Source organism: Mesorhizobium sp. WSM4840 (assembly GCF_055811755.1).
Genome location: NZ_JBVVQD010000024.1, coordinates 57,672 through 106,935, shown reverse-complemented (window position 1 = coordinate 106,935; position 49,264 = coordinate 57,672). Strand labels below are relative to the sequence as shown.

Here is a 49,264-nt window from a genome sequence, read left to right as displayed (position 1 = left end):
AACCGTCGAACAAAGGGATGGCCGCCTTGAAAAGGCCCCTTGACAGCGAAAGCCCCATACAAGGTGGCTCGGCGAAGTCGAGACGGAGAGGGGACTGCGCCTTACGAAAGCCCCCTCTCCGGCCGCTTCGCGGCCACCTCTCCCCCGCTTCGCGGTGGGCGAGGAACCCAGGTCGTGCCTCAGCCCCACTTCATCTCGCCGGTGGCGACCTTGGAGCCGATGTCGAGCGCCACGCCCATGCCGAGGCCGGGGAAGCGGGCCTCCATGGCGCCCTTGAGCGCGGCGGCGTCCTTGGCCTTGGCCAGTTCTTCCTCGAAGGCAATGAGATAGGTTTTGGTGTGCTCGACGCCCGAAAGATCGGTGGCGGCCTGCGGCATCATGTGGCCGGGCACGACGATTTCAGGCTTGGCGGCCGCGATCTTTTCGAGATTGGCGAGCCAGGCGGCGCGCTGCTCCCTGGTCGGCGTGTCGGCGGTCCAGACATGCACGCCGGAAAAAATCATCACCCCGCCGAACACCGCATTCAGCGACGGCACCGAGAGATAGCGCCGGTTGGCGAGGCCTTCCGCGTCGACGATCTCGATGGTCTCGCCATCGACCTTGAGCGTCTTGCCGTCGAACATCTCGGGGATGACGACATCGGCGAGCGCCTGCGGGCCGTTCTCCTTGAGCTGCGGCCCCCAAACGGCGATTTTCTTGTCGACTTTGCCGTTGATGGCGGCCACTGTCTCGGCTGCGGCGATCACCCGTGCCTGCGGGAACGCTTCCTTGATCGGTTTGAGGCCAAAATAATAATCCGGGTCGGACTGGCTGACATAGATGGTGGTGAGCATCTTGCCCGTCGCCTTGATCGCCTCGGCCACGGCTCGGCCGTCGGGGAAGGTGAAACCGCCATCGATCAGCAGCGCCTCGGAGGCGCCGGTGATCAGCACGGGGGCGCGAAAGAAGCCGTTTTCGCCGGCAGGAAAATGTTTCCAGGAAAGCCCGCCGGCCGCATGGCCAAGCCCGGCGGGAGCGAAGACGGCAGCGGCGCCGGCGGCGAGGGTGGTTTTCATGATGGCTCTCCGTGTGAACATGGATGTCTCCTGGGCTTGAGAATGCGGAATTCCGGCGAGCGCATCTCCCGCGCAGCCTCGATTTCAGGAAGATGGCAGAGGCGGAATGCGTATTGAAGGCCAACAAAATAGACGTAATGTATGCAATTGCCTGACAATGAGGCCGCGCCTGCCATGAGCCACGCATGAACCTGAACCGGCTGGCCTATTTCGCGGCGGTGGTCGATGCCGGCTCCTTCACGCGGGCTGCCGAGCGGCTGGGCATCACCAAGGCGGTCGTCAGCCAGCAGGTGGCGCGGCTGGAGCGCGATGTCGGAACGACGCTGCTGATCCGCACGACGCGGCGGGTCCATCCGACCGAGGCCGGCCGGACATTCCATGCCCGCTGCCTGCAAGTCCTGCAGCAGGCCGAGGACGCCTTCGACGAGCTCGCGCAGGCCGCCGCCGAGCCGACCGGCACGCTGCGCATCGCGGCGCCCAACGACTACGGCACGTCGGCGGTGGTGCCGGTGGTCACCGCCTTCAGCGCGCGCTATCCCGCCTGCCGGGTGGAGCTGACGCTGGGCGATGAGACCATCGACCTGGCTTCTGGTGGAATGGACGTGGCGATCCGTGTCGGCTGGCTGGCCGATTCCAGCCTCCAGGCGCGGCGGATCGGCACTTTCCGGCAATTCATGATGTGCGGCGCCGAGTTTGCCGGACGGTTCACGGCTGGCGAACCGCAAGACCTTGCCGGGCTGCCCTTCATCGCCAACATGGCGCTGCGCGAACCGCTGCTATGGCAATTCTCGCGCGGCGACGACGAGCATGAGGCTGTGCGCATGCAGGCAACGATCGCCATCGACGCGACGCCGGCAGTGCTGGCCGCCGTCCGCGCCGGCGCCGGCCTGTCGGTGCTGCCGGACTTTTTGGTGCGGGACGAGCTGGCCGCTGGGCGGCTCGTCCACATCCTGCCCGAGTGGCAGCTGCCCTCCGGAGGCATCTACACGGTCTACCCCGCCGCGCGCTTCCGCCCGCCCAAGGTGACGAGGTTTGTCGAGATGCTGGTCGCGGCTGAGCGGGAGATGGAATCAAGCGGGGAGGGGCGGCGACCGGCGGAGACGACTCGATAGGTTTGCGAACGTCCGCGCCCTGCGACTCAACCGTTGAAAAAAAATTGGGGGACGATGTCGATTTCCGAAAACCTCGTTCGTCGTTTCGATGCCACGCCGATGAGGCCGACTCAAACAAGGAGACAGACGATGCGTGTGATGGTGTTCGTGAAGGCTGCCGAAGACAGTGAAAGGGCTTTGTTTCCCCGCCGGAGGCGATGGAGGCGATGGGCAGATTTAATGACGAGCTTCGCAATGCCGGCATCCTGCTCGCCGCCGACGGCCTCAAGCCTTCCTCGCAGGGCAAGCGTGTTGCGTTCGATGGTCCAGGCCGTACGGTCATCGACGGGCCTTTCGCCGAGACCCGCGAGTTGGTCGCCGGCTTCTGGCTCCGGGAATTTAGGGACATGGACGAGGCGGTCGCCTGGGTGAAGCGCTGCCCCAATCCCATGCCGGGACCGAGCAAGATCGAAATCCGGCCGCTGTACGAGATGGCTGATTTGCAATGACACTCTGACGCCGGAGGTCACGGAAATCCATGACCGGACGCGCGAAAAGCTCAGCGGCATTGGAAAGGGAGGACCGAACATGGCTTCTGTCGCGCGGGTCGCCACATGGACGACCAGCACGAAGTGCTGTGGTGCGATGCAAGTATGGATTTTTAGAGAGCTGCAGCGAGCGTTTCCAGTAGATTTGTGTGGTGTGCGGACATATCCTGCAACTTTAGGAACGAATGCGGGAGGACCATCATGCCAAAGAAGGACGTAAGCTTTTCTCGACGCACATTTCTCGGCGGCAGCGCCCTGGCGCTTGCCAGCGGCACGATTTCGATGCCGTTCGTGCGGACCGCGCGCGCCCAGGCGGCGACTTTCAAGGCCGGCGTCATCACGTCTCTGTCGGGCGAGAATATTTCGGGCGGCAATTTGACCAAGAACGGTTACGATCTCTGGGCCGAAGCGGCCAACGAGAAGGGCGGCGTCGAGGTCGGCGGCGAGCGTTTCATGGTCGAGATGTTCTATGGCGACGACCAGAGCAATCCGGCCACCGGCGCCGACGCCGCCGAACGGCTGATCGTGCAGAACGAGGTCGATTTCCTGCTCGGCCCCTACACCAGTGGCTCGACAATCGCCGTTCAGCCGATCTGCCAGAAATACCAGGTGCCGATGATTTCGGGCTCGGCCGAGTCGCCCAATGTCTGGTTGGCCAAGCCCGAATTCAATTTCGGCATCATCCCTTCCGTCGACACGACATCCGGCCAGTCGCTGGGCGTGCTGGCGGCGCTGTCAAACCCGAAGGCGAAGACGATCGCGGTGATCGGGGTCAACGAACCCTTTTCGAAGGAGACCGGCGAAGGCTTCCAGCGCGGCGCCAAGGAAGCTGGGCTCGAAGTCGTCGCCTACGAGCTCGTTCCGGCTTCCGGCGATCTCACCCCGGTAATGTCTAAGATCGCCGCCCTCAACCCTGACATCGTCGCGGTGGGCGGGCATGAAGAGCCGCTGATAAATGTGATCAAGACGTCGAAATCGCTGAATTATCGGCCGAAGGCCTTGATCATGCATTACGGCGTGACCAATCCGGCCTTCGCCGAAGCGCTCGGCGCCGATGCGAACGGCACCTCCGGTGTCGCCGTATGGCTGCCTACGGTGCCCTACAAGGACGACCTGTTCGGCACCGCACAGGACTATGTCGCGCGGGCCCAGGCTAAGTTCGGCCATGAGCCCGACTACACGGAAGCCGCCTGCTCGGCCAGCGGCCTCGTCTTCGCCGACGCCGCCAAGCGACTGGGCAAAAAGCCTTCGCTCACCCCCGAGGACCGCGTCGCCCTCAAGGATGCCATCGCCGACACCGACATCACGACTTTCTACGGACCGATCAAGTTCGAGAAGGAAGGCGACCACTATCACGACAACATCCAGCCGGTGCCAGTCGTGATCCAGATCCAGGATGGAAAGACCGTCGCTGTCGGCCCGAAGGAAGCGGCCGCGGCCGAGTTCATCTACCCGTTGCCGTCCTGGAAATAATCGCGACTTGAGGCGGGCGGAGGCGCTATTCGCCGTCGCCTGCTACGGCAGCGGGCAGCATGATGACGGCCGGCTCTTCCAAAGGCCGGCTGTAGGTTGGGCTTTATACTGCGGGCGTCAATTCACACTCGCGCCAAAAGCATGTTGCGGACTTCTTGGATTGACGGACAGGTTTGCCATTGGATCTTTTTCTTCAAACCCTGCTCAACGGCCTGCTGATAGGCGGCGTCATCGCCACGTTTTCGATCGCCTTCCAACTGACCTTCGGCGTGCTCCATGTCATCGACTTTGCGGTCGGCGCGTGGGTCGTGCTCGGCGGCTACCTCGCCTACTACATGGCGGCCTTTCTCGGCATAGACGGGTTCCTCGTCATGCCGATGGCCTTCGTCCTGTTCGGCGCGATCGGCTATCTCATGGGGCCGATGATCTACAATGTTCGAAACAGCCGCACGGCGCGACCCGAACTGATGGCGCTCGCGCTGACCTTCGGCATCTTCACCTTGCTGCGCGGTGGAATGCTGACCGTCTGGGGTTTCAATACGCATAGCGTGCCGACGGCGCTCAGCGGTCACAGCATCATGATCGGCCCAGTCACGGTGCCCCTGATCCGGGTGGCGGCGGCGGCGTTCGCGGTGCTCATCGCCGGGGGGCTGTTTTTCTTTCTCTTTCGCACGCGCTACGGGCTGGCGATCCGGGCGACGGCCGAAAACCGCCAGAACGCCGCCTTGATGGGGGTCAACATCCGGCGTCTCAGCGCCAATGTTTACGGGCTCTACGCGGGGATCACGGCGATGTCGGGCGTTCTGATGGGAGGCATCTATTCGGTCAATCCGGAGATCGGCCTGCGCTATACGCTGTTCGCCTTCTTCGTCGCCGTGCTGGCAGGGCTGGGCTCGCTGGGCGGCGCGCTTGTGGCGGCCCTGCTTCTGGGCGTCATCGAAGCTTTTGTCGCGACTTATGGCGGAGCCAGCTACTCGCATCTCGCGATCTTCGCAACGCTCTTCCTTGTCCTGTTGGTTTCCCCGCGCGGCATCCTGCGGCGCGGACTGTAAGATGGCCCAGACCATGAAAAATCGTTGGGCCGGCCTGCTTCTCCTCGTCGTCATCCTCGTCGTGCTGGCGTTGCTGCCGGTGCTGGTCAACAATTACTGGCTGCGCATCGCCACCGGCGCGCTGATGTGGGCGGGGCTCGCCTGTTCCTGGAACATGCTAGGCGGCTATGCCGGCTACATCAATTTCGGCCATTCGGCCTTCTTCGGCATCGGCGCCTACGCCACCGCCATCCTGATGGGCGCGGATTTCGCAGTGCCGTTCCTCGCCACCGTTCCCATCGGCATGATCGTCACAGCCCTGTTTGCGGTCGTCATCGGCGCGCCGACATTGCGGCTGCGCGGCGCTTATTTCGCTATCGCCACCTGGGCCTTCGCCGAAGTGCTCATGCAGTTCGCCACCGTCGTCGATTTCACCGGCGGAACCGGCGGTATCGGCCTGCCTCCCTTCCTCAACGAGCGCTTCTTCTATTTCGCCATGTTCGCGGCCGCCGTCCTGACCTATTTCCTCACCTGGTTGCTGTTCGAGCGCTCCCGCTTCGGCTTGAAGGTCAAGGCCTTACGGGATCACGAACCGGCGGCCGAAGCCATGGGCATCAACACCTCGCTGGTCAAGTTGCAGACCTTCGTGCTCAGCGCCGTCGTCGCCTCCGTGTTCGGCAGTATTTTCGCCTACTGGGTGACCTTCATCAATCCAAAGAGCGTGTTCGGCGGCGACATCACCGACCAGATGGTCGTCATGGTCCTGCTCGGCGGGCTCGGCAGCCTGTGGGGGCCGGCCATCGGCGGCGTCGCGCTGTTCTTCGTCAACCGGCTTATCTGGATGTACTATGGCGATACCGCCTTCTATATCGCCATTCTCGGCGCCGCCATCATCCTGGTGGTGCTGTTCCTGCCCAACGGCATCGCCGGCCTGTTTGCGCGGCGAAGCGGGAAATCAGGCAGCGTGCTCGACACGGTGCTCGGACGCCTGCTCGGCTCCCGCCAGGGAGGACGCTCGTGAGCATGACGGCGCAAGCGCCCGCGCCAGGCGACCAGCCCATCCTCTTCGTTCGCGACGTGCACAAGCATTTCGGCGGCATCCAGGCAGCCGCCGGCGTCGACCTGGAGGTCGGACGCGGCGAGATCGCCGGCCTCATCGGCCCCAACGGCTCGGGCAAATCGACCCTGTTCAACCTCGTGGCCGGCATGGAGACGCCCGATCGCGGGCAGATCCTGTTCGACGGCCATGAGATCGGCGGCAAAAAGGCCTATACGATAGCCCGCCTCGGCCTCGCGCGCACCTTTCAGATCCCGGCGTTGTTCGAGAACATGACAGTCAGCGGGAACCTTCTGGCCGCGGCCGCCGAGGGTCATTGGCATGGCGCGCAACAGCGGGCGGACGAGACGCTGGCGCTGCTGCATCTCGAACCGGTCGCCAACAACCGTGCGTCCGACTTGTCCGGCGGCCAGCAGAAACTGCTCGAATTCGGCCGCGTGATCATGCGCCAGGCGTCCCTCATCCTGCTTGACGAGGTGACGGCCGGCGTCCACCCCAACATCCGCAAGATCATCTTGGAAGCGATCGCCAGGCTGCGCGAGCAGGGAACCAGCTTCTTCGTCATCGAGCATGACATGGAAATGGTGCGCAATGTCTGCGACCGCATCATCGTCATGGATTCGGGGCGGGTGGTGACCAGCGGCGCGTTCGAGGACATCGTGCAAAATTCCGAAGTCATGCAGACCTATCTAGGGCGTCCGCAATGAGCACGTTGGTCGCAGACAGCGTCGTTGCGGGCTACGGCAAGCAGGAGATCGTCCATGGCGTCTCCCTTGTGGCGGAAGCCGGCAAGATCACCTGCATCTTCGGCCCCAATGGCTGCGGCAAGTCGACCTTGCTGAAAGCGATCGCAGGCGCGCTGCCGGTATGGAGCGGCACAATCGGGCTCGGCGGCGAAACGATCAGCAATTTGCCGGTCCATGAAGTCGTGCGCCAGGGCCTGGTGCTGATGCCGCAGGGCGGCGGCGTGTTTCCACGGCTGACGGTGATGGAAAATCTGCGCATGGGCGGCTACGCCATTGCCGACCGGAAGCTGGTGGACAGGCGCATCGAGGCTCTGGTCGACCAATATCCATCGCTGGCGCGGCGGCGCAAGACCACGGCCGGAGCCCTTTCGGGCGGCGAACAGGCGATGCTGGCGCTGGCGCGCGCGCTGGTGTCGGAACCGCGTTTGATCCTGCTCGACGAACCGTCCGCCGGCCTTTCGCCGGCCATGGTGAGCGAGACGCTGGAGCGCATCAAGGTGCTGACCGCGCGCGGCATCGGCATTCTCATGGTCGAGCAGAACATTCGCGAGGCCATGCCGATCGCCGACCGGCTCTATATCCTGGCCGCCGGAGAAAAGCGCTTCGAAGGCACGCCCGGAGATGTCCGCAACGACCGACAGATCATGGACATCTATATGGGCGGCGCCTGATGCCGCTTGGCGAACTCGTGCGCCCCAGAAGCATGGCGCCGCTGTCGGCAAGCTCGTCCTCCTTGAACCTTTGCATTTCTTCGTTCCAGGTCACGCTGGGCAGCTTCTCGACCTCGGCGATGCCATCGACGCTGATGAATTCGGTGACGATGAGTTTTCGCATGGCGCTCTCCTTTTGATGGAGGACGGATGGCGCGGGACTTCTGCGACACGCTCCGTGAAAAATAGCGCGGCGCTTTGTTAGCCTTTTGGTCGATGTCAGACACAAGCGTCGATCTCAGTCGACCTGGTGCCCGGCGCCAATTCCAACCGGCAGGAGAAGCGCGAAGCGGTGGTGGGCGGTCGGTGCTTGTTTGTCTGCGATGGCCGCTTTTGACCCTTTCGAGACCTTCCGGAGTCGAATTCTCTTCTTGAAAGCCGACATTGGCCGGAACCAGCACTCGCGACCCGAAGCAGTCATTGACTGTTGAAGGCTCAATGTCACGAAAGGGGTAGGAGACCATCATTCCACCCAGGTAGCCGTTCTCGTTGCTGGCCACGATGGACTCCTCCGTGCGGCGCAAATACAATCGATCCAACCAGTGAGGCGATCACTTAATGGCTGATGAACGCGTCAAGCGCCGTCTTGCCGCCATCGCTGTGGCCGACGTGGTCGGCTACAGCCGAATGATGGAGGCGGATGAGGCGGGTACGCTGGCGGCACTGAAGGAGCGGCGCAAGGCGATCCTGGAGCCGATCGTTCGCGATCGCGGCGGGCGGATCGTCAAGCTTATGGGCGACGGCGTGCTGATGGAGTTCACCAGCGCGGTGAACGCGGTCGAGGCTGCAGTCGAACTACAGGCCAAAATGGCGGAGGCCAACCAATCCGTCACCGAGCACCGCCGCATATTGCTGCGTATCGGCATCAACCTGGGCGACGTGATCGGTGAGGGCTCGGACATCTATGGCGACGGTGTGAACGTTGCGGCTCGCCTCGAAGCCTTGGCAGAGCCAGGCGGGGTCTGCGTCTCGGCCAAGGTTCATGAGGAATTGCGAGGCAAAGGCAACGCTGCCTTCGAGGACATGGGCGAGGTGGCGCTCAAGAATATCGTCAGACCGGTGCGGGTTTACCGTGTGGAAACGAGTACTGGTCAAGTGGGCGGGCGGGCCGCAACGACGTCTGCTGCCAGGCCCTCCATTGCCGTTTTGCCATTCGACAATCTGAGCGGCGATCCCAGTCAACAATACCTTTCGGACGGCATCACGGAGGACATCACCACCGAGTTGTCGCGGTTCAGAAATCTTACCGTCGCGGCGCGTCACGCTTCGTTCCATCTTGCCAGGATGGGCATCAACCCAATGCAGGCCGCCCGCGATCTGGGCGCGAACTACGTCATCGAAGGTAGTGTGCGGAAGGCGGGCGAGCGGATTCGCATTACTGCACAGTTGATCGACGCAAGGACAGGCAACCACGTCTGGGCGGAGCGGTATGATCGCGAATGCGACGACATTTTTGCTGTGCAGGACGAAGTCGTGGCAGCAATCGTGACGACGCTCGAGGGGCGAATGGTGGCCGCTGCTGCTCTTCAGGTGCGCAAGCGGCCAACGTCGAGCTGGACGGCCTATGACTTTTTCCTGCAGGGCCGGGAGCTGGCCGACGCCAACATGGAGAAGGAGGCCGTTCCGCTTTTTTCCCGCGCGACGGCGATCGATCCCGATTTTGCGCACGCTCACGCCTGGCTGGCGATCGCTCTCCTCGGCCGCTACTGGTTCGACACCGATCCACGAACGCTGCACGAAGCGTCACTTGCCGCACAAAGAGCCATGGAGTTGGACAGCAACGATCCGACGGTCCACCACGCCAACGGCATGGTCATGGTGTGGCTCCGCGAATACGAACGGGCCGGCGTCCATTTCGACCGCGCCGTCGCTCTCAATCCGGCCGATGCGCAAATTCGCGCGGACCGAGCGAATTGGTTGCGATACGCCGGCCGGCCGGAGGAAGCTCTGGCTTCAATCGACGACGCGCTGAAGAGAACCCCGTTTCCACCACACTGGTTCTGGGTAATTCGCGCCAAAATTTTGTTGGAACTGAGGAGATATGGCGAAGTCGTGGCGGCCTTGGACAACATGCCAAAAAAGGATCACCCCGCTTGGCTCACACTGGCGGCCGCCCATGACCATCTCGGCCATGCCGCTCTCGCTGCGCATGCGCTGGCGAAGGCTCGCGAACTTAGACCCAGCATCTCATCGCGGGAACTGATCGCTGTGAATCCTTATGCTCACCGAGATGCGCTCAAACCTCTGCTCGATGGCCTGCGCAACGCCGGATTGCCGGAGTAAGTAGGCCGCCAATGGGACATTGAAAATTTACACCACGCGGCGAGTTCACCGGAACGCATGCGGATGGCTTCGCGGTCGCAAACGATAGTTCGTCCCTTGAGGTTGCGAAACACCGCGCCTCTTGCCCCGGCCGTAGGCTACGCGCGGAGTGGGTGACGAATGCGGCGTTTCGCGTTCGTATCGTGAATGCACCCAAAGATGGCGCGACCGAGCCGGCGGTAGGATTCGGCTCTGCCGTACAGCCGCGGAGCGTTCTACGTCGCCGTTGGGTGGAGGACCGCCCTTCAAGTGTGGCTCTCGGAATGACGTGGTTGCCGGACATTCCGGTCTTTCAGCTTCAGTCGACGGCCAAAGGAGGCTTTTCCCGACGGCGGAATGACAATGCGCGCGGCTATACGGCCGCGCGCTTCAGTTGTCGGGGGTCCGACTGATCAGATCGCCTGACCACCCGAAACCTCGATCCGCTGTGCCGTAACCCAACGGTTATCCTCGCCCAGAAGGCTTGCCACCATCGGCCCGATGTCGTCGGGCAGCCCCACGCGGCCAAGCGCGGTCATCCCTGCGAACTGCGCGTTGACTTCGGCATTGTCGCGCACCAGCCCGCCACCGAAATCGGTCTCGATCGCTCCGGGCGCGACCGTGTTCACTGTGATCCCGCGCGCACCCAGCTCTTTCGCCATATAGACGGTCAAGATTTCGACCGCCCCCTTGGCGGCCGCATAGGCCGAGAAGCCCGGATAGGACACGCGGGTCAGGCCCGAAGAAAAGTTCACGATCCGCCCGCCATCTGCGATGAGCGGCAGAAGCGCCTGCACGAGGAAGAAAACGCCCTTCACATGGACGTCGAACAGACCGTCGAACTGCGCCTCGGTGGTATCGCCGATCATGGTGAATTCGCCGTGGCCGGCATTGTTGATCAGGTAATCGAAGCTGTCGCGGCCCCAGGTCTCTTTCAGCGCCGCGCGCAGGGTCTCGGCAAAGGCCGCGAAGCTGGCGACCTCGCCGAGATCGAGCTGCAGGGCAACCGCCTTACGGCCCAGGGCTTCGATCTCGGCCACAACCTCGCGAGCCTGAGATGCGTTGCCGCGATAGGTGACGATCACGTCGCGGCCATGCTGCGCGATGCTGACAGCGGTGTTGCGGCCGAGGCCGCGGTTGGCGCCGGTGACAAGTGCGATCTTGGTCATGCGGGAAGTCCTTTCATCCGAAGCGATGGGGACAACATGCGGCAAGAGCGTCTCCAGTTGTTGCCGATTCCTCGCGTAGTCTTGCCTGTTCCTGCAAATCTGGATCGGCCTTGCCGCACAGGATTTGCCAGAATGTCCGGATTTCTTGCCTGATCCTTCTTTAGTTCTTGCCTGAAACGCCACCACCCTTCAACTTGCCCCCATGAGCCGAACGCTTCTCGACCTTGTGCGCAGCTTTGCCGACACTCATGCCGACCGTTTCGGGGCGGCGTCGACGCCTATTCCCGGCCTGACCGCGATCCGCGCCACGCAGCCCGGCGAATTGCAGGTGGCTGTCAATCGGCCGCTGGTGGCCATGCTGTTACAAGGTGTCAAGCGGGTCACGATAGGGGCCGAGACATTGGAATTCGGTCCGGGCGAGTCGCTGCTGATCTCGGCCGATGTGCCCACGGTCAGCCAGATCACGCAGGCAAGCCTCGGCGCGCCCTACTATTCGCTGGTGCTGGAACTCGACCCCGTCCTTATGCGGGAACTCGCGGTCGAGATGGCGGCGGTCCCGGGCGATCCGTGCAAGCCTGTCCGAGTGGAGCCGACCGACGCAGATGTCGCCGATGTGGCCCTGCGCCTGATGCGGCTTCTGGACCGTCCCTCTGCCCTCCCGGTCCTGCAAGGGCCGTTGCTGCGCGAGATTCATTTCTGGCTTCTGGCGGGACGGCACGGATCGGCCCTCCGCAGCCTCGGCGGGGCCGATGGCCATGCACAACGCATCGCCCGTGCGGTCGCTATGATCCGCGAAAGCTATGCACGGCCGATCCGCATCGAGGAACTGGCCGAGGCCGCGGGGATGAGCACCTCGTCCTTCCACCAGCATTTCCGCCAGACCACCACGCTGTCTCCCTTGCAATTCCAGAAGCAGTTGCGCCTGATCGAGGCTCGGCGCCAGATGCTGGCCGATGGCATGAGCGTGAGTTCGGTGGCTTATGCGGTGGGCTATGAGAGCGTGCCTCAGTTCACCCGCGAATATGGCCGTCTGTTCGGCAAACCACCGGCCCGCGACATACGACAGGCACAGATGGATGCGTAGTCTGACTCTGCTTCAGAAGAAAGCGAGCGTCCGCTGTGGGCTCAATTGAGCCGTTCGTCGCGTCCGCCGCCGAGGACTGGAAAGGGTCGACACCTGCCGGAGCGTGAACGTCCCGTTCGGAGAACCGTCGGGAACGGCGGCTTATGGCGCAAAGCGGTCGTAGATCACGGCACCCAGCAAGAAATCTCAGACACGCCCAAACCAAATCTATCCCTCTTGCCATCCCCGCATCCTTCCCCTAATCTCTTCTGAGAAAACCTTTTCCCAACTCGCCCCGCATCCGCTGACCTCACCAATCAGCACATCGCAGGGTAACAAGAGAAAACCTTTTTCCAACTAAGGAATTCAGTGCGCACCATGGTTTCCGACGCCTCGCCAGCGCCCGCCAAGACCCCCGTTACCCTCCGCGAGGTGGCCTCCCTTGCCGGCGTCAGCGTTGCCACGGCCTCGAAGGCGCTGAACGGGCAGGGGCGGATGACGGCCGAGACGCGCGAGCGCATTCGCGAGACGGCGCAGCGTCTTGGCTTTCGCCCGAACAGCCTGGCGCAGAGCCTGTTACGCCGGCGCTCCTTCACCGTCGGGCTGCTCACCAACGATACCTATGGCCGCTTCTCGCTGCCGGTCATGTCGGGCATTTCGGATGCGCTGGTCGACAAGGGCGTCTCTGTGTTTCTCTGCCATGTCGAGGACGACCAGCGCCTTGGCCAGCTCCATGTCGATGCCATGCTCGACAAGCGCGTCGACGGCATCATCGCCACCGGCAAGCGGATCGATCGCCATCTGCCGGTCGATCTGTCCAATCTCGGCGTTCCCACGATTTACGCCTTTACCCAGCCCGATCCCGGCGCCATCGCCTTCGTCTCGGACGACGCCGGCGGCGCGCGCCTGGCGGTCGAGCACTTTTGCCGGCTTGGTCGCCGCCGCATCGCCCATGTCACGGGACCAGCGAGTTTTGCCGTGGTGCACGCGCGGGCCCAGGCCTATCGTGACGTGCTGACCGAGAAAGACTTGCCGGTCATGGAACCATTGCTCGGATCGTGGTCGGAAGCGTGGGGTCACGCGGCGGTGAAGAAGCTCTTCGACCGTAAGGGCGAAAAACCCGATGCCGTCTTTTGCGGCAACGACCAGATCGCGCGCGGCGTCATCGACGCGCTGCGCGAACGCGGGCTTGATGTGCCGGACGATGTCGGCGTCATCGGCTTCGACAACTGGCAGATCGTGGCCGAGGCGACGCGCCCGCCGCTGACCTCCGTCGACATGAACCTGGCGGCACTCGGGCGCGAGGCCGGCCTCACCTTGCTTTCGCTCGTCGGCGGTAAACCCGCCGAGCCGGGCATCCGAAAACTGCCGTGCCGGCTGGTGGTGCGTCAGTCATGCGGCCGTCCGCTTGGCGGCTGAGACCATGCATGTCGCCCAAAAGTGCGTAGCGGTTTTGGGATCACGACATGCATGCATGTCGCCCAAAAGTGCGCAGCGGTTTTGGGGTCACGACATGCATCAAAGCAAAAGGTCGCGCGCGCCTGCAAAGGCAGCGCGGCCGAATGAGGAGAAAAACATGAGGAGGAGAACCATGAGAACTATGATTGCCGGGCTCGCCTTTGCCGCGAGCATTTTTTCCACTCTGGCAGCAGTTCTGCCGGCCGCAGCCGCCGAGACCGCCAACATCTGGGTCCGCGCCGACGGCTCGAACTTCATGCCGCGCATCGTTGATGCCTTCAACAAGGGGCATGAGAACCAGATCAAGCTGGACATCATCCCCAATGCCGAGATCATCCCGAAATACGGTGCCGCCGCCGCCGGCGGCACAGCACCCGACGCGCTCTCGCTCGACCTGATCTACACGCCGTCCTTCGCTGCCGCCGGCCAGCTCGAAGACATCACCGACTGGGCGAAATCGCTGCCTTATTTCAACAGCCTGTCGCCGGCGCACGTCAAAACCGGCACCTACAAGGGCCGCATCTACGGGCTGCCGTTCTCCGCCGATAGTTCGGTGCTGATCTGGAACAAAAAACTGTTCAAGCAGGCTGGTCTTGACCCTGAAAAGGGCCCGACCAACTGGGCGGAAATCGAAGCCTCTGCCGAGAAGGTCAACGCGCTCGGCGGCGACATCAAAGGCTTCTATTTCTCCGGCAATTGCGGCGGCTGCAACATCTTCACCTTCACACCGCTGATCTGGGCCTCGGGCGGCGACATCCTCACCGAGGATGGCTCGAAGGCGACGCTCGACAGCCCGCAGCTGCGCGGCGCCATCGACCTCTACCGGTCGATGGTCAAGAAGGATCTGGTGCCGGCAGGCGCGCAGACCGACACCGGCTCCAACTTCTTTGCCGCCTTCGCCGCCGGCAATATCGGCATCTCGCCGTCCGGCGCCTTCGCCATCGGCGCGCTGAACACCCAGTACCCAGACATCGACTACGGCGTCACCTTCCTGCCCGGCAAGGATGGCGGCTGGTCGTCGTTTGCCGGCGGCGACAATTTCGTCGTCACCAAGGGCACCACGAAGATCGCGGTGGTCAAGGAGTTCCTCGATTTCGCCTATTCGCTGGAGGGCCAGACCATACTGGCGAAGTACGGCAGCCTTCCCGTGCGCGGCGACATCGCCAATGAGGCGCTGAAGGATCTAGACCCGCGCTACAAGGTCGCCGCAGAGGCCATGGCCAAGGGCCGCACGCCCTATTCGGTGGTGTTCAACGACCTGATCAACTCCGCCAACGGTCCGTGGAACCAGATGGTCAACGAGGTCTTCTTCGGCGAAGACGTCGATGGTGCTATCGCCAACGCGCAGGAAACCATGCAGTCGATCATCGACTCGGCGCCGCAGCAGTAGGCGCCGGCTCCCCTTGAGGGGAGGTCGGACCGCAGGTCCGGGTGGGTCGTCTCGGCAGTGCTCGACGTTCTCTTTTTCGTCGGCGCACCTCGCAGGCGACCCCACCCCCGGCCTTCGGCCGGACCCTCCCCCCGAGGGGGAGGGGGACGTCGCGCAAACAGCAAGGCTATCGCATTGAGAAAAGACCCCCTCATCCGGCCGCTTCGCGGCCACCTTCTCCCCGCTGGGGAGAAGAGGCTGGCGTCAACGCTGGCGACCTCCTCTCCACTCGGGGAGAGGTCGGATTGCCCCGAATTGCCCTTTGCAATTCGTTTGGCAATCCGGGTGAGGGGGTCTTTTGCCGTTGCGGTTGCCCTGAACCCAGTGAGCGGCCAGCCATGACCTCCATCGCAGCAACCTCCGCCCCAGCCCGCCGCCGCAAACTGGTCGGCGCCGGCCGCCGGCAGTGGATCGGCCTGCTCTATGTCGCGCCGGCCGTCGCATTGGTCGTCGTCTTCTTCATCATCCCGCTTTGCATGACGGCGTGGATGTCGCTGCACAATTGGCCGCTGATGGGCGCGCACTCCTTCATTGGCCTCGACAATTACTGGGCGATCCTGCGCGATACCAGGTTCTGGAACGCGCTGCGTTTCACCGGCTATTACACAGTGGTGGTGACGATCGCGATCTTCGTCGTCGCCTTTCCGCTGGCGCTGTTCATCGAAAGGCCGCGGCCGCTGACCGGCTTCTACCGGACGTCGTTCTTCATGCCGGCCGTCATCGGTTTTGCCTCGGCCAGCCTGCTCTGGTCGTGGCTGCTCAATGTCGATTCCGGCCTGTTCAGCCCCGCCGCCTTCGAACTCGGCCTGACCGAGAAGAAGGTCAATCTGCTGGCGACGTTCCAGCCGGCGTTCTGGTCGATCATCGCCATGGTCGTCTGGAAGGTGGCGGGCTTCACCATGATCATCCTGATGACCGGCCTGCAATCCATCCCGCCGGATCTGCAGGAGGCGGCGATGATCGACGGGGCAGGGCCGCTGGCGCGGTTTCGCGCCATCACTCTGCCGCTGATGCGCCGCACCCTGGCGTTGGCGCTGATCCTGTCGGTTGCCGGTTCGGTGCTCGCCTTCGACCAGTTCTACATCATCCTGCGCGGCGGGCCGCGCAACCAGACGCTGACCGCCGTCTACTGGATTTTCAACCAGTCATTCGTGTCGTTCAAGCTCGGCTACGGCGCCGCACTGTCGATGATCCTGCTGGTCATCCTGGTCGCGCTCAGCCTCATCCAGCTGCGGCTGCTGCGCCAACCCGAGGGAATTGACTGATGGCGCAGGCACGCAGCCGCAAAAGACGCATCGGCATGCAGATTGCCGAGCATGCGACGGGCATCATCGCCTCGTTGCTGTTCCTGGCGCCGATCGTCTGGACCGTGCTTTCGGCGTTCAAGCCGGCGCAGGAGTCGCGTCAGCCGCCGCTGCCGCCGTGGCCGACGACCGGCTTTTCGGTCGAGAATTACGCCACGCTTAACACGTTCGGCGACGGCCTCTGGCTGCCGGCGCAAAACAGCATCTATGTCTCTGCCATGACGGTGGTGCTGTCGGTGATCGTCAGCGTGCTGGCCGGCTACGGTTTCTCGCGCTTCCGCTTTCCGCTGAAGAACCTGCTCTTCGTCGTCATCCTGTCGACGATCATGATCCCGTTCCAATCGATCCTGACGCCGATCTTCCTGGTGCTGACCAAGATCGGCCTGCACAACACGCTGACCGGGCTGGTCTGCGTCTATGTCACGCTGCAGCTGCCGTTCTCGATCTTCATGATGCGCAACGCCTTCGACGCGGTGCCGCGCGAGATCGAGGAGGCCGCCCGCATGGACGGCGCCAACAATGTCACCATGCTCTTGATGGTGATGCTGCCGCTGGTCTGGCCGGGCATCGTCACCATCGCGCTGTTCGCGTTCCTCGGCGCCTGGAACGAGTTTCTGGCAGCGCTGGTGCTGATGACCGACCAGTCCAAATTCACGCTGCCGATCATGATGACGGCGCTGCAGTCTGGCCGCTTCGGCGCCATCGACTGGGGCGCGGTGCAGGCGGGCGTCACCGTGATGATGGTGCCGTGCCTGGTGCTCTTCCTCCTGCTGCAGCGCTTCTACATCCGCGGCCTGATGGCGGGGGCCGTGAAGTGACCAATCGAATCGAACCGGAGTGAATTCATGACCGCATCGCAATCGGCCCTTCAGGGCACTACGCCGGGCAAGCCGAAACTCGCCTTCCGTCCGCTGGCGGTGCCGCAGGTCGATGTGCGCGGCTTCTGGGGCGACCGCGTCGATGCCGTCGCCACCAGGACCGCCGGCATCCTGTATGACCGCTGCGTCGAGGCGCGCATGCTGGAGCAGATCGATCCGGACCGGCCATCGCCCGGCGTCGTCATTCCGTTCCACTCACCCTCGCCGGACGAGGCCGCCACCGCCGGCAACGAGTTCACCGGATCGACGGTGACGACCCAGATGTTCTGGGACAGCGACTGGGGCAAGACGATCGAGACCGCCGCCTACTCGCTCTATCGCCGCCGTAACGACGCGCTGGAGAAGAAGATCGACGCCGTCATCGACATGTATGGCAGACTGCAGCAGCCCGACGGTTATCTGTCCAGCTGGTACCAACGCATCCAGCCCGGCCTGCGCTGGACCAATCTGCGCGACTGCCACGAGCTCTATTGCGCCGGGCATCTGATCGAAGGGGCGGTCGCCTACTACCAGGCCACGGGAAAGCGCAAGCTGCTCGACATCATGTGCCGCTATGCCGACCATATCGCCGATATGTTCGGTCCCGAACCCGGCAAGAGGAAGGGCTATTGCGGCCACGAGGAGATCGAGCTGGCGCTGGTCAAGCTGGCGCGGGTCACGGGCGAGAAGAAGTACATGGACCTCGCAAAATACTTCATCGACCAGCGTGGCCTTGAGCCGCATTATTTCGACGAGGAGGCGCGTGCCCGCGGCGTGGACCCCAGAGCGTATCATTTCAAGACCTACGAATACAGCCAGTCGCACAAGCCGGTTCGCGAACAGGAAAAAGTCGTCGGCCACGCGGTGAGGGCGATGTATCTCTATTCCGGCATGGCCGACGTCGCCACCGAATATGGCGACGACACGCTGCGGCTGGCGCTCGACCGGCTGTGGGACGATCTCACCACCAAGAACCTCTACATCACCGGCGGCATCGGGCCGTCGTCGCACAATGAGGGTTTTACCGCCGACTACGACCTGCCCAATGAAACCGCCTATGCCGAGACCTGCGCTTCGGTGGGACTGGTGTTCTGGGCCAGCCGCATGCTCGGCATGGGCCCCAATGCGCGCTATGCCGACATGATGGAGCGAGCGCTCTACAACGGCTCGATCTCGGGCCTGTCGCTCGACGGCTCGCTGTTCTTCTATGAAAATCCGCTGGAAAGCCGGGGGAAGCACAACCGCTGGAAGTGGCATCGCTGCCCGTGCTGCCCGCCCAATATCGGACGCATGGTCGCTTCGATCGGCAGCTATTTCTACAGCCTGTCCGACGATGCACTCGCCGTCCACCTCTATGGAAACAGCACGGCTCGTTTCGATATCGCAGGCCGGCACATAGAACTGACCCAGGCCAGCAACTATCCGTGGGACGGGGCAGTCTCGATCGGCGTCGAACCCGAGGCGCCGACGACATTCACCTTGCACCTGCGCCTGCCGGCCTGGTGCCGCAAGGCGGCGCTCAAGGTAAACGGGGAGGCGGTCGATCTGGAGGATGTCACCAGCGACGGCTATGCCGCGATCCGGCGCGAGTGGCGCAAGGGCGACCAGCTCGAGCTCGAGCTCGAAATGACCGTCGACCGGCTCTATGCCAATCCGGAGGTGCGGCAGGACATCGGCCGCGTCGCGCTTGCCCGCGGCCCGCTGATCTATTGCGTCGAGGAGACCGACAATGCCGGCCAGCTGCACCGCATCGCCTTGCCACGCACGGCAAACATCGAGGCGCATAAGCAGCCGAACCTATTGGGCGGCGTCGTGACGCTTTCGGCTCTGGCCAGGAAAGAGGCGTTTGAGAGCTGGGACAACGGCCTCTACCACACCGAACCGCCGGCGGTTGAGGAAGCAAAAGTCACCGCCGTTCCTTATTTCGCCTGGGACAACCGCGATCCCGGCGAGATGCTGGTCTGGCTGAGAGACTCGTGATCCGGGGACGAAGATGATGCCGCCGACGAAAGGGGTGTCTTGAATTTGCCCCGGCGGCGCTAATTTTAGAGGGGGAGAGTGGCGCCAGCCACTCGAATGGGTGGAGGCAGAGTTGGCGCTCGAAGATGTCGCGCGTCCGAGCGCTGGCGCTCGCGTCATGGTCCTGACCGTCGCAGCGTTGCCGTTGCTGTTCGTGCTCAGCGGTCTGGCCATTCGCTATGCGGCATTTGCTTCGGTGTCGGAGGAACCAGGTTTCGCGGCCTATGCCCGCGCGCTTTGTCGGTGGGATTGCGCCTGGTATATCGGCATCAGCGAACAGGGTTACGAGCGCTTTCCCATTCCAGACCACAGCAATGTCGGTCGCTGGGGCTTCTTCCCGCTCTATCCGATGCTGGTGGCGGCGATCCGGTCTGTTTTCCCTTTCCCTACGATACTGGTCGCCACCATCACTTCCATTGTCTGCAGCTACGCCGCCTGTCTGGTCGCATGGCCGCTGCTCGAGAAAAATATGCGGGCCTATGTGCTGTATTGCGCATTTCTGCTCAGTGGCCCGTTCTCCTTTCACTTCACGACCTTCCTGAGCGAACCGCTTTTCGTGCTCCTGACCTCGTGCGTTTTTCTGGCGCTCAAACGCTCCAGCTATCTCGCCGCGGGCGTTTCATCTGCGCTCCTGTCGGCGACCAGGCTCGTCGGGGTCTTCGTCGTATTTGCGACCGCCATTCAAATGTTCAGGGAGCACCGCCAGCAGGGCGGATCGACGCTGTCTTTCCCGCTATGGCTGCTTGGCCGGCCGGATCTGCTGGTCGCTGTCCTCATCTCGCCCGCCGGTTTGTTCGCTTACATCCTGTTTCTTTACCTTACGGTCGGGGACGGCTTTGCGTTCCTGCATGTCCAGCGCGCGTTCGGACGGGTGGCCGGCAATCCCCTGGTCTTTCTATGGGACGGGCTCTCAGCGGTTCCGACCACCGGATGGCTGCCCACGGCGCCGCAATGGAGCGCGCTCGCCGCGATCACCGGATTGGCGCTGTCGGCCGTCCTAGTGGCCCGCAGGCAATATGGCGCGGCACTCTTCTGCGCGCTCGGTATTATCCTGCCGCTGATTACCAACCTGGCCTCGATGGTCAGATATGTCGTTGGGCTTGCGCCTCTGACAATGATGCTCGTCGTCCTGTTGTCGGCGTCGAAGCTCATTTGGCTCGCGGCTTTGGTTCTCTTCCTGGGCGCCTGCTATTTCATGACTGTGGCGTGGATCGGAGGCTACCTTGCCCTGGTCTGACATTTGGGAGCCTTTCAGACGCGCCGCCTCGATCGGCGGCTACGCACTTGTGGCAGTTCTGGCCGGGTCCGAGACCGTCATCCTTGCGCTTGCTCTCAATCCAATCGTCAATGCCGATTATCGCGCCTATTACATCGATCGGACGACCACCTGTCTCAATCGCGATGCCGTCGGCAGCTACACACTTGGCCAGACGATATCGTTCCGGAACGACGGCGCCAAACTGGCAGCCAGCATAAAGGTCTGCGGCTGGTCGGGACCCGTTGCCGACGGCACCCATTCCGTGGGCGAGACCTCCCGGCTTCGCGTGAAGATACCGCCGCTGCGCAACGGGCTGATGGCCACGCTGCAAATGGCCGCCGTCATTCGTCCACCGCAGATCACGCAAAGGGTGGTGATCTCGGTGAACGGGTTTCGGGTGCATGCGGAGACGCTGTCTGGCAAAGAACCACGAACGGTCTCGTTCGTCGTTCCACCGCCGGCTCTTGGCAAGGCCGATACACTCGAAATCGCCTTCGACTATCTCGACGGCATTCCGCCAACGCCGGCCGCCAGCAACATCTACAAGCGCTCCATCAAGCTGGTGTCGTTCCGGCTCGATGCGATTGACACGGATTAGGTGGAGCGGTCGCCGTGCCGGTCGGGTCTTCGCTGCGCAAAAACCCATCGGTCGAGCATGAGAAGATTGACCGCCGGAATAAGCACGCATGTAACCAGAATGGCAATGATGGACGGCAGGCCGAGTTTCGCCGTCAAAAGCGCCGGCGCCGCGTAAGCCACGGCGAAGCCTGTCGCCGTCAGCAGGAGAAAACGCGCAGCTTCCGATCGGTGCGATCCGCTCGACATGAAGGTTACTGATTTGTGGGCGAGATACGAAAACACGGCAGCCGCGGCGTAAGCCGCAAGCGACGCCTGGACAGGCGAGAAGCCGATCCATTCCGATTCGACCAAAGCGACAGCCAGGACGGCATACAGGATCGTCGCGGCGATGCCGACCAAGCCGAAGCGCGCCAGCAGCTTCAGCCCGGTGCGGGCGGTCGAACGGCCCTCAGACATGCGCACTGCACGCATACTGGGCTCCGAGCGGAAGGGGCGCGAGCAGGCGCTCGAGTTTTCTGGCAAAAGGCCTGGCCGACGGCAGCAGCAGGAAGTGCTCGGATCGGATATCCCTGCAGCCCGTCTCCTGAAAGAGGGACGTTGCCTTGGCAGCGTTGAGCAGGACCGCATCCTGATCGAACGGACACCGCAACACCGCAAGACGCGTCAGCGGATTATAGGGATTGTGCTCGATGATGCAGGCGACGCCGCCCGGCCGCACGACGCGCCGCATTTCCCGGAAGAAATCGAGCCAGGAAACGGGCGGAACGTGATGGACGACGCAACTGGCGAAAGCCAGATCGAACGCGCCGTCCTCATAAGGCAGGCTCGGCGTGGTGCAGGCCCTGTAGCTCACACGCGGATTGTCCTGGCCGGCGCGCAGGATCGATTCCTCCGAGACGTCGCAGCCATCCAGGCTCTCGAACACGCCTTCGAGATAAGGGTGGAGCGACCCGACGCCGCAGCCGACATCCAGCGCCCGCACACCGGCACCATCGTGCCGAAGCCTTCGCTCGACGACAAGACGCTGCAGCAGGTCGGCTTTGGCGATAAGAAAGAAGTCGTGCCTGAGGCCGGAAAACCGGATGGATCCTGCGACCGCCTCGCCATAATTTGATTTATAGCTGTCGAAGAGTTCGGCCATCAGCCGAGGCTCCGTTCCTGGGTTTTCGAAACGATCGACGGCTCTCACCCGGGGTGGTTGCACGCACTGCCCTGTCGAAGCCGGCGACCCTGTCGATCACGTAAAGCGGACGGCGTTTGACCTCGGCGTGGATACCGCCGACATAGAGCCCGACCACGCCGGTCATGAAAAGATTGATGCCGCAAAGGAGCGACACGATCACCACGGTGGATGTCCAGCCGGCAATGATGCCGGTTTCAAAAATCCAGGCGAAGATAGCGTAAGCACCGAACACCACCGCAAGCGCGGAGATGGCCAATCCGCCCCACAACGCGATGCGCAGCGGCTTCTCGGAGAAGCTGACGATGCCGTGAACGGCAAGGTGCATCATCTTCCAGAATGGGTATTTGGTCTGGCCAAGGGTCCGCGCGGGACGTTCGAAAGGCACCGCCGTCTGCTTGAACCCCATCCAGGCGAACATGCCCCTGACGAAGCGGTCGTGTTCGGGCATTTGCTTGAAGGTTTCCAGAGCCTTGCGCCCGACCAGGCGAAAATCGCCGACGTCGCGCGGGATGTCGACCGACGTCATTTTCTCCAGCAGACGGTAGAAGAGACTCGCCGTCATGCGCTTGAACCAGGATTCGCCCTCACGCTTGACACGGCGGGCATAGACGATCTCGAAACCTTCCTTCCACTTCGCCACCAGATCGAGAACCACCTCCGGTGGGTCTTGCAGGTCGGCATCCATGACGATGACGGCATCACCCGCAGCCGCGTCCATGCCGGCCGTGATCGCGACCTGGTGGCCGAAATTGCGGGAAAGCTCGATCAGCCGGAAGCGCGGCTCGACGGCGACCACGTTCCGAAGGTATTCGACGCTTCCATCGAGGCTTCCGTCGTCGACGAAGATCGCCTCAGCCTCTCCGTCCAACCTGCAGATCAGCGAGCTGATCCGCTCGATCAGTCGCGGCAGCACCTGTTCTTCATTGTAAATGGGAAGGACCAGCGAGTACCGCGGCGGCGACTCGTTCACCGCAGTCCTGATGCCTTGGATCACAGAGTCTCGCATGCCGTTGAAAATGGAACGCAAGCTACAAAGTTCCAAGGATACACAAGAAATCGCTAAATTTAGCGGTTTCGGGCAGGTGATGTTCATGAGTGGAACGGACATAGGCGGCGTTACCGCAATCGAACGTCCGCATGTGATCGAGACACGGCATCAAAGAGGTTGTCGACCAGTCCGAACCTGGCGCGAAGCAGCCTTTGACGCACCGTTTCGATCATGCCGCCTAACGCCGATCTCTGCTGGCCGATCTATCCTGCTTGCGACTTCTGCCATTGCACAAGCCACATCGGAGCAATAGATGGTGCGGAACGGCCGCCCTTTTATGTCAGGCGGAAAAACAGGAACATGGGCATGACCGATACGCTCGACTCAGCGAAATTGACCGACCGCGTCGCGGCCCTGGTCGAGGCTGCCAAACGGGCCGGCGCCGACGCCGCCGACGCGGTTGCGGTGCGCGGCCGCTCGACCGGCGTGTCGGTGCGGCTTGGCAAGGTCGAGGGTACCGAGGCGTCCGAGAGCGAGGATGTCTCGCTGCGCGTCTTCGTCGGCAAGCGGGTGGCGAGCGTCTCGGCAACCGCTGCCTCCGAGCCCAAAGCGCTAGCCGAGCGCGCCGTGGCGATGGCGAAAGTCTCGCCGGAAGATCCCTATCAGGGCCTCGCCGATCCGGCCTTGCTGGTCAAGAAGCCGCGCGACCTCGATCTGTTCGACGCGACGGAAGTCTCGGCCGACCAGTTGAAGGAAGCGGCGCTGGCGGCGGAAGCGGCGGCCCTTGCCGTCAAGGGCGTTACCAATTCGGCCGGCAGCGGCGCCAGCGCCGGGCTTGGCGGGCTGGTGCTCGCCACCTCGCACGGCTTTGTCGGCCACTATGTCGCCTCGCGTTTTTCGCGCTCGACCAGCGTCATCGCCGGCGAGGGCACCGGCATGGAGCGCGATTATGAATTCTCCTCGCGCCAGCATTTCTCCGATCTCGACGCACCCGAAGACATCGGCCGCAAGGCCGGCGAACGCGCTGCGCGGCGCATCGGAGCGCGCAAGGCGGCGACCGGGCCGGTCGACGTGGTGTTCGACCCGCGCGTCGCCCGCGGCATCGCCGGCCATCTCGCCGGCGCCATCAATGGCGCGTCGGTCGCGCGCAAGACCAGCTTTCTGCGCGACATGATGGGCAAGCAGGTGGCGGCCGCTGCGATCACCGTCACCGACGAGCCGCTCCGGCTCCGTGGCCAGGCGTCGCGGCCGTTCGACGGCGAAGGCATCGAGGGCGAAAAGCTGCTCATGGTCGAGAAGGGCGTTTTGAACCACTGGTTCCTGTCGACTTCGGCGGCGCGAGAATTGGGGCTGACCACCAACGGGCGCGGCTCGCGTAACGGCTCCTCCGTCTCGCCGTCATCGACCAATCTTGCCATCGAGCCGGGCGAGCGGACGCCCGAAGACCTCATCAAGTCGCTCAAATCAGGTTTTTACGTCACCGAAGTGTTCGGCCAGGGCGTCGACATGGTGACTGGCGAGTACAGTCGCGGCGCTTCCGGTTTTTGGATCGAGAACGGCGAGCTCGCCTATCCGGTTGCTGAAGTGACCATCGCCTCGAACCTGAAGACCATGTTCCTCAACATGGTTGCGGCGAGCGACCTCGATCGCAATTTCGGCACCGCCGCACCGACACTGCTGATCGAAGGCATGACCCTTGCCGGAGCTTGACCAGGTCACCTCCGCCGGGGCTCGCGAGGATCTGCCGCTGCTGCGCGAAGCTGCCCGCGAGGCGGGCGCCATCGCGATGCGCTATTTCGGCAACAATCCGCAAGTGTGGATGAAGGGCGGCACCTCGCCGGTGAGTGAGGCCGATCACGCCGCCGACGCCTATCTGCGCGAAATCTTGCTTGCAGCGCGGCCGGACTATGGCTGGCTGTCGGAGGAGACGGCCGACGATCCGGCAAGGCTTGCCGCCCGCCGCACCTTCGTCGTCGATCCGATAGACGGCACGCGCGGCTTCCTCGAAGGCCTGCGCTCCTGGTGCGTCAGCGTCGCGGTGGTCGAGGACGGCCGCACGCTTGCCGGCGTGCTCGAATGTCCCGCCACGGAGGAGACCTATTGGGCGCTGCCTGGTGAGGGGGCGTTCCTGAATGGCCGTCGCATTGCCGTGCGCCGCCCGGCAGCGATGGTCGAAATTGGCGGGCCGAAGCCGTTGATCGCTCTGATGCCGGCGGAATGGCAGGGCCGGCTGGGCCGCGTGCCCTATATTCCCTCGCTCGCCTACCGGCTGGCGATGGTCGCCAATGGCAGGCTCGATGCGACCTTTGTCAAACCCAATGCACATGACTGGGACATCGCCGCGGCGGATCTCATCCTGCGCGAGGCCGGCGGCGCATTGCTCGACCAGAAGGGCCGCGCACCGCGCTATGCCGGTGAAGTGATCCACCACGGCGCGCTGGTCGCCGGCAGCGGCGAACTGCTCGCCGTGCTCTCCGGCATCATCGCAGGGCTGGGCGGTTGAACATATCATCAATGGTTCCAAAGTCGGCGGCTTTGGTCTAGACCTGTCACAAACTCACGATATGTGAAGGACCGACATGACCGCGGAAGACGGAAAGAAGCAGCTTTTGCACCTGGTGTTCGGCGGCGAACTGAAGACGCTGGGCGGAACCGAATTCCGTGATCTCGACGCGCTCGATATCGTCGGCATCTATCCGGATTATCAATCCGCGCAAACGGCGTGGAAAGCCAAGGCCCAAGCCAGCGTCGACAATGCCCACATGCGTTATTTCGTCGTTCACCTGCACCGGTTGCTCGACCCCGACAACAAGGCTGCCGGTTGACATTGATGGATCATGAAGGCGTGAAAGGGCCGACCACGAGGTCCGCGGTCAGCGGCCGCCGCGGTGGCACCTCGAAGACATTCTGGCGCAAAATACGCGAACCGCTGGCGCAATCGCGATTCGTCAAGAACGCCATCGCCAGCCTGTTTGCGCAGTTCGTTCGCCTCGTCCGCCTGACCAACCGTGTTGTCGACGGATCGGCGCAGATGTCGGGCGGCGCCTACTCGGAGTTCGAACCCGGCATCATAGCCCTGTGGCACGGCCAGCACCTTCTGACTCCGGCCTACTATCCCAGGGGACGGCCGCTGGTCGCCATGGTATCGCGTAGTGCCGATGCCGAGCTCAACGCACTGATGATCGAGAAATTCGGCATCCAGGCGGTGCGCGGCTCGGGCGGACGCGAAAGCTCGAAGCGTCGCGACAAGGGCGGCGCCAAAGCGCTGATTGCCCTGAAAAAGTCACTCGCCACCGGCAAGAACGTCGCCATGATCGCTGACATTCCGCATGGCACGCCGCGCGACGCGGGACTTGGCATCGTTCTCCTGGCGCGGCTTTCGGGCCGGCCGATCCTGCCCGCCGCCATCGCCACCAGCCGCCGCAAGGTGCTGGAGCGCAGCTGGGACAAGACCACGATCAACCTGCCGTTCGGCCGCGCCTCGATCGTCCTGGGGACGCCGGTGTTCGTTCCGGCCAATGCCGATGAGGCCGAAATGGAACGCAAGCGCCAGGAGGTCACGGCCGCGCTCAACGCCGCGACCGCCGAGGCCTACCGCCTCGTGGATGGCTCGAAATGAGCGAGCGCTGGGCGCGCACCTTCCTGACGGCGTATCGTTTCGCAGGCGCAGCCGCCTACCCGCTGATCGGGCCCTATGTCGCCTGGCGCACCTCCAGGGGCAAGGAAGACCGAATTCGCCGGCGCGAGCGCTATGGCATCGCCGGGCGCGAGCGCCCCGACGGGCCGGTGATCTGGATCCATGCGGCGAGCGTCGGCGAGACGATCGCCGTCGTGCCGCTGGTCGAGAGCATTCTCGACTACGGCGTCAACATCGTGCTGACGACGGGGACTGTCACCTCCGCTCAGGTTGCCGACGAACGGCTCGGCGACCGCATCATCCACCAATATGTGCCGCTCGACCTCAAGCCGGCGGTCAGCCGCTTCCTCGACCATTGGCGGCCGGACCTGGCGATCATCGCCGAATCGGAAATCTGGCCGATGACCATCCTGGAGCTCGGCGCGCGCCGTGTGCCGCAGGTGCTGGTCAATGGCAGGCTATCCGACCGTTCGTTCAAATCCTGGAAGAAGCGCGCCAACATCGCCGAGGCGCTGTTCGAGAATCTCGCTCATGTCGTCGCCCAGTCGGATGTCGACGGCGAGCGCTTCCTCTCGCTCGGCGCCCGGCCGGTCACCGTATCCGGCAATCTCAAGGTCGACACCATGCCGCCGCCGGCCGATGAAAGGGCGCTGTACACGCTGAAGCGCCAGCTCGGCGCCCGCCCGACTTGGGCGGCGATCTCGACCCATGACGGCGAGGAGGTGGTCGCTGCCGAGGTTCACGCGATGCTGCACAAGCGTCACCACGGTCTTTTGACGATCGTCGTGCCGCGCCATCCCGATCGCGCCGAAGCGCTGGCCGCGCAGATTTCCGGCATGGGGCTGAAAGTCGCGCGGCGCAGCAAGGGCGACCGGATCACCGTCGATACGGACATTCTGCTCGGCGACACGATGGGCGAGATGGGGCTTTATCTCCGGCTGACAGAGATCGCCTTCGTTGGCCGTTCGCTCACCTCGGAGGGCGGCCAGAACCCGCTGGAGCCGGCCATGCTCGACACGGCGGTGCTGGCCGGCCGCAATGTCCAGAATTTTCGCGAGACCTATCAGCGCCTGCTCGACAGCGGCGGCGCCAAGCTGGTGCGCGACCGCGACATGCTGGCCGGCGCCGTCAATTTCCTGTTGAGCAACGAGGTGGCCCGCCATGAGATGATGGCGGCCGGCGCGGCGACCGTCGACGAGATGCGCGGCGCGCTGGCGGTCACCTTGAAGTCGCTCGAACCTTACATTCAGCCGTTGGTCGTCAAGTCGCGCCTCAAGGGCGCCAACGGCCGCTAAGATGGCCAGCGAAGCGCCCCCCTTCTGGTGGGAAGAACCGGACTGGCGGGCGCTGGCGCTGGCGCCGCTGTCGGCGATCTATGCGCTCGTTGCCGGCCGCCGCATGCGCTCGGCGGCGCGCGAGAAGATCGAGGCGCCGGTGCTGTGCGTCGGCAACTTCACCGTCGGCGGCACCGGCAAGACGCCGGTGGCGATCGCGCTGGCCGGACAGGCCAGGCGCATGCAGCTCAACCCCGGTTTCCTGTCGCGCGGCCATGGCGGCTCCTTCGCGCAGCCGCATGTCGTCGATCCGCATCATGACGCCGCCAAGCATGTCGGCGACGAGCCGCTGCTTTTGGCCGAACACGCGCCGGTCGCGGTGACGCCGAACCGAGCCGCCGGCGCGCGCCTTCTGCTGGAAAAGCATGGCTGTGATTTCCTGATCATGGATGACGGCTTTCAGAGCGCACGCATCCACATCGATTACGCGCTGGTCGTCGTCGACGCGCGCTACGGCCTCGGCAACGGCCGCGTCATTCCTGGCGGTCCGCTCAGGGCTGGCATCGTCGACCAACTGGTTTTCACCAGCGCGCTGCTGAAGATGGGCGAGGGCCTTGCTGCCGATGCGGTCGTCCGCCAGGCGGCGCGTGCCGGCCGGCCGATCTTCGAGGCGCGTACACGGCCAAGCAGCAAGGCGGGGCTGGCCGGCAAGCGATTTCTCGCCTTTGCCGGCATCGGCCATCCCGAGAAATTCTTCGACACGGTCCGTGAGGCCGGCGGCGAGGTTGCGCTGACCCGGTCGTTTCCGGACCATCATTTTTATGGCGAGGACGAGCTTGCCGAACTGGCAACGACAGCGCGAGGTGCCGGACTTGGGCTGATCACCACCGCCAAGGACGCCGCCCGGCTGCGCCATGATGCCGCGTCCGCCAATTTCCTCGGACAGCTCGATGTGCTGGAGATCGACACCGTGTTCGATCCCGACCACGTGCCTGAACGCATCATCGACGAGACGCTGGATGCCTGGCGGCAGCGCAAGCTGCAGGGGTGAATCAGAGAACCTTCGAGCGCCGCGGCGGTCGGGTCGAACTTTTGCGGAGATGCCGGCGAAGGATCGCTATAGATCGGGTCTCATTCTGCGTAACCGGTTTAGCGCCGGCTGCGCATTTCGGGATGTGCCTCGATCTCGCGGCGCAGCGAGGCCGCGGCACTCACATAGGGCTCCTGCCTGGCGACGCTCCAGTATTTGAGCTCATCGAGCGGGATGCTTTCGCCGGTGACCGCGCAGCGCACGAAGGCGCCGGGGCTGGTCACCTGGAAGTCGCCGTCCAGGTAGCGGATACGGGCTTCCTTGCCGCCGGGGCCTTCGAAGCGGTTCATCATGACATGGAGCCGAGGTTCATGACGATGTCATCGCCACAAAATGCCGGCAAGGTCAAGCTTGGAGCGTGACAAGATTGGCTTTGGTCGGCTCTGTTTCAGACGACAACCAGCCGAGCAAGCCGGCAAAGTGGATGTCCGGCATCCTACTGCTCGGCTACGATGAACTCCTCGATCTTTTCCGCCGCCAGCCCGGCGTGGGCCGCGATGCGCCGGGCAAGCTCGGCGGCGGCAGCGCGCGGTCGCCCTGCAGGGCGGTCGAGCCAGTAGGATATCGGGCTGAGAACGATGCGGTCGTCCACAGCGACGATGCGGCCTGACTTCAGTTGATGCTCGATCATCGGCGGCCGCGCCAGCGCGATGCCGAGACCATGGGCTGCGGCGTCGAGCACCAGATTGTAGTCCTCGAAGCGGCGGTCCTGCGGACGCGGGCGATAGTCCATGTCCTGGGCGGCAAACCAGGCGCGCCAGGCCGAGGCGTCGGAATCGTTGATCAGCGGGAATTTGAGCAGCCGGGCAGGGTCGCCACGGCCGATCTCGCGGGCGAGGTCCGGCGAGGCGACCGGAAACACATGTTCTTCGAAAAGCTGCACCGAGACGCGGCCGGGAATGCGGCCGCGTCCGCAGCGGATCGACAGATCGATGCCGTCATCGGCAAGGTCAGCCTGACGGATGTCGACATCGAGTACGATGCGCAGCCTGGACGGATTGTTTTCCAGCGCCGCCATGCGCGGCATCAGCCACAGCCCGCTGACCGAAGGGATCGAGGTCAGCCGCACCACGGCGGTGCCGCGCGGTTCGACCCAGCGGTCCGAATTGCTGGATATCAGCGCGAAGGCCTCAGTGGTGCGCAGATGCAGGCGGTTGCCTTCGATCGTCAGCGACACCCCACGCGCGCCGCGATCGAACACTTTCAGCCCGAGCCAGTCCTCGAGCTTGGCGATCTGCCGGCTGACGGCGCCATGGGTGATGTTGAGTTTTTCGGCAGCCGCCGAAAAGCTGCCCGTCCGCGCTGCGGCGTCGAAGGCGCGCAGGGTTTCGAGCGGCAGTATTGCGTCCGAGCTGTGATCCATAGTCACAGCTGACCCTCGATTTGGTCGTTTGTCAACCGATCAGGAAAGGCGTTTCGTGTGTTTGAGGACATGAAACGTGGGAATAATGAAATGAACGCCTGTACCGGCACGTTGAATAGGACACAGCGGATAGATACCACGGCGGCCATTGCGGTGGCGTTGACAGTGGTCGGCTGGGCCTCCGCCTTTCCGGCGATCCGTGCCGGCCTCGTCGCTTTCGGGCCGCTGGAACTCGGCGCGCTGCGCTTCGCCATCGCGGCGGTACCGGCGGCGATCTTCCTCGCCGTCAAGCGGCCGGCGCTGCCGCGGCTCGATGAATTGTGGCGCTTCGGGTTCGGCGGCGCCGTCTTCGTTGCGCTGTACACGGTAATGCTCAATTTCGGCGAACTGACCGTTTCGGCTGGTGCTGCCGGCTTCATCATCAACGTCAGCCCGATCTTCACCGCGATCATGGCGATGGCGCTGCTCGGCGAATGCTTCTCAGGCCTGGCCTGGGCTGGCACGTTCCTGTCCTTCGCCGGCATCGGCATCATCGCCATGGGCGAAGGGCAGGGGCTTCACTTCGACAATGGTGCGCTGCTGGTCCTCGGCTCGGCGCTGTGCTCGGCCGTCAACACCATCGTGCAAAAGCCGTTGTTTGCCAGCCATCATCCGCTGACCATTTCGGCCTCGAACATGGTGCTCGGCGCGCTCTGCCTGCTGCCTTTCCTGCCGAGCGGCCTGGCGCAGGCGGCGGTTGCCGACAACGCCGGTCTCGGCGCTGTCATCTTTCTCGGCATCGTGCCGAGCCTCATCGCCTACGCCGCCTGGGCGACGGCGCTTTCGCGGCTGCCGGCGGCGCGCGCCTCGAACTTCCTCTATCTGGTTTCGCCTGTGGCGACGCTGATCGGCTTCTTCTGGCTGGGCGAGGTGCCGACGCTGCTCGGCATTCTCGGTGGCGCACTGGCGCTGGGCGGCGTGATCGTGGTGAATTTGAAGAGGTAAATCAGAGGGTGGGCCGTCTCTTGGCTCGAAAAGAGCCGCTGTATAGCGGCTCTTTTCGGACCCCTGCTCCGCAGCGACCCTCCCCACAAGGGGAGGGTAAGCTCCTCGCGAGACGTCCGCGGCCAAGCTCCCTACCTCCCCCTTGTGGGGAGGTCGGACCGAAGGTCCGGGTGGGGGTCTGCGCCCTGCGCCTCCTTACCGCCTGCCAAATAGCCGCTCGATATCAGCAAGCTTGAGCTCGATATAGGTCGGGCGGCCGTGGTTGCAGGTGCCGGACCCCGGCGTCGCTTCCATCTGGCGCAGCAGTGCGTTCATCTCCTCGGGTTTGAGTAGGCGGCCGGAACGCACCGAGCCGTGGCAGGCCATGGTCGCGGCTATCCTGTCCAGCCGCTCTTTCAGCGTGTCGACCGTGTCGTTGTCGGCGATCTCGTCGGCAAGGTCGCGCACCAGCTGCTGGACATTGGTTTCGCCGAGCATCGACGGCGTCTCGCGCACGGCGACAGCACCCGGGCCGAAACGCTCTATGCCGAGGCCGAAGCGGGCCAGCGTTTCGGAATGCAAGGCAAGCCGCTCGGCATCCTCTTCCGGCAGATCGACGATCTCGGGCAAAAGCAGCATCTGCGACGGCACGGCGCGCGCATGCAGCGCGTTCTTCAGCGCCTCGTAGACCAGCCGCTCATGCGCCGCATGCTGGTCGACGATGACCAGCGAATCCCTGGTCTGCGCGACAATGTAGTTCTCATGCACCTGCGCGCGTGCGGCACCCAGCGCCATGCCGAGCAGCGCATCCGCCGCCTCAGTCTGTCCGGCACGCGCGTCGGCGCTGTGAAGCGGTCCGGCGTCGAACGCCACCTGATCGTTTTCGCCGAAGCCGCGGTTTCCTGGTTCCTCAAATCCCCCGCCTTCCAAGCCCATGTCCAGCGGCCGCTGCGGCGAGCGGGCCGGATCGAAACCGGCGAAGCCGGAGGCACGGTAGGCGGCCTCATAGCTGCGATGGCCGTTGGCTGGACCGGCATGGGCATAGGACGCTGCGCCCGGCCGGAACGCCGCCATCATGCCGGCCGCCCCTGATGTGGCGGCACGGATGCCGGCATTGGCCAGCGCCTCGCGGATGGCGCCGACGATCAGTCCGCGCACCAGCCCCGGATCGCGGAAGCGGACATCGGCCTTGGCCGGATGGACATTAACGTCGACGATGGCCGGATCGAGCGTCAGGAACAGCACCGTCACCGCATGGCGATCGCGCGGCAGCACGTCGGCGAAGGCGCCGCGGATGGCGCCGGCGATCAATTTGTCGCGCACCGGCCGGCCGTTGACATAGGCGTATTGCTGCAGCGCATTGGCGCGGCTGAAGGACGGGATCGAGACGTGGCCGGCGAGATGCACACCGTCACGCACGGCGTCGATAGCGATGGCATTGGCCGGAAAGTCGGCGCCCATCACTTGCGCAACGCGGCGCAGCCGGCCTTCCGCACTGTCGTCGGTCGCCGGCAGTTCCAGCGTCGAGCGGTCGGAACCGGCCAGCGTGAAGCGCACGGCGGGGAAGGCGATGGCGATGCGCTTGATCACGTCGCTGGTCGCCGAGCTTTCGGCGCGCTCGCCCTTCATGAATTTGAGCCGCGCCGGCGTGGCGAAGAACAGGTCGCGCACCTCGACCGTTGTGCCGCGATTGGCGGCCGCCGGCTTGACGGCAGATACGCGGCCGCCTTCGATGCCGATCTCGGCGGCGCTGTCGCCGTTGGCCGTGCGCGAGCGGATCGACAGCCGCGCCACCGAGCCGATCGACGGCAGCGCCTCGCCGCGAAAGCCGAGCGAGCGGATGTCGTGGATGTTGTCGGCGAGCTTCGAGGTGCAGTGGCGCGCGATCGCCAGCGCCAGTTCCTTCTCCGGGATGCCCGAGCCGTCATCGGTGACGCGGATCAGGTTGAGCCCGCCGCCGGCGGTGACGATCTCTATTCTGGCAGCGCCGGCGTCGAGTGCGTTCTCGACCAGTTCCTTGACCACGCTTGCCGGACGCTCGATGACTTCGCCGGCGGCGATCTGGTTGATCATCGTTTCGGAAAGCTGGCGGATGGGCATAGGGGTACTATACGCGGATTCGTCGCCCATGCGGGAGGGGCGAATTCAGGAATCCGCGCCGCTCACCGTGCTCCTGCATTTCACGTCATCAGCCTGGGCAGTGCCGCTGCCAGCGCGTCGACGGCAAGACGGACTTTCATCGGCAGATGAGGCGTCTGCAACCACAGCGCATGGGCGTCGTAAAGAAATCCCGGCTGGTCAGATAACAGCGGGACAAGTGCGCCGGCCTGAATGCGCTCACGGACCAGCCAGTATGGCAGCCAGGCAAGCCCCATGCCGGCTGCCGCAGCATCGGCAATCGCAGCGAGGTCGTCGAACCGCAACCGGCTGACAGGCATGACTTCCAGCGCAGGCTGGCCGCTGCGTGGAAACAGCCATGGCTGAACGGCACGCCCGGAACGGCGGTAGATGATCGCGTGATGGCTGCCGAGGTCATCTATCTCCTGCGGCTGGCCGTGCCTGTCGAGATAGGATGGCGACGCGCAGACGACCATGCGCTGGCGCGCGACGCGACGCGCCATCACGCCGGCCTGATCCTCCAGATTGCCGGTCCGGATGGCAAGATCGCAGCCATCCTCTGCAAGATCGGCGATGGGATCGCTGAACGACAGGTCGAGTTCCAGAGCGGGATATCGCTGCGCAAGCTCCAGCAGGATCGGGGCAACGCAGCGCCGGCCGAAGTGCACGGGCATGATGACGCGCAGCTTTCCGCGTGGTTCGGAAAGTTGATCGGCCGCGAGTGCATCCGCAGCTTCGGCTTCAGCGAGTACCATCCGGCAGCGCTCATAGTAGGCGCGCCCGAAGTCGGTCAGGCTCTGGCGGCGTGTGGTCCGGTTGATGAGGCGCACGCCCAGACGCTCCTCGAGAAACCGGACATGCTTGCCGACCATCGGTCCGGACAGGTCGAGAGCGGCAGCAGCCGCCGCGAACGAGCCCAGATCGACGGTTTTGACGAACACGGCCATGCTCGTAAGGCGATCCATATTCAAAACTCCCAGTTTCTACTGTCTTGCCCAAGCAACCATTTATCTGCCGGATGGCCGCTGGCATAGCGTATTCGGTTCAAATATTTTGGAGTTATGACCGCATGGCACGTGTTGTTCGCTTTCATGAGCATGGTGGTCCCGAGGTTTTGCGCATCGAGAATCTCGATATTCCCGCGCTCGGTCCGGGCGAGATTCAGATCTGGGTCAAGGCATTGGGTCTCAACCGGGCCGAGGCGCTGCTGCGTTCGGGCACCTATATCCAGACGCCGCCGTTGCCTTCCGGTCTTGGCCTTGAGGCAGCGGGTGTCGTCGAAGCGGTCGGCGAAGCCGTGCACGGTTTTGCGCTAGGTGACGCCGTCAGCGTCGTGCCGCCATTATCGATGGCCCGCTGGCCCGCCTATGGTGAGATTGCCACATATCCCGCCGAGCTCGTGGTCAAACATCCGCCATCGCTCAGCTGGGAAGAGGCGGCAGCCGTCTGGATGCAATATCTCACCGCCTATGGCGCACTGATCGACATTGCCAAGCTCAGCAGAGACGACTTTGTCGTCATTACCGCGGCATCGAGCAGTGTCGGACTTGCCGCGATCCAGATTGCCAACATCGTTGGTGCGACCGCGATCGCGGTCACGCGGACATCTGCCAAGAGAGAGGCCCTGCTCAAGTTCGGCGCGGCCCATGTCGTCGCTTCAGCGGACGAAGATCTGGAAGCCCGGCTGAAGGAAATCGCCAGTCCGGACAACATCCGAGTGGTGTTCGACGCGGTCGGCGGCCCGATTTTCGCGCCTCTGACGGCGGCGATGGCACGAGGTGGCATTCTTATCGAATATGGCGGCTTGAGCCCCGAGCCGACGCCGCTCCCGTTGTTCGCCGTGCTGGCCAAGACGCTGACGCTGCGCGGCTATCTCGTCCACGAGATCACTGGCGATCCGGTGAAGTTGGAAGCTGCCAAGGCGTTCATCCTCGACGGATTGATGTCAGGTTCGCTAAAGCCGGCAATCGCCAAAACCTTTCCATTCGAGCAGATCGTCGAAGCGCATCGCTTTCTCGAGTCGAACGAGCAATTCGGCAAGATCGTCGTGACGGTTGATTGAGCATTAATGGGAGCCTCATGCTTGCGCGGCCAGCCAGTCCCGCACCTTGCGAGCATTGTCGCTGAGCTCCCGGTTTCTCGACCAGATGACATGAAAGCCCTTGCCGGTCGTCATTGTGTGGTCGGTGACGCGCACGAGCAGTCCCGACGCCAGCAGGCGCTCGGCGAGGTGACCCCAGCCGAGCGCAATGCCTTGCCCTTCCATCACCGCCTGGATCACCAAGGCATAATCATTGATGCGCAAGCCGCGCCCGGCATCGGTGATGTTGACCCCGGCCGAGGCGAACCACTCGTCCCAACTCGCGGCCTCGCGAAACGGTTCTTCGAGATGGATGAGCCGGTGTGATGGAAGATCCTCGACGGTTTCCGGCAGCCCGAACCGTGCCACATAGCTCACGCCGGCGACGGGGAATATCTCCTCGTCGGCCAGTGGCAGTGAATGATAGTCCGGCCATTCCCGGGGCTCGCCACCGCGCACAGCGAGCGGGATGCCCTCGGCGATGATGTCGAGATCGCGGTCGGCGGTCTGGATGCGCAGGTCAATACCCGGCAGTTCGTCGCGGAACTGCTGCAGGCGCGGCATCATCCAGAAGGAGCCGAAAGCGGTCGATGCGGCAAGCGTCACATGGCCGCCGGTCGCCTGTAGGCGCAAATCCTCCGCCGATTTGCGGATGTGCGACAGGCCAAGCGAGACGTCGGCGTGAAAGCGGTCACCGGCTTCGGTCAGGCTGACCTGACGATGCCGGCGCTGGAAGAGTTTCGCGCCGAGCTGCTCTTCAAGCCCCCGGATCGCATAAGACACGGCAGCCTGCGTCATGCCAAGCTCTCGCCCGGCGGCGGTAAAACTCGACAGCCGCCCGGCGGCTTCGAAAACGATCAGGCTGCCGGCGGACGGCAGCAGGTGGCGCAGGCTTCGCATAAGCTGAACTTATACAAGAGATCAGGATTTTCCAGCGTCACAGCTGTATTTTGTCTCGCTAAGTTGACTGGCTCTGGGAGGATGGAGTTTCCATGAACGCACCGGCCGCTGAAGTGACCGAACACGCCAACCGCCGAAGTGGCGGCCGCCTGGGGCGCAAGGCGCTGCGGGGAACTCCCATGGCGTCGTTTCCGACCCTGGTCCGTAAGATCCCGGTATATCAGATGGTGCCGGACGAGGCGGTGGAACTGATCCACCAGGAGTCGCTCTCCATCCTCGAAGAGGTGGGATGCGAGTTCCGCGACGACGAGGCCATTGCAATGTGGAAGGCGGCGGGAGCCGATGTCTCGGACACAAGAGTCCGGATCGACCGTGCCCTCCTGATGGAGCTCGTATCGAAGGTCCCGTCGGAGTTTACGCTCAACGCGAGGAATCCACAGCGTTCGGTGCGCGTGGGCGGAAACAACTCCATCTTCGTGCCGATGTACGGGGCGCCTTACGTGCGCGACCTCGACAACGTCAGGCGCTATGGCACGCTCGCCGACCTGCAGAATTTCCACAAGCTCGCCTACCTGGCCCCGGCGCTGCATTCGTCGAGCTCGATCATCTGCGAGCCGATGGAAATCCCGGTCCCGAAGCGTCACCTCCACATCATCCATTCAGCGCTGAAGCATTCCGACAAGCCGTTCATGGGCATCGTGACGTCCAAGGATCGAGCCGAAGACACGATGGCGATGGCAGGCATCGTTTTCGGCGAGGACTATGTCCGTGACAACCCTGTCCTGGTGGCGATCACCAACTGCAATTCGCCGCTCGTGTGGGATGCCACCATGTTGGACGCGATGAAGATCTATGCGCGCCACAACCAGCCACTGATCCTTGCGCCCTTCGCTCTCTGCGGCGCCTCGACTTCCGCCTCTGCCGTGGGAGCGGTCGCTCAGGTCAATGCGGAAGCGCTGGCGGGCGTCGCGTTCACACAGCTGCTGCGTCCGGGTTCGCCGCAGATCTACGGACAGTTCATGGTCACGGTGGACATGAAGACCGGTGCACCCATGGGCGGCACGCCTGAGGCGGCCCAGATGATGTATCTGATGGGGGCGCTGGCGCGGAAATACCGGCTGCCGTGGCGCACGTCGGGCTTCCATGTCGGATCGAAGCTGAATGACGCCCAGGCGGGCTACGAGGCGAACATGCTGATGCATGCCGCCATCCTTGCCGGCGCCAACTACATCTGGCACTCCGCCGGTTGGCTTGAGGCCGGCCTGACCTGCGGCTATTCAAAATTCGCGACGGACTGCGAACAGCTTGTTGGCTGGTACAAATATGCTGGTGGCCTTCCGTTCGACGATTTCAAGGAAGCGATGGCGGCGATCCGCGAGGTGGGGCCGCAGGGCCACTTCCTCGGCACCCAGCACACGCTTGAACATTTCGAGTCCGCCTTCTTCATGCCGAGCATCATGGACTTCAATTCGTACGAACAGTGGAAGGCCGAAGGGGCAAAGGACCACGACACGCGCGGCCGCGAGAAAGCGCGCAACATGCTGGCGGACTATGAGGAGCCGAAGCTCGATGAGGGCATCGCCGATGGTCTCGAAGATTTGATCGCGCTGCGCGAGGAGAAGCTGCCCGACAGCGTTAGTTAATAGGACAGGCGAAGACCTGACGGGAACCAGACGGGAGGAAAAAATGGCACTCTTCAGAAGCAGCGGTGATCGCGTGCCGAATGCGATCGAGGCGATGGCGGCAGAGACGCGTGCAGGTCGGATGGACCGGCGCGAGTTTCTGGCGCTGGCGAGCGCCTTCGGGGCATCGACTGCGCTTGCCTACGGTATGATCGGCCTTGCGGTGCCGGAACGGGCGTTGGCCGAAGAGCCGAAGAAAGGCGGAACGCTGCACGTGTCGATGTCGGTGAAGGCGCAGAAGGATCCGCGCACTTACGACTGGGTGGAGATGGCAAACATCACCCGCACCTGGCTCGAACCGCTTGTCCGCTATACACGCGAATTCACATTCGAGCCGGTCCTGCTCGAGAGCTGGGACGTCAACGACGACGCCACCGAATATGTGCTGCATGTGCGCAAGGGCATCACCTGGAACAATGGCGACGCTTTCAACGCCGATGATGTCGTCTACAATCTGACACGCTGGTGCGAGAAGGATGCCGCCGGCAATTCAATGGCCGCGCGCGTCGGTGCGCTGATCGACACAAAGACCGGCAAGGCCAGGGAGGGAGCGATCACCAAGGTCGACGACAATACGGTCAAGCTGAAGCTGAACGAACCGGACATTTCGCTGATCCCGAACTTCACCGACTATCCGGCGCTCGTCGTCCATCGCAAATTCGACGCCGACGGCGCCGATCCGATCGCCAAGCCGATTGGCACCGGGCCTTTCGAACTTGTGTCTTATTCCGTCGGCGAGAAAGCGGTCGTCAAGCGTCGTGAGAATGGCAAGTGGTGGGGCGGTGAAGCGCCGCTCGACAGTGTCGAATTCATCGACTACGGCACCGACTTCAATGCTTCGGTGAATGCCTTCGAATCGGGCGAAATCGACGTCAATTTCGAGACACCCGCCGACTTCATCGACATCCTCGACCAGATGGATCTGGTGAAATCGGAGGTCGCGACAGCGACGACGCTCGTTGCCCGGACCAACATCACGCACAAACCTTATGACGACCAAAAGGTCCGCAACGCGCTGCAGATGGCCGTCGACAACAATGCGGTGCTCGAACTTGGCTACGCCGGGCGGGGCACCCCAGGTGAAAACCACCACGTCAGCCCGATCCATCCGGAATATTTTCCGCTGCCTAAGAAGACACGCGACGCGGCGGGCGCCAAGGCGCTGATGGCCGAGGCCGGACAGGCCGACTTCGAGCATGAACTGATCACCGTCGAGGACGATTGGCAAAGGAACACCGGCGACGCGATTGCCGGGCAGCTGCGCGATGCCGGGATCAAGGTGAAGCGCACGGTGCTGCCGGGGTCGACCTTCTGGAACGACTGGACGAAATATCCCTATTCCATGACCATCTGGTACATGCGCCCGCTCGGCGTTCAGGTGTTGGCGCTCGGCTATCGCACCGGCGAGGCCTGGAATGAGACGGCGTATTCGAATCCCGATTTCGACGCCAAGCTCAAGCAGGCTCTCTCGCTGATCGACGTGGAGAAGCGCCGCGAGGTCATGAAGGACGTCGAGCAGATCCTGCAGGATTCGGGCGTCATCATTCAGCCGTTCTGGCAGAAGCTGTACAGCCACATGAACAAGAAGGTGAAGAATTACGCTGTCCACCAGACTTTCGAGATGGATCTCCAGAACGTCTGGCTGGACGCCTGAATTAACGCCCAAGGGCGCCTGAGTTGACGCCCAAAGGGATTTCATAGGCTGCAAAAAAGCCGGGATGCAGGATTCGTGGTATTGAACGGTTCCCACCACGAAAGCCTGGAGATTATCGGATGAGACTGACTGTGCTTGCCGCCGCCCTCTCGATCGCAGCGCCTGCGGCCGCCCTGGCCGGGCCGGCATCCAACGCGGTGAAGTTCTTCTACATGCCCGAGGTCAAGTTCGAGGCCGACGCGAAATACCGCGACCGTTTCACCGAGCCGGTGACCAAGCTGTTCGACCTCAACGACCAGGCGCAGAAGAACAAGCCGGATGAGGTGCCTTGCATCGATTTCGCCCCCGGTCTCGACGCGCAGGACTATGACGAGAAGACAGTCGCCAAGACGCTGAAGCTGTCTGAAGCGGTGGATGGCGACAGCGCCAGCGTGACGGTGACCTTCAAGCTTTTCCCGGAAGGCGAGGATTCCAAACGCGAAATGGTCTGGTCGCTGAAGAAGATCGACGGCAAATGGAAGATCGCCGACATTACCTCGAAGAGCAGCGGCTGGACGCTGAGTGCGCTCGAATGCCTGGCCGGTCAGACTCCGGAGTGATGCCATGGCCCGCGCCCTGGCGACTGTGTGCCTGCTGGCGGCGGGGTTGAGCAGCACCGCCGCTCAAGGCCTGATCGGCGCGCCGCCCGCAAATGCGCCGGCCGCGTCCCTGCCGACTGATGGGGCCCCGGCCGCCCCGGTGCAGCCGGGCTCGCCAACGGCGGTGGTGAAACCGTTCTACGAGCATGTCGGGCTTGAGCTCGATCCGGCAGAGCGTAGTCACTTCGCCGATCCCGCGAAGTCGGTGCTCGACAAGAGCGATGCGCTGCGGAAATCAGGGCAGGGCGAGTGTCTCGATCCCAACATGGCGCTCGACAATGCGGCGTATGACAGGGCCGAGATCGACAAGAGCCTGAAGACCATTGAAGCGGTCAAGGGCGACGAAGCCAAGGTCGTCGTCGCCTTCGTCGTCGCTGGCAATCCGCACCGGCTGGAGTGGAAATTCAGGAAGGTCGACGGCGATTGGAAGATCACGGACCTTCTGTCGGTGACCGGCGAATGGGCGCTCAGTCAGTATCAGTGCGAGTGAGAACCGATGAAGATCACCAACATCCGCGTTACCCATGTCAACGTTCCGCTAGATGCCCCCTTCTGGTGGACGGCTGGTCTCTATAGCGGCGCCTCAAAATCGATCATCGAGGTCGAGACGGACGAAGGCGTGGTCGGACTGGGCGAGGCGCCGTGGTGGCATTTCGGCGAGGTGATCAAGGCCGAGATCGCGCCGGCGCTGATCGGCGCCGATCCGCTCGACATCGCCGACTGCGAGGCGCGCTGCGTGCCGCCCTGGCAGATCACCGCCAACACCGGCGAGAATGCCGCCTCGGTGGCGTTCGGCGCCGTCGAACTGGCGCTGTGGGACATCAGAGGCAAGGTCTTCGGCATGCCGCTCTACAAAGTCCTCGGCGGCGCCGTGCGCAAGGACATTCCGTTTTCGGAATATTTCTCGTTTCGCGCCGCGCAGGGCGGAACGGGTGGCGAGATGACGTCCGAAGCGATCGTCGAGTACTGCCTGAAGATGCGCGAGGAGCATGGCTCGACCATCTTCGAGGGCAAGCTGATCATGGGCGATCCCGAACTCGAGATCAGGACCGTGCGCATGCTGCGCGAGGCGCTTGGCGACAAGGCGCAGATCAGACTCGATTCCAACATGCAGTGGTCGCTGACCACCGCGCGCTGGGTGCTGCGCGAAATCGAGCCGTTCAACATCCGCAATTACGAGGATCCGGTCGCGACCTTCGAGGAAATGGCGGCGCTGCGCCAGCATTCGCGCATTCCGTTCTCCACGCATATCCCGGATCTCAGACGGGCGGTCGCGCTCGGCGCGCCGGATTACTTCGTCTGCAATTTTGCAGCCCTCGGCGGCTTGTCGAAAACCCTGAAATTCATCGCCGCCTGCGAAGCGATGGGCAAGGGGTTTTGGTGCTACTCGAACGATCTCGGCATCATGACATCGGCCTATCTGCATGTCGTGGCGGCGACGCCGTGGATTACCGAAGCATCGCAATCGCTGTTTCGCTGGCAGATCGGTGACGTCATCAAGGACGGTCCTTTCCGGCAGACCGGCAACACGGCGCGTGTGCCGGAGGGCAACGGACTTGGCGTCGAACTTGACCCCGCTGCAATGAAGCGCTGGGCGGGGCACTTCGCCGAACACGGGCCGATGGGCCATTTCAGCGACCCGAACAATCCCGGACGCTACCGGCGGCTGCCGCTCAACTGATGCAACGTGCGTTCCTTAGAAACTCAGGCTCACCCGCGCCCGCGATAGGGCGCAACACCGGTGTCGGGCAGCCATGCGCCTTCCGGCGGCGCGCCGGTCTGCCAGAACACGTCGATCGGAATGCCGCCGCGCGGATACCAATAGCCGCCTATGCGCAACCACAGTGGTTTGGTCGCGGCGATGATGCGGCGGCCGATCATGACGGTGCACTCTTCATGGAAGGCGCCATGGTTGCGAAACGAGGTCATGAACAGCTTCAGCGACTTCGATTCCACCAGCAGCGTGTCGGGTGCATAGTCGATTACGATATGGGCGAAGTCCGGCTGGCCGGTGACCGGACAGAGCGAGGTGAATTCCGGGCAGGTGAAGCGAACGATGGCCGGCGGCCCGTCGCCGCGCGAAAACGGCACGGTTTCCAGGACTGCCGCTTCAGGGCTCTGTGGCGCCTCGACGTTGGTGCCGAGCTGGGTAAGGTTTTTCGTATCGGTCATGGGCGGGTTCCTTACTGCATGTCGCCCAAAAGCCTGCCCACGGGCCTGACCCGCGCGGTTTTGGGATACGACATGCGCAAAACAAAAATTTGCCGCTCATTAGCACAATTTGAAACAGGAAGACGATGACCACTAACGATCCGCTTCTCCAGCCCTATCAGCTCAAACATTTGACGCTGAAGAACCGGGTCATGTCGACCAGTCACGAGCCGGCCTATTCCGAGGACGGCATGCCGAAGGAGCGCTACCGGCTCTACCACGCCGAAAAGGCCAAAGGCGGCATGGCGCTGACCATGACAGCCGGCTCGGCGATCGTCTCGCGCGACAGCCCGGCCGCATTCGGCAATCTGCATGTCTATGACGACCGCATCGTGCCCTGGCTCACCGAACTCGCCGATGCCTGCCACGAGCATGACTGCAAGGTGATGATCCAGATCACCCATCTCGGCCGCCGCACTGGCTGGAACAAGGCCGACTGGCTGCCGGTGCTGTCCGCGTCGCCGGTGCGCGAACCGGCGCATCGCGCCTTCCCGAAGACGATCGAGGACTGGGACATCGAGCGCATCGTCGCCGACTATGCCGCCGCCGCCCAGCGCTGCCAGGCCGCCGGCCTCGACGGCATCGAGTTCGAGGCCTATGGCCACCTGATGGACGGTTTCTGGTCGCCGGCCACCAACCAGCGCGACGACGATTTCGGCGGCACGCTCGACAACCGCTTGCGCTTCACCGGCATGGTGCTCGATGCGGTGCGGGCGGCGGTCGGCCAAAAGTTCGTCGTCGGTATTCGCATGGTCGCCGACGAGGATTTCGAAAAAGGCCTTTCGAAACAGGAAGGCGTGGAGATCGCCAGGAGGCTGGCCGGCTCCGGCAAGGTCGACTTCCTCAACATCATCCGCGGCTCGATCGAAACCGATGCCGCGCTGACCAAGGTCATCCCGGTGACCGGCATGCGCTCGTCGCCGCATCTCGACTTCGCCGGCGAGGTGAGGGCGGCGACGAAATTCCCGACCTTCCATGCGGCGCGGATTGCCGATGTCGCCACCGCGCGTCACGCCATCGCCACCGGCAAGCTCGACATGGTCGGCATGACCCGCGCCCACATGGCCGATCCGCATATCATCCGGAAGGTGATGGAGGGCCGCGAGCACGAAATCCGCCCTTGCGTCGGCGCCACTTACTGCCTCGACCGCATCTATGAGGGCGGCGAGGCGCTGTGCATCCACAATGCGGCAACCGGCCGCGAGGCTGATATTCCGCACATCATCTCGAGAACCGAGGGACCGAAGCGAAACGTGGTCGTTGTCGGCGCTGGGGCCGGCGGTCTGGAGGCGGCGCGTGTCGCGGCCGAGCGCGGTCACAAGGTGACGGTGCTGGAAGCGTCGAGCCAGGCCGGCGGGCAGGTGCGGCTGGCGACGCAAAACCCGCGCCGCAAGGAGTTGATCGGCATTATCGACTGGCGGCTGGCCGAACTCGGCCGGCTCGGCGTCGATATCCGCTATGACATCTGGGCGGAGAAGGACGATGTTCTGGCGCTGTCGCCCGACGTGGTGGTTGTCGCCACCGGCGGCCTGCCGCAGAACCCGCCGCTGGTGGCGGGCGACAATCTCGTCACTTCGAGCTGGGAGATCATGGCCGGCAGCATCAAGCCGGCCGAACACGTGCTGCTCTATGACGACAATGGCGGCCATCAGGGCATGGGTGCGGCCGAATTGATCGCCAATAGCGGTGCAAAGCTTGAGCTGGTTTCGCCCGAACGCTTCTTCGCCCCGGAAATGGGCGGCATGAACCACGTGCCCTATATGCGCGCCTTCCAGGAAAAGGGCGTCACCATCACCATCAACACGCGGCTGCGTTCGGTGCGGCGCGAGGGCAATCAACTGGTTGCGGAGCTCAGCTCCGACTTCGCTGACGGCTGGCGCGGCGAGCGGCGGGTCGATCAGGTGGTGGTCGAGCACGGCACGCTGCCGCTCGATGATCTCTATCTCGCACTGAAACCGCTGTCGAAGAACGGCGGCGCGGTCGATTACGAGCGGCTGGTCAATGGCGGCGACATTTTTCCGGCGCGCAATCCGCAAGGCGGTTTCGTGCTTTTCCGCATCGGCGATGCGGTAGCCTCTCGCAACATCCACGCAGCAGTCTATGACGGCATCAGGTTCGGATTGCGGATCTGAAGATCACTTCGGATTGATTGGTGGCGCGCAGCCGAACCTCCGCACGGAGAGCCATCAGGCACGTCGGTCCGATCTGCGCGCCGCGCACGCTGTCGGCTTGCCGCCAGACACCGTACGATCTCTTGAACCGTGATTGCGGCAGGCCCCACTCAGAACATCCTGGCGGTAGCCATACAAAGTATGGTGATGACCAGCAGCCCACCAGCGATGCGTTCGCCCCTTGTCATTTTCGCGCGCAACTGCATTTCCGTCGCCGCGTCAGTGCCGGCAAGCCGCCTGCTGGCAGAGCCGACCAGCGCGCCCTGAATACCGGCGGCAACCAGCGCCGTCGCGATACCCAGGGCCAGAATGATTTCCATCGAACCGAAATAGCCGCTGTGGAAGAAATGCCAGAGCAGAGCGCCGGTCAGGAAAACCATGCCGGCCGCACCCATTTGCGGCCGGAAAAACCGTTCGATCCGAATCTCCGGATCGCGGGCGACCGCGATGGTCGTTCCAGCCCAGAACACACCGGCCATGACGTGAAGGCCGAGGACGACGATGTAGACATATTGCATGGCCGCATTTTCTCCTTTCCCACCGCTTTCCATAGGATTAGATATCGAATGATTAGATGTCAATGTAAAGTCAAGGGCCAGTTCCATCGGCCTTTCCCTTGCTCTAGTGTCGGATCATGACGCTTTTTGACCGCCCGCCAGTCGGGATGAATCTCGCCCGCACCGCAAAGCTTGTCGCACAGGCCTTCGACTCCGCCTTGGTCGAGGCTGGCGGCACGCTGCCGGTCTGGGTCACTCTGATGTCGATCAAGTCGCGCGAACTGGCCAACCAGCGCGAGCTCGCCGGCATGATCGGAATCCAAGGCGCGACGCTGACCCACCATCTGAACGCGATGGAGACGCAAGGCCTGCTGACCCGGCGCCGCGATCCGGAAAACCGCCGGGTCCATCAGGTCGAGCTGACCGAAGTGGGAGAGGCGCTGTTCCTGAAATTGCGCACGGCAGCACTCGCCTTCGACAAGCGGCTGCGGACCGGGTTGTCCGACGAGAGGCTGGCGGAGTTCGCGGAAGTCCTGGCGGCGCTGCGGGCGAATGTCGATTGATCCCAAACTGCCGAACGCATTGTTTCAGTGGCCCAAGGAAAGAGGGTTCTTCCCTTCGATTTGCGCGCCGCACATGCCGCCGGGTCCATCCGTGATCAGGCAAGGGCGCATCGGCCAGGGTTCGAAGACATAGCGATCGCCGCTACGGGCGAGGTCCACGGTTTGACGATACTGACGGACAACGAGCGTCATTTTGCACCGCTCGGGGTGCCGATGCTCAATCCGCTGAAGAATTTGCCGCCATTGCGACAGTCGGCGGCACCTTAGCCGGACTTACCCGTCAGGCCGCCATTTCCGAAGCGGCATGTCAAGGTTGGCGCCTTACGCCCGGCTTCCCCGCAGCAGCGTTAGCCTGGCTTTCTTCGGCGCCCGCGCGACCAGCCATTCGCGTGCCGTGTCCTGCGGCATCGGGAAGGCGATGGAATAGCCCTGCACCTGGTCGCAGCCGATCGCCATCAGCGAATCGAGCTCGGCCTCGGTTTCGGCGCCCTCGGCGACGATCGAGATGCCGAGGCCGCGGGCGAGTTCGGTGATGGCCCGCACGATCTTGGTGTTGTCGTCGTTCTCATTGATGTTCTGGACGAAGCGGCGATCGATCTTCAGCCGGTCGATCTCGTTCGGGTTGACGTGGCTGAGCGACGCGTAGCCGGTGCCGAAATCGTCGAGTTCGAGATGAACACCGGCGGCGCGGATGTGCCGTAGCTTTGCCGCGATGCCGGTCTTCTCGTCGTCGAGAATGACGGATTCGACGATTTCCAGCGAAAGTTTCTGTGGCGGCAGCCCAGTTTTTTCCAGCACGCCGAACAGGAAGGCGTCGAAATCGGGCTCACGCAGTTCGGAGCCGGACACGTTGACGGCGAGCCGTCCAAAGGCAACACCGGCGCGGTTCCACTCGGCCGCCTCGCTGATTGCCTTGGCGATGACGATGCGGCCGATCTCCGGCATGAGTCCGCATTTTTCGGCGACGGGAATGAACTCGCCCGGTGCGATCATGCCGCGCTCGGCATGTCTCCAGCGAACCAGCGCCTCGATGCCGCCGATGGTACCGTTCGACAACGAAACCTGCGGCTGGAAATAGACCTGGAACGCCTTCTCCGCGATCGCGATCCTAATGTCATGCTCGAGCTGCTTGCGGAAATCGAGTTCATGCCGCAACTCCTCGGAGAAGAATGAGAGGCTGCCGCCACTCTGCTTTTTGGCGGAGTGGAGCGCGAGGTCGGCATGGACGAGCAGATCTTGCGCATTGTCGGCGTCGACCGGATAGACGGCGACGCCGGCGCTGGCGCCCGGAAGGATGGTCGTGCCCCGAAAGACGATCGGTTCGTTGATCTGCGTCAGAACGCGCCTGGCGACCATGTTGATGTCCTCGGTGCCGCCGGCACCATTGAGGATCATTACGAACTCATCACTGCCGAGACGCACGCAGAGATCCGAAGCCCGGCAGGAATCGCGCATGCGCTGCGCCGTCACCACCAGCACATAGTCGCCGGCGGCGTGGCCAAGCGTGTCGTTGATCTGCTTGAACCGGTCGAGGTCGAGGTGGACCGCCGCAAGCCGCTCTCGCCGGCGCTGTGCCCCCTTGATCAGCGTATCGAAATGGTCGGTCAGGAAGGTGCGGTTGTGCAGGCCGGTAAGGCCGTCATGCACGGCGATGAAGGCCATGGAATTGCGGGCATCGATCAGTTCATGCGTCTTGCGCAGAATGGCGTTCGACATCGGCCTGAAGATGAAAAGTGCCACCAGCACGATGACGCCGATGGTGGTGTAGAACAGCGTTCGATGGAGATCGAGAAGTGTTTCCGATCGCGCATCGGCATGGGCGCTGATGCGCTGGCCGAGTGCCGCATAGCCCGACAGGGTTGCATTGGCGATGGAAGCGTCGAGGTTGACGCGTTCGCCGCCGCCCTTGTAGCCGCCATTATCGGCCATACCGAGTCGTGATTCGAACGCCGAAACCAGGCGTTGGCCGTTGGCGATAAGCCCGACCGAGAAGTAATCGAGATGAAACGGCTTGGCGAAAAGCACGCTCTCGACTGACTTTGGATCGAACCTTGCCGGTGACGTCGGGTCGGCGACGACCCGCTCGAGCAGAAGGTCGTAGTTCCTCTCGAACTCCGCCGTGGCCTGTTTGAATGCGGTGACCAGAGCCGGTTGTTGGTTGCGCGAAGCAGCACCTGCAGCGTTTGCAAGGAAGACAATGCGTTGCGACAGCGTCTTTTGCATGCCGACAATATCGAGCAGCGTATCGTCGTGCCGCTGGGCAGCCATCATCTGCTGGAGAAGGATGAAGGAGGCCATCACCATGGCTGCAATGATCAGCAGCGCCAGCCAATAGCCGGCCTTGATCAACAGTATGAGCCTGCCCGAAATGGATTGCGCCGGTTGCTGCGACATTTTCTGGGGCGGTCCCTCTCGCCGACAGATTGTTAGGTGTGAGAACCATTGGCTTGAAAGTGTTAACAGCTCCGGAAGTCGACAGAGCTGCGATAGCGACAGCGGTGGAAAGCTCGCGAAATGGTTATCGCGTTCTTTCGCGCCGCAGCTGCATTTGAATATCCGCCATTTGGCGTCATTCTGGCCAACGGCCGTCGCGTCACCGAAGCGGTCGCTTTTGCGGTGGATTTTTCGCCCGCGCGGGGCGACAGTCCATTCAAATCTCAACAGGGCCTGATCATGAGCGCGGCATTCCTCTCCCATATCGACAGCGAACTTCAAGGGCTGAAATCGGCCGGCCTCTACAAATCCGAGCGGGTGATCACCTCGACGCAGTCGGCAGAGATCGAGGTGGGCGGCGAAAAGGTGCTGAATTTCTGCGCCAACAACTATCTCGGGCTCGCAGACAGCGCCGAATTGCGCGACGCGGCCAAGCAGGCGCTTGACCGATACGGGTACGGCATGGCGTCGGTGCGTTTCATCTGCGGCACGCAGGAAGAGCACAAGCAGCTCGAGGCGACGATTTCTGGCTTCCTCGGCATGGAGGATACGATCCTCTACGGCTCCTGCTTCGATGCCAATGGCGGCCTGTTCGAGACGCTGCTCGGTGAGGAGGATGCGGTCATCTCCGACGCGCTGAACCACGCTTCGATCATCGACGGTGTTCGGCT

The 49,264-nt window shown here is 63.3% G+C and carries 46 protein-coding genes and 1 pseudogene (1 of these 47 running past the window's edge); 33 read left to right on the top strand and 14 right to left on the bottom strand.

Features of this window, described 5'->3' with window-relative positions:
• Window positions 1–179 precede the first annotated feature (179 nt).
• A complete protein-coding gene (locus AC0L3I_RS26850; RefSeq protein WP_473528844.1) occupies window positions 180–1,076 on the bottom strand; it encodes an MBL fold metallo-hydrolase in 897 nt (298 codons plus the stop codon).
• Between the two features lie 164 nt (window positions 1,077–1,240).
• On the opposite strand from AC0L3I_RS26850, the gene AC0L3I_RS26845 reads away from it, so the two are divergent.
• The 7 genes from AC0L3I_RS26845 to AC0L3I_RS26815 all read left to right on the top strand — a co-directional run bounded on the left by AC0L3I_RS26845 (window position 1,241) and on the right by AC0L3I_RS26815 (window position 7,672).
• A complete protein-coding gene (locus AC0L3I_RS26845; protein WP_473528843.1) occupies window positions 1,241–2,167 on the top strand; it encodes a LysR family transcriptional regulator in 927 nt (308 codons plus the stop codon).
• A gap of 206 nt (window positions 2,168–2,373) precedes the next feature.
• Window positions 2,374–2,655 carry a YciI family protein gene (locus AC0L3I_RS26840; RefSeq protein WP_473528842.1) on the top strand — a complete coding sequence of 94 codons (282 nt, stop codon included), beginning with the start codon at window positions 2,374–2,376 and terminating at the stop codon, window positions 2,653–2,655.
• A 240-nt stretch (window positions 2,656–2,895) separates the two neighbouring features.
• Window positions 2,896–4,167 carry an amino acid ABC transporter substrate-binding protein gene (locus AC0L3I_RS26835; protein WP_095496189.1) on the top strand — a complete coding sequence of 424 codons (1,272 nt, stop codon included), beginning with the start codon at window positions 2,896–2,898 and terminating at the stop codon, window positions 4,165–4,167.
• Between the two features lie 179 nt (window positions 4,168–4,346).
• Window positions 4,347–5,219, top strand: a complete 873-nt coding sequence (locus AC0L3I_RS26830) for a branched-chain amino acid ABC transporter permease (RefSeq protein WP_473528841.1) — start codon at window positions 4,347–4,349, stop codon at window positions 5,217–5,219.
• 13 nt (window positions 5,220–5,232) lie between these two features.
• Window positions 5,233–6,219, top strand: a complete 987-nt coding sequence (locus tag AC0L3I_RS26825) for a branched-chain amino acid ABC transporter permease (RefSeq protein ID WP_473528840.1) — start codon at window positions 5,233–5,235, stop codon at window positions 6,217–6,219.
• 2 nt (window positions 6,220–6,221) lie between these two features.
• Window positions 6,222–6,962, top strand: a complete 741-nt coding sequence (locus AC0L3I_RS26820) for an ABC transporter ATP-binding protein (protein WP_051407931.1) — start codon at window positions 6,222–6,224, stop codon at window positions 6,960–6,962.
• On the top strand, window positions 6,959–7,672 hold the full coding sequence (locus tag AC0L3I_RS26815) for an ABC transporter ATP-binding protein (protein WP_473528839.1): 714 nt from the start codon (window positions 6,959–6,961) through the stop codon (window positions 7,670–7,672). Before AC0L3I_RS26820 ends, AC0L3I_RS26815 begins: the two co-directional genes overlap by 4 nt.
• On the opposite strand, the gene AC0L3I_RS26810 is transcribed toward AC0L3I_RS26815, so the two are convergent.
• On the bottom strand, window positions 7,644–7,835 hold the full coding sequence (locus AC0L3I_RS26810) for a hypothetical protein (RefSeq protein WP_473528838.1): 192 nt from the start codon (window positions 7,833–7,835) through the stop codon (window positions 7,644–7,646). The two genes, AC0L3I_RS26815 and AC0L3I_RS26810, sit on opposite strands and share 29 nt — an antisense overlap.
• A gap of 434 nt (window positions 7,836–8,269) precedes the next feature.
• Here AC0L3I_RS26810 and AC0L3I_RS26805 point away from each other — a divergent pair, with 434 nt between their 5' ends.
• Window positions 8,270–9,994: an adenylate/guanylate cyclase domain-containing protein gene (locus tag AC0L3I_RS26805; RefSeq protein WP_287177408.1), complete on the top strand. Its 1,725-nt coding sequence runs from the start codon at window positions 8,270–8,272 to the stop codon at window positions 9,992–9,994.
• A gap of 431 nt (window positions 9,995–10,425) precedes the next feature.
• Here the strand turns inward: AC0L3I_RS26805 and AC0L3I_RS26800 are convergent, their stop codons facing one another.
• Window positions 10,426–11,181, bottom strand: a complete 756-nt coding sequence (locus tag AC0L3I_RS26800; protein ID WP_473528837.1) for an SDR family NAD(P)-dependent oxidoreductase — start codon at window positions 11,179–11,181, stop codon at window positions 10,426–10,428.
• A gap of 202 nt (window positions 11,182–11,383) precedes the next feature.
• Between AC0L3I_RS26800 and AC0L3I_RS26795 the strand changes: the two genes are divergently transcribed.
• The 8 genes from AC0L3I_RS26795 (at window position 11,384) to AC0L3I_RS26760 (ending at window position 21,167) form a co-directional block, all read left to right on the top strand.
• Window positions 11,384–12,265: an AraC family transcriptional regulator gene (locus tag AC0L3I_RS26795; protein WP_473488221.1), complete on the top strand. Its 882-nt coding sequence runs from the start codon at window positions 11,384–11,386 to the stop codon at window positions 12,263–12,265.
• A 357-nt stretch (window positions 12,266–12,622) separates the two neighbouring features.
• Entirely contained in the window at window positions 12,623–13,663 is a 1,041-nt protein-coding gene (locus tag AC0L3I_RS26790) for a LacI family DNA-binding transcriptional regulator (RefSeq protein ID WP_473528836.1), read from the top strand.
• Between the two features lie 172 nt (window positions 13,664–13,835).
• Window positions 13,836–15,092 (top strand): ABC transporter substrate-binding protein, encoded by a 1,257-nt coding sequence (locus tag AC0L3I_RS26785; RefSeq protein ID WP_473528835.1) that lies wholly within the window; start codon window positions 13,836–13,838, stop codon window positions 15,090–15,092.
• A 377-nt stretch (window positions 15,093–15,469) separates the two neighbouring features.
• Entirely contained in the window at window positions 15,470–16,396 is a 927-nt protein-coding gene (locus AC0L3I_RS26780; RefSeq protein ID WP_473528834.1) for a carbohydrate ABC transporter permease, read from the top strand.
• Window positions 16,396–17,253 carry a carbohydrate ABC transporter permease gene (locus AC0L3I_RS26775; protein ID WP_473528833.1) on the top strand — a complete coding sequence of 286 codons (858 nt, stop codon included), beginning with the start codon at window positions 16,396–16,398 and terminating at the stop codon, window positions 17,251–17,253. Before AC0L3I_RS26780 ends, AC0L3I_RS26775 begins: the two co-directional genes overlap by 1 nt.
• Before the next feature lie 27 nt (window positions 17,254–17,280).
• Window positions 17,281–19,272 (top strand): glycoside hydrolase family 127 protein, encoded by a 1,992-nt coding sequence (locus AC0L3I_RS26770; RefSeq protein ID WP_473528832.1) that lies wholly within the window; start codon window positions 17,281–17,283, stop codon window positions 19,270–19,272.
• Window positions 19,273–19,384: 112 nt separating this feature from the next.
• Window positions 19,385–20,548, top strand: coding sequence for a hypothetical protein (locus AC0L3I_RS26765; RefSeq protein ID WP_473528831.1), 1,164 nt, complete (start codon window positions 19,385–19,387; stop codon window positions 20,546–20,548).
• Window positions 20,535–21,167 (top strand): hypothetical protein, encoded by a 633-nt coding sequence (locus AC0L3I_RS26760; RefSeq protein ID WP_473528830.1) that lies wholly within the window; start codon window positions 20,535–20,537, stop codon window positions 21,165–21,167. Before AC0L3I_RS26765 ends, AC0L3I_RS26760 begins: the two co-directional genes overlap by 14 nt.
• On the opposite strand, the gene AC0L3I_RS26755 is transcribed toward AC0L3I_RS26760, so the two are convergent.
• From AC0L3I_RS26755 to AC0L3I_RS26745, 3 genes are read right to left on the bottom strand one after another with little or no spacing between them, the layout of a single operon-like run.
• Entirely contained in the window at window positions 21,164–21,619 is a 456-nt protein-coding gene (locus AC0L3I_RS26755) for a GtrA family protein (RefSeq protein WP_473528829.1), read from the bottom strand. The genes AC0L3I_RS26760 and AC0L3I_RS26755 overlap by 4 nt on opposite strands.
• The gene (locus tag AC0L3I_RS26750) at window positions 21,597–22,289 is read right to left on the bottom strand and encodes a class I SAM-dependent methyltransferase (protein WP_473528828.1); all 693 of its coding nucleotides are present in this window, start codon (window positions 22,287–22,289) and stop codon (window positions 21,597–21,599) included. Before AC0L3I_RS26750 ends, AC0L3I_RS26755 begins: the two co-directional genes overlap by 23 nt.
• Window positions 22,264–23,358: a glycosyltransferase family 2 protein gene (locus AC0L3I_RS26745; RefSeq protein ID WP_473528827.1), complete on the bottom strand. Its 1,095-nt coding sequence runs from the start codon at window positions 23,356–23,358 to the stop codon at window positions 22,264–22,266. Before AC0L3I_RS26745 ends, AC0L3I_RS26750 begins: the two co-directional genes overlap by 26 nt.
• Window positions 23,359–23,685: 327 nt before the next feature.
• Between AC0L3I_RS26745 and AC0L3I_RS26740 the strand changes: the two genes are divergently transcribed.
• The 6 genes from AC0L3I_RS26740 to lpxK all read left to right on the top strand — a co-directional run bounded on the left by AC0L3I_RS26740 (window position 23,686) and on the right by lpxK (window position 29,281).
• The gene (locus tag AC0L3I_RS26740) at window positions 23,686–25,029 is read left to right on the top strand and encodes a TldD/PmbA family protein (protein ID WP_473528826.1); all 1,344 of its coding nucleotides are present in this window, start codon (window positions 23,686–23,688) and stop codon (window positions 25,027–25,029) included.
• Entirely contained in the window at window positions 25,016–25,822 is an 807-nt protein-coding gene (locus AC0L3I_RS26735; protein ID WP_473528825.1) for a 3'(2'),5'-bisphosphate nucleotidase CysQ, read from the top strand. Before AC0L3I_RS26740 ends, AC0L3I_RS26735 begins: the two co-directional genes overlap by 14 nt.
• Window positions 25,823–25,898: 76 nt before the next feature.
• Window positions 25,899–26,144 (top strand): DUF4170 domain-containing protein, encoded by a 246-nt coding sequence (locus tag AC0L3I_RS26730; RefSeq protein ID WP_029354097.1) that lies wholly within the window; start codon window positions 25,899–25,901, stop codon window positions 26,142–26,144.
• A 5-nt stretch (window positions 26,145–26,149) separates the two neighbouring features.
• Window positions 26,150–26,938: a lysophospholipid acyltransferase family protein gene (locus tag AC0L3I_RS26725; RefSeq protein ID WP_473528824.1), complete on the top strand. Its 789-nt coding sequence runs from the start codon at window positions 26,150–26,152 to the stop codon at window positions 26,936–26,938.
• A complete protein-coding gene (gene waaA / locus AC0L3I_RS26720; RefSeq protein ID WP_473528823.1) occupies window positions 26,935–28,251 on the top strand; it encodes a lipid IV(A) 3-deoxy-D-manno-octulosonic acid transferase in 1,317 nt (438 codons plus the stop codon). Before AC0L3I_RS26725 ends, waaA begins: the two co-directional genes overlap by 4 nt.
• Window position 28,252: 1 nt before the next feature.
• Entirely contained in the window at window positions 28,253–29,281 is a 1,029-nt protein-coding gene (gene lpxK, locus AC0L3I_RS26715; protein ID WP_473528822.1) for a tetraacyldisaccharide 4'-kinase, read from the top strand.
• Between the two features lie 98 nt (window positions 29,282–29,379).
• Here the strand turns inward: lpxK and AC0L3I_RS26710 are convergent, their stop codons facing one another.
• Together AC0L3I_RS26710 and AC0L3I_RS26705 are read right to left on the bottom strand one after the other, a co-directional pair.
• The gene (locus AC0L3I_RS26710; RefSeq protein WP_095496171.1) at window positions 29,380–29,613 is read right to left on the bottom strand and encodes a DUF2093 domain-containing protein; all 234 of its coding nucleotides are present in this window, start codon (window positions 29,611–29,613) and stop codon (window positions 29,380–29,382) included.
• 143 nt (window positions 29,614–29,756) lie between these two features.
• A complete protein-coding gene (locus AC0L3I_RS26705) occupies window positions 29,757–30,683 on the bottom strand; it encodes a LysR substrate-binding domain-containing protein (protein WP_473528821.1) in 927 nt (308 codons plus the stop codon).
• A 90-nt stretch (window positions 30,684–30,773) separates the two neighbouring features.
• On the opposite strand from AC0L3I_RS26705, the gene AC0L3I_RS26700 reads away from it, so the two are divergent.
• Window positions 30,774–31,667, top strand: a complete 894-nt coding sequence (locus AC0L3I_RS26700) for a DMT family transporter (protein WP_473528820.1) — start codon at window positions 30,774–30,776, stop codon at window positions 31,665–31,667.
• A gap of 195 nt (window positions 31,668–31,862) precedes the next feature.
• Here the strand turns inward: AC0L3I_RS26700 and mutL are convergent, their stop codons facing one another.
• Both mutL and AC0L3I_RS26690 read right to left on the bottom strand, forming a co-directional pair.
• A complete protein-coding gene (gene mutL / locus AC0L3I_RS26695) occupies window positions 31,863–33,746 on the bottom strand; it encodes a DNA mismatch repair endonuclease MutL (RefSeq protein ID WP_473528819.1) in 1,884 nt (627 codons plus the stop codon).
• An 80-nt stretch (window positions 33,747–33,826) separates the two neighbouring features.
• Window positions 33,827–34,729 (bottom strand): LysR family transcriptional regulator, encoded by a 903-nt coding sequence (locus AC0L3I_RS26690; protein ID WP_473528818.1) that lies wholly within the window; start codon window positions 34,727–34,729, stop codon window positions 33,827–33,829.
• A 104-nt stretch (window positions 34,730–34,833) separates the two neighbouring features.
• Here AC0L3I_RS26690 and AC0L3I_RS26685 point away from each other — a divergent pair, with 104 nt between their 5' ends.
• Window positions 34,834–35,826 carry a zinc-dependent alcohol dehydrogenase family protein gene (locus AC0L3I_RS26685; protein ID WP_473489313.1) on the top strand — a complete coding sequence of 331 codons (993 nt, stop codon included), beginning with the start codon at window positions 34,834–34,836 and terminating at the stop codon, window positions 35,824–35,826.
• Window positions 35,827–35,841: 15 nt separating this feature from the next.
• On the opposite strand, the gene AC0L3I_RS26680 is transcribed toward AC0L3I_RS26685, so the two are convergent.
• A complete protein-coding gene (locus AC0L3I_RS26680; protein WP_473489314.1) occupies window positions 35,842–36,744 on the bottom strand; it encodes a LysR substrate-binding domain-containing protein in 903 nt (300 codons plus the stop codon).
• 92 nt (window positions 36,745–36,836) lie between these two features.
• On the opposite strand from AC0L3I_RS26680, the gene AC0L3I_RS26675 reads away from it, so the two are divergent.
• From AC0L3I_RS26675 to AC0L3I_RS26655, 5 genes are all read left to right on the top strand, one after another.
• Window positions 36,837–38,387 (top strand): trimethylamine methyltransferase family protein, encoded by a 1,551-nt coding sequence (locus tag AC0L3I_RS26675; RefSeq protein ID WP_473528817.1) that lies wholly within the window; start codon window positions 36,837–36,839, stop codon window positions 38,385–38,387.
• 43 nt (window positions 38,388–38,430) lie between these two features.
• Window positions 38,431–40,080 carry an ABC transporter substrate-binding protein gene (locus AC0L3I_RS26670; RefSeq protein ID WP_473528816.1) on the top strand — a complete coding sequence of 550 codons (1,650 nt, stop codon included), beginning with the start codon at window positions 38,431–38,433 and terminating at the stop codon, window positions 40,078–40,080.
• A gap of 119 nt (window positions 40,081–40,199) precedes the next feature.
• On the top strand, window positions 40,200–40,679 hold the full coding sequence (locus AC0L3I_RS26665) for a DUF3828 domain-containing protein (RefSeq protein WP_473528815.1): 480 nt from the start codon (window positions 40,200–40,202) through the stop codon (window positions 40,677–40,679).
• Between the two features lie 4 nt (window positions 40,680–40,683).
• Window positions 40,684–41,208, top strand: a complete 525-nt coding sequence (locus AC0L3I_RS26660) for a hypothetical protein (protein WP_473528814.1) — start codon at window positions 40,684–40,686, stop codon at window positions 41,206–41,208.
• Between the two features lie 6 nt (window positions 41,209–41,214).
• On the top strand, window positions 41,215–42,399 hold the full coding sequence (locus AC0L3I_RS26655; RefSeq protein WP_473528813.1) for a mandelate racemase/muconate lactonizing enzyme family protein: 1,185 nt from the start codon (window positions 41,215–41,217) through the stop codon (window positions 42,397–42,399).
• Between the two features lie 29 nt (window positions 42,400–42,428).
• Here the strand turns inward: AC0L3I_RS26655 and queF are convergent, their stop codons facing one another.
• Complete coding sequence (queF, locus tag AC0L3I_RS26650; protein WP_123151602.1) at window positions 42,429–42,890, bottom strand: preQ(1) synthase; 462 nt, start codon at window positions 42,888–42,890, stop codon at window positions 42,429–42,431.
• 125 nt (window positions 42,891–43,015) lie between these two features.
• Here queF and AC0L3I_RS26645 point away from each other — a divergent pair, with 125 nt between their 5' ends.
• The gene (locus AC0L3I_RS26645; protein WP_473528812.1) at window positions 43,016–45,061 is read left to right on the top strand and encodes an oxidoreductase; all 2,046 of its coding nucleotides are present in this window, start codon (window positions 43,016–43,018) and stop codon (window positions 45,059–45,061) included.
• A gap of 149 nt (window positions 45,062–45,210) precedes the next feature.
• On the opposite strand, the gene AC0L3I_RS26640 is transcribed toward AC0L3I_RS26645, so the two are convergent.
• Complete coding sequence (locus AC0L3I_RS26640; RefSeq protein ID WP_473528811.1) at window positions 45,211–45,705, bottom strand: hypothetical protein; 495 nt, start codon at window positions 45,703–45,705, stop codon at window positions 45,211–45,213.
• Between the two features lie 29 nt (window positions 45,706–45,734).
• Here AC0L3I_RS26640 and AC0L3I_RS26635 point away from each other — a divergent pair, with 29 nt between their 5' ends.
• The gene (locus AC0L3I_RS26635; protein ID WP_473528810.1) at window positions 45,735–46,160 is read left to right on the top strand and encodes a MarR family winged helix-turn-helix transcriptional regulator; all 426 of its coding nucleotides are present in this window, start codon (window positions 45,735–45,737) and stop codon (window positions 46,158–46,160) included.
• A 39-nt stretch (window positions 46,161–46,199) separates the two neighbouring features.
• Window positions 46,200–46,427: pseudogene (locus tag AC0L3I_RS26630) on the top strand (PIN domain-containing protein); the annotation flags it as partial.
• 54 nt (window positions 46,428–46,481) lie between these two features.
• Here AC0L3I_RS26630 and AC0L3I_RS26625 read toward each other — a convergent pair.
• Window positions 46,482–48,554 (bottom strand): putative bifunctional diguanylate cyclase/phosphodiesterase, encoded by a 2,073-nt coding sequence (locus tag AC0L3I_RS26625; RefSeq protein WP_473528809.1) that lies wholly within the window; start codon window positions 48,552–48,554, stop codon window positions 46,482–46,484.
• A gap of 279 nt (window positions 48,555–48,833) precedes the next feature.
• On the opposite strand from AC0L3I_RS26625, the gene AC0L3I_RS26620 reads away from it, so the two are divergent.
• Window positions 48,834–49,264 carry the 5' portion of a glycine C-acetyltransferase gene (locus AC0L3I_RS26620; RefSeq protein WP_473528845.1) on the top strand. It continues 757 nt past the right edge of the window, so only the first 431 of its 1,188 coding nucleotides appear in the window; the start codon lies at window positions 48,834–48,836; its stop codon lies off the right edge, out of view.

Coding starts and splice junctions, on each gene's coding strand:
- AC0L3I_RS26850 (WP_473528844.1), bottom strand. CDS start 1,076: ATGTTCACACGGAGAGCCATCATGAAAACCACCCTCGCCGCCGGCGCC.
- AC0L3I_RS26845 (WP_473528843.1), top strand. CDS start 1,241: ATGAACCTGAACCGGCTGGCCTATTTCGCGGCGGTGGTCGATGCCGGC.
- AC0L3I_RS26840 (WP_473528842.1), top strand. CDS start 2,374: ATGGGCAGATTTAATGACGAGCTTCGCAATGCCGGCATCCTGCTCGCC.
- AC0L3I_RS26835 (WP_095496189.1), top strand. CDS start 2,896: ATGCCAAAGAAGGACGTAAGCTTTTCTCGACGCACATTTCTCGGCGGC.
- AC0L3I_RS26825 (WP_473528840.1), top strand. CDS start 5,233: ATGAAAAATCGTTGGGCCGGCCTGCTTCTCCTCGTCGTCATCCTCGTC.
- AC0L3I_RS26820 (WP_051407931.1), top strand. CDS start 6,222: ATGACGGCGCAAGCGCCCGCGCCAGGCGACCAGCCCATCCTCTTCGTT.
- AC0L3I_RS26815 (WP_473528839.1), top strand. CDS start 6,959: ATGAGCACGTTGGTCGCAGACAGCGTCGTTGCGGGCTACGGCAAGCAG.
- AC0L3I_RS26810 (WP_473528838.1), bottom strand. CDS start 7,835: ATGCGAAAACTCATCGTCACCGAATTCATCAGCGTCGATGGCATCGCC.
- AC0L3I_RS26805 (WP_287177408.1), top strand. CDS start 8,270: ATGGCTGATGAACGCGTCAAGCGCCGTCTTGCCGCCATCGCTGTGGCC.
- AC0L3I_RS26800 (WP_473528837.1), bottom strand. CDS start 11,181: ATGACCAAGATCGCACTTGTCACCGGCGCCAACCGCGGCCTCGGCCGC.
- AC0L3I_RS26795 (WP_473488221.1), top strand. CDS start 11,384: ATGAGCCGAACGCTTCTCGACCTTGTGCGCAGCTTTGCCGACACTCAT.
- AC0L3I_RS26790 (WP_473528836.1), top strand. CDS start 12,623: ATGGTTTCCGACGCCTCGCCAGCGCCCGCCAAGACCCCCGTTACCCTC.
- AC0L3I_RS26785 (WP_473528835.1), top strand. CDS start 13,836: ATGAGAACTATGATTGCCGGGCTCGCCTTTGCCGCGAGCATTTTTTCC.
- AC0L3I_RS26780 (WP_473528834.1), top strand. CDS start 15,470: ATGACCTCCATCGCAGCAACCTCCGCCCCAGCCCGCCGCCGCAAACTG.
- AC0L3I_RS26775 (WP_473528833.1), top strand. CDS start 16,396: ATGGCGCAGGCACGCAGCCGCAAAAGACGCATCGGCATGCAGATTGCC.
- AC0L3I_RS26770 (WP_473528832.1), top strand. CDS start 17,281: ATGACCGCATCGCAATCGGCCCTTCAGGGCACTACGCCGGGCAAGCCG.
- AC0L3I_RS26755 (WP_473528829.1), bottom strand. CDS start 21,619: ATGCGTGCAGTGCGCATGTCTGAGGGCCGTTCGACCGCCCGCACCGGG.
- AC0L3I_RS26750 (WP_473528828.1), bottom strand. CDS start 22,289: ATGGCCGAACTCTTCGACAGCTATAAATCAAATTATGGCGAGGCGGTC.
- AC0L3I_RS26740 (WP_473528826.1), top strand. CDS start 23,686: ATGACCGATACGCTCGACTCAGCGAAATTGACCGACCGCGTCGCGGCC.
- AC0L3I_RS26730 (WP_029354097.1), top strand. CDS start 25,899: ATGACCGCGGAAGACGGAAAGAAGCAGCTTTTGCACCTGGTGTTCGGC.
- AC0L3I_RS26725 (WP_473528824.1), top strand. CDS start 26,150: ATGGATCATGAAGGCGTGAAAGGGCCGACCACGAGGTCCGCGGTCAGC.
- waaA (WP_473528823.1), top strand. CDS start 26,935: ATGAGCGAGCGCTGGGCGCGCACCTTCCTGACGGCGTATCGTTTCGCA.
- lpxK (WP_473528822.1), top strand. CDS start 28,253: ATGGCCAGCGAAGCGCCCCCCTTCTGGTGGGAAGAACCGGACTGGCGG.
- AC0L3I_RS26710 (WP_095496171.1), bottom strand. CDS start 29,613: ATGATGAACCGCTTCGAAGGCCCCGGCGGCAAGGAAGCCCGTATCCGC.
- AC0L3I_RS26705 (WP_473528821.1), bottom strand. CDS start 30,683: ATGGATCACAGCTCGGACGCAATACTGCCGCTCGAAACCCTGCGCGCC.
- AC0L3I_RS26700 (WP_473528820.1), top strand. CDS start 30,774: ATGAACGCCTGTACCGGCACGTTGAATAGGACACAGCGGATAGATACC.
- mutL (WP_473528819.1), bottom strand. CDS start 33,746: ATGCCCATCCGCCAGCTTTCCGAAACGATGATCAACCAGATCGCCGCC.
- AC0L3I_RS26690 (WP_473528818.1), bottom strand. CDS start 34,729: ATGGATCGCCTTACGAGCATGGCCGTGTTCGTCAAAACCGTCGATCTG.
- AC0L3I_RS26685 (WP_473489313.1), top strand. CDS start 34,834: ATGGCACGTGTTGTTCGCTTTCATGAGCATGGTGGTCCCGAGGTTTTG.
- AC0L3I_RS26680 (WP_473489314.1), bottom strand. CDS start 36,744: ATGCGAAGCCTGCGCCACCTGCTGCCGTCCGCCGGCAGCCTGATCGTT.
- AC0L3I_RS26675 (WP_473528817.1), top strand. CDS start 36,837: ATGAACGCACCGGCCGCTGAAGTGACCGAACACGCCAACCGCCGAAGT.
- AC0L3I_RS26670 (WP_473528816.1), top strand. CDS start 38,431: ATGGCACTCTTCAGAAGCAGCGGTGATCGCGTGCCGAATGCGATCGAG.
- AC0L3I_RS26665 (WP_473528815.1), top strand. CDS start 40,200: ATGAGACTGACTGTGCTTGCCGCCGCCCTCTCGATCGCAGCGCCTGCG.
- AC0L3I_RS26660 (WP_473528814.1), top strand. CDS start 40,684: ATGGCCCGCGCCCTGGCGACTGTGTGCCTGCTGGCGGCGGGGTTGAGC.
- AC0L3I_RS26655 (WP_473528813.1), top strand. CDS start 41,215: ATGAAGATCACCAACATCCGCGTTACCCATGTCAACGTTCCGCTAGAT.
- queF (WP_123151602.1), bottom strand. CDS start 42,890: ATGACCGATACGAAAAACCTTACCCAGCTCGGCACCAACGTCGAGGCG.
- AC0L3I_RS26645 (WP_473528812.1), top strand. CDS start 43,016: ATGACCACTAACGATCCGCTTCTCCAGCCCTATCAGCTCAAACATTTG.
- AC0L3I_RS26640 (WP_473528811.1), bottom strand. CDS start 45,705: ATGGAACTGGCCCTTGACTTTACATTGACATCTAATCATTCGATATCT.
- AC0L3I_RS26635 (WP_473528810.1), top strand. CDS start 45,735: ATGACGCTTTTTGACCGCCCGCCAGTCGGGATGAATCTCGCCCGCACC.
- AC0L3I_RS26625 (WP_473528809.1), bottom strand. CDS start 48,554: ATGTCGCAGCAACCGGCGCAATCCATTTCGGGCAGGCTCATACTGTTG.